This is a genomic window from Halanaerobium saccharolyticum subsp. saccharolyticum DSM 6643 (assembly GCF_000350165.1).
Lineage (GTDB): Bacteria > Bacillota > Halanaerobiia > Halanaerobiales > Halanaerobiaceae > Halanaerobium > Halanaerobium saccharolyticum.
This window is the reverse complement of record NZ_CAUI01000019.1, coordinates 115,343-173,013: the sequence shown is the minus strand read 5'-3', so window position 1 is coordinate 173,013 and position 57,671 is coordinate 115,343. Positions and strand designations below refer to the sequence as shown.

The 57,671-nt window shown below is 33.2% G+C and carries 50 protein-coding genes, 1 pseudogene and 2 riboswitches (2 of these 53 running past the window's edge); of the genes and pseudogenes, 5 read left to right on the top strand and 46 right to left on the bottom strand.

Annotated features, from left to right (window positions below; translation table 11 throughout):
* The 14 genes from HSACCH_RS13595 to HSACCH_RS08275 form a co-directional block, all read right to left on the bottom strand.
* Nucleotides 1–299 carry the 5' portion of a universal stress protein gene (locus HSACCH_RS13595; protein WP_005489151.1) on the bottom strand. 154 nt of this gene lie to the left of the window's left edge, so the window shows 299 of its 453 coding nt (coding positions 1–299); it begins with the start codon at nucleotides 297–299; the stop codon falls past the left edge of the window.
* 83 nt (nucleotides 300–382) lie between these two features.
* Nucleotides 383–1,351, bottom strand: coding sequence for an ATP-dependent 6-phosphofructokinase (locus HSACCH_RS08335; RefSeq protein WP_005489149.1), 969 nt, complete (start codon nucleotides 1,349–1,351; stop codon nucleotides 383–385).
* A gap of 7 nt (nucleotides 1,352–1,358) precedes the next feature.
* A complete protein-coding gene (locus tag HSACCH_RS08330) occupies nucleotides 1,359–2,492 on the bottom strand; it encodes a glycerate kinase family protein (protein ID WP_005489148.1) in 1,134 nt (377 codons plus the stop codon).
* An 18-nt stretch (nucleotides 2,493–2,510) separates the two neighbouring features.
* The gene (locus HSACCH_RS08325) at nucleotides 2,511–3,491 is read right to left on the bottom strand and encodes a 2-hydroxyacid dehydrogenase (protein ID WP_005489147.1); all 981 of its coding nucleotides are present in this window, start codon (nucleotides 3,489–3,491) and stop codon (nucleotides 2,511–2,513) included.
* Nucleotides 3,492–3,638: 147 nt separating this feature from the next.
* The gene (locus HSACCH_RS08320) at nucleotides 3,639–4,604 is read right to left on the bottom strand and encodes a sugar phosphate isomerase/epimerase family protein (protein WP_005489146.1); all 966 of its coding nucleotides are present in this window, start codon (nucleotides 4,602–4,604) and stop codon (nucleotides 3,639–3,641) included.
* Entirely contained in the window at nucleotides 4,597–6,117 is a 1,521-nt protein-coding gene (locus tag HSACCH_RS08315; RefSeq protein ID WP_005489145.1) for a tripartite tricarboxylate transporter permease, read from the bottom strand. The genes HSACCH_RS08320 and HSACCH_RS08315 overlap by 8 nt, the downstream gene beginning before the upstream one ends.
* A gap of 28 nt (nucleotides 6,118–6,145) precedes the next feature.
* Nucleotides 6,146–6,916 carry a hypothetical protein gene (locus HSACCH_RS08310; protein WP_005489144.1) on the bottom strand — a complete coding sequence of 257 codons (771 nt, stop codon included), beginning with the start codon at nucleotides 6,914–6,916 and terminating at the stop codon, nucleotides 6,146–6,148.
* A 95-nt stretch (nucleotides 6,917–7,011) separates the two neighbouring features.
* Nucleotides 7,012–8,025: a tripartite tricarboxylate transporter substrate binding protein gene (locus HSACCH_RS08305; protein ID WP_005489143.1), complete on the bottom strand. Its 1,014-nt coding sequence runs from the start codon at nucleotides 8,023–8,025 to the stop codon at nucleotides 7,012–7,014.
* 118 nt (nucleotides 8,026–8,143) lie between these two features.
* Entirely contained in the window at nucleotides 8,144–9,085 is a 942-nt protein-coding gene (locus tag HSACCH_RS08300) for a transketolase family protein (RefSeq protein ID WP_005489142.1), read from the bottom strand.
* Nucleotides 9,085–9,951: a transketolase gene (locus HSACCH_RS08295; RefSeq protein ID WP_005489141.1), complete on the bottom strand. Its 867-nt coding sequence runs from the start codon at nucleotides 9,949–9,951 to the stop codon at nucleotides 9,085–9,087. The genes HSACCH_RS08300 and HSACCH_RS08295 overlap by 1 nt, the downstream gene beginning before the upstream one ends.
* A 147-nt stretch (nucleotides 9,952–10,098) precedes the next feature.
* The gene (locus HSACCH_RS08290) at nucleotides 10,099–10,776 is read right to left on the bottom strand and encodes a GntR family transcriptional regulator (protein WP_005489140.1); all 678 of its coding nucleotides are present in this window, start codon (nucleotides 10,774–10,776) and stop codon (nucleotides 10,099–10,101) included.
* 334 nt (nucleotides 10,777–11,110) lie between these two features.
* Nucleotides 11,111–11,551, bottom strand: a complete 441-nt coding sequence (locus tag HSACCH_RS08285; protein WP_005489139.1) for an Hsp20/alpha crystallin family protein — start codon at nucleotides 11,549–11,551, stop codon at nucleotides 11,111–11,113.
* A 160-nt stretch (nucleotides 11,552–11,711) separates the two neighbouring features.
* Nucleotides 11,712–12,857 carry an N-acetylglucosamine-6-phosphate deacetylase gene (gene nagA / locus HSACCH_RS08280; protein WP_005489138.1) on the bottom strand — a complete coding sequence of 382 codons (1,146 nt, stop codon included), beginning with the start codon at nucleotides 12,855–12,857 and terminating at the stop codon, nucleotides 11,712–11,714.
* Between the two features lie 114 nt (nucleotides 12,858–12,971).
* Nucleotides 12,972–15,383, bottom strand: a complete 2,412-nt coding sequence (locus HSACCH_RS08275) for a Lon protease family protein (protein WP_005489137.1) — start codon at nucleotides 15,381–15,383, stop codon at nucleotides 12,972–12,974.
* Nucleotides 15,384–15,612: 229 nt separating this feature from the next.
* Between HSACCH_RS08275 and HSACCH_RS08270 the strand changes: the two genes are divergently transcribed.
* Entirely contained in the window at nucleotides 15,613–16,269 is a 657-nt protein-coding gene (locus HSACCH_RS08270) for a redox-sensing transcriptional repressor Rex (RefSeq protein ID WP_005489136.1), read from the top strand.
* Nucleotides 16,270–16,346: 77 nt separating this feature from the next.
* Here HSACCH_RS08270 and HSACCH_RS08265 read toward each other — a convergent pair whose 3' ends face one another.
* The 7 genes from HSACCH_RS08265 to HSACCH_RS08235 all read right to left on the bottom strand — a co-directional run bounded on the left by HSACCH_RS08265 (nucleotide 16,347) and on the right by HSACCH_RS08235 (nucleotide 24,381).
* The gene (locus HSACCH_RS08265) at nucleotides 16,347–17,075 is read right to left on the bottom strand and encodes an ATP-binding cassette domain-containing protein (protein ID WP_005489135.1); all 729 of its coding nucleotides are present in this window, start codon (nucleotides 17,073–17,075) and stop codon (nucleotides 16,347–16,349) included.
* Nucleotides 17,062–17,766 (bottom strand): ABC transporter permease, encoded by a 705-nt coding sequence (locus tag HSACCH_RS08260; protein ID WP_005489133.1) that lies wholly within the window; start codon nucleotides 17,764–17,766, stop codon nucleotides 17,062–17,064. The genes HSACCH_RS08265 and HSACCH_RS08260 overlap by 14 nt, the downstream gene beginning before the upstream one ends.
* Before the next feature lie 90 nt (nucleotides 17,767–17,856).
* A complete protein-coding gene (locus HSACCH_RS08255) occupies nucleotides 17,857–18,684 on the bottom strand; it encodes a substrate-binding domain-containing protein (RefSeq protein ID WP_005489132.1) in 828 nt (275 codons plus the stop codon).
* Nucleotides 18,685–18,815: 131 nt separating this feature from the next.
* Nucleotides 18,816–18,936, bottom strand: a riboswitch (molybdenum cofactor riboswitch).
* Nucleotides 18,937–19,009: 73 nt separating this feature from the next.
* A complete protein-coding gene (locus HSACCH_RS08250; RefSeq protein WP_005489131.1) occupies nucleotides 19,010–20,674 on the bottom strand; it encodes an alpha-glucosidase in 1,665 nt (554 codons plus the stop codon).
* 29 nt (nucleotides 20,675–20,703) lie between these two features.
* A complete protein-coding gene (locus HSACCH_RS08245; RefSeq protein WP_005489130.1) occupies nucleotides 20,704–21,903 on the bottom strand; it encodes an MFS transporter in 1,200 nt (399 codons plus the stop codon).
* Between the two features lie 55 nt (nucleotides 21,904–21,958).
* The gene (locus HSACCH_RS08240; RefSeq protein WP_005489129.1) at nucleotides 21,959–22,954 is read right to left on the bottom strand and encodes a LacI family DNA-binding transcriptional regulator; all 996 of its coding nucleotides are present in this window, start codon (nucleotides 22,952–22,954) and stop codon (nucleotides 21,959–21,961) included.
* 137 nt (nucleotides 22,955–23,091) lie between these two features.
* The gene (locus HSACCH_RS08235) at nucleotides 23,092–24,381 is read right to left on the bottom strand and encodes an ABC transporter substrate-binding protein (protein ID WP_005489128.1); all 1,290 of its coding nucleotides are present in this window, start codon (nucleotides 24,379–24,381) and stop codon (nucleotides 23,092–23,094) included.
* A 630-nt stretch (nucleotides 24,382–25,011) separates the two neighbouring features.
* Here HSACCH_RS08235 and HSACCH_RS08230 point away from each other — a divergent pair.
* Together HSACCH_RS08230 and HSACCH_RS08225 are read left to right on the top strand one after the other, a co-directional pair.
* Nucleotides 25,012–25,425, top strand: a complete 414-nt coding sequence (locus HSACCH_RS08230) for a hypothetical protein (RefSeq protein WP_005489127.1) — start codon at nucleotides 25,012–25,014, stop codon at nucleotides 25,423–25,425.
* A 20-nt stretch (nucleotides 25,426–25,445) separates the two neighbouring features.
* Nucleotides 25,446–26,204: a tryptophan-rich sensory protein gene (locus tag HSACCH_RS08225; RefSeq protein ID WP_005489126.1), complete on the top strand. Its 759-nt coding sequence runs from the start codon at nucleotides 25,446–25,448 to the stop codon at nucleotides 26,202–26,204.
* Nucleotides 26,205–26,269: 65 nt separating this feature from the next.
* On the opposite strand, the gene HSACCH_RS08220 is transcribed toward HSACCH_RS08225, so the two are convergent.
* The 11 genes from HSACCH_RS08220 to HSACCH_RS08170 all read right to left on the bottom strand — a co-directional run bounded on the left by HSACCH_RS08220 (nucleotide 26,270) and on the right by HSACCH_RS08170 (nucleotide 39,576).
* Complete coding sequence (locus HSACCH_RS08220; protein ID WP_005489125.1) at nucleotides 26,270–27,682, bottom strand: sigma 54-interacting transcriptional regulator; 1,413 nt, start codon at nucleotides 27,680–27,682, stop codon at nucleotides 26,270–26,272.
* A 33-nt stretch (nucleotides 27,683–27,715) separates the two neighbouring features.
* Nucleotides 27,716–28,480: an ABC transporter ATP-binding protein gene (locus HSACCH_RS08215; protein ID WP_005489124.1), complete on the bottom strand. Its 765-nt coding sequence runs from the start codon at nucleotides 28,478–28,480 to the stop codon at nucleotides 27,716–27,718.
* Complete coding sequence (locus HSACCH_RS08210; protein ID WP_005489123.1) at nucleotides 28,477–29,547, bottom strand: FecCD family ABC transporter permease; 1,071 nt, start codon at nucleotides 29,545–29,547, stop codon at nucleotides 28,477–28,479. Before HSACCH_RS08210 ends, HSACCH_RS08215 begins: the two co-directional genes overlap by 4 nt.
* 31 nt (nucleotides 29,548–29,578) lie before the next feature.
* Entirely contained in the window at nucleotides 29,579–30,631 is a 1,053-nt protein-coding gene (locus tag HSACCH_RS08205; RefSeq protein ID WP_005489122.1) for an ABC transporter substrate-binding protein, read from the bottom strand.
* Between the two features lie 5 nt (nucleotides 30,632–30,636).
* Entirely contained in the window at nucleotides 30,637–31,047 is a 411-nt protein-coding gene (gene nikR / locus HSACCH_RS08200) for a nickel-responsive transcriptional regulator NikR (RefSeq protein ID WP_005489121.1), read from the bottom strand.
* A 157-nt stretch (nucleotides 31,048–31,204) separates the two neighbouring features.
* Nucleotides 31,205–32,404 carry a nickel pincer cofactor biosynthesis protein LarC gene (gene larC, locus HSACCH_RS08195; protein WP_005489120.1) on the bottom strand — a complete coding sequence of 400 codons (1,200 nt, stop codon included), beginning with the start codon at nucleotides 32,402–32,404 and terminating at the stop codon, nucleotides 31,205–31,207.
* 1 nt (nucleotide 32,405) lies between these two features.
* Complete coding sequence (gene larB / locus HSACCH_RS08190; RefSeq protein WP_005489119.1) at nucleotides 32,406–33,176, bottom strand: nickel pincer cofactor biosynthesis protein LarB; 771 nt, start codon at nucleotides 33,174–33,176, stop codon at nucleotides 32,406–32,408.
* Nucleotides 33,169–33,987 carry an ATP-dependent sacrificial sulfur transferase LarE gene (gene larE, locus HSACCH_RS08185; RefSeq protein ID WP_005489118.1) on the bottom strand — a complete coding sequence of 273 codons (819 nt, stop codon included), beginning with the start codon at nucleotides 33,985–33,987 and terminating at the stop codon, nucleotides 33,169–33,171. Before larE ends, larB begins: the two co-directional genes overlap by 8 nt.
* Nucleotides 33,988–34,001: 14 nt before the next feature.
* Entirely contained in the window at nucleotides 34,002–35,858 is a 1,857-nt protein-coding gene (locus HSACCH_RS08180; protein ID WP_005489117.1) for a YgiQ family radical SAM protein, read from the bottom strand.
* Between the two features lie 291 nt (nucleotides 35,859–36,149).
* Nucleotides 36,150–37,802: a Na+/H+ antiporter NhaC family protein gene (locus tag HSACCH_RS08175; RefSeq protein WP_005489116.1), complete on the bottom strand. Its 1,653-nt coding sequence runs from the start codon at nucleotides 37,800–37,802 to the stop codon at nucleotides 36,150–36,152.
* A 259-nt stretch (nucleotides 37,803–38,061) separates the two neighbouring features.
* Nucleotides 38,062–39,576, bottom strand: a complete 1,515-nt coding sequence (locus HSACCH_RS08170) for a bifunctional metallophosphatase/5'-nucleotidase (protein ID WP_005489115.1) — start codon at nucleotides 39,574–39,576, stop codon at nucleotides 38,062–38,064.
* 283 nt (nucleotides 39,577–39,859) lie between these two features.
* Between HSACCH_RS08170 and HSACCH_RS08165 the strand changes: the two genes are divergently transcribed.
* Entirely contained in the window at nucleotides 39,860–40,768 is a 909-nt protein-coding gene (locus HSACCH_RS08165) for a P1 family peptidase (protein ID WP_005489114.1), read from the top strand.
* 160 nt (nucleotides 40,769–40,928) lie between these two features.
* A complete protein-coding gene (locus HSACCH_RS08160) occupies nucleotides 40,929–42,452 on the top strand; it encodes an AbgT family transporter (protein ID WP_005489113.1) in 1,524 nt (507 codons plus the stop codon).
* Between the two features lie 71 nt (nucleotides 42,453–42,523).
* On the opposite strand, the gene phoU is transcribed toward HSACCH_RS08160, so the two are convergent.
* From phoU to HSACCH_RS08085, 14 genes and pseudogenes are all read right to left on the bottom strand, one after another.
* Nucleotides 42,524–43,177 (bottom strand): phosphate signaling complex protein PhoU, encoded by a 654-nt coding sequence (phoU, locus tag HSACCH_RS08155; RefSeq protein ID WP_005489112.1) that lies wholly within the window; start codon nucleotides 43,175–43,177, stop codon nucleotides 42,524–42,526.
* Between the two features lie 118 nt (nucleotides 43,178–43,295).
* Nucleotides 43,296–44,333 (bottom strand): threonine aldolase family protein, encoded by a 1,038-nt coding sequence (locus tag HSACCH_RS08150; RefSeq protein WP_005489111.1) that lies wholly within the window; start codon nucleotides 44,331–44,333, stop codon nucleotides 43,296–43,298.
* A gap of 59 nt (nucleotides 44,334–44,392) precedes the next feature.
* Nucleotides 44,393–44,716: an AzlD domain-containing protein gene (locus tag HSACCH_RS08145; RefSeq protein WP_005489110.1), complete on the bottom strand. Its 324-nt coding sequence runs from the start codon at nucleotides 44,714–44,716 to the stop codon at nucleotides 44,393–44,395.
* Nucleotides 44,703–45,431, bottom strand: a complete 729-nt coding sequence (locus tag HSACCH_RS08140) for an AzlC family ABC transporter permease (RefSeq protein WP_005489109.1) — start codon at nucleotides 45,429–45,431, stop codon at nucleotides 44,703–44,705. Before HSACCH_RS08140 ends, HSACCH_RS08145 begins: the two co-directional genes overlap by 14 nt.
* A gap of 110 nt (nucleotides 45,432–45,541) precedes the next feature.
* A complete protein-coding gene (locus HSACCH_RS08135) occupies nucleotides 45,542–46,573 on the bottom strand; it encodes an ABC transporter permease (protein WP_005489108.1) in 1,032 nt (343 codons plus the stop codon).
* A gap of 22 nt (nucleotides 46,574–46,595) precedes the next feature.
* The gene (locus tag HSACCH_RS08130) at nucleotides 46,596–47,543 is read right to left on the bottom strand and encodes an ABC transporter permease (RefSeq protein ID WP_235044007.1); all 948 of its coding nucleotides are present in this window, start codon (nucleotides 47,541–47,543) and stop codon (nucleotides 46,596–46,598) included.
* 112 nt (nucleotides 47,544–47,655) lie between these two features.
* Nucleotides 47,656–49,203, bottom strand: a complete 1,548-nt coding sequence (locus tag HSACCH_RS08125) for an ABC transporter substrate-binding protein (RefSeq protein ID WP_005489105.1) — start codon at nucleotides 49,201–49,203, stop codon at nucleotides 47,656–47,658.
* Between the two features lie 35 nt (nucleotides 49,204–49,238).
* Nucleotides 49,239–50,003, bottom strand: a complete 765-nt coding sequence (locus HSACCH_RS08120) for a gamma-glutamyl-gamma-aminobutyrate hydrolase family protein (RefSeq protein WP_005489104.1) — start codon at nucleotides 50,001–50,003, stop codon at nucleotides 49,239–49,241.
* A gap of 237 nt (nucleotides 50,004–50,240) precedes the next feature.
* Nucleotides 50,241–51,668 (bottom strand): alpha-amylase, encoded by a 1,428-nt coding sequence (locus HSACCH_RS08115; protein ID WP_005489103.1) that lies wholly within the window; start codon nucleotides 51,666–51,668, stop codon nucleotides 50,241–50,243.
* Between the two features lie 210 nt (nucleotides 51,669–51,878).
* Nucleotides 51,879–52,079, bottom strand: a complete 201-nt coding sequence (locus tag HSACCH_RS08110) for a cold shock domain-containing protein (protein ID WP_202943531.1) — start codon at nucleotides 52,077–52,079, stop codon at nucleotides 51,879–51,881.
* Between the two features lie 173 nt (nucleotides 52,080–52,252).
* Nucleotides 52,253–52,414 (bottom strand): annotated as a pseudogene (gene nrdD, locus HSACCH_RS13875) (anaerobic ribonucleoside-triphosphate reductase); the annotation flags it as partial.
* A gap of 101 nt (nucleotides 52,415–52,515) precedes the next feature.
* The gene (locus tag HSACCH_RS08100) at nucleotides 52,516–53,214 is read right to left on the bottom strand and encodes an anaerobic ribonucleoside-triphosphate reductase activating protein (protein ID WP_005489099.1); all 699 of its coding nucleotides are present in this window, start codon (nucleotides 53,212–53,214) and stop codon (nucleotides 52,516–52,518) included.
* Entirely contained in the window at nucleotides 53,215–56,331 is a 3,117-nt protein-coding gene (locus HSACCH_RS14130) for a ribonucleoside triphosphate reductase (protein ID WP_005489097.1), read from the bottom strand.
* 244 nt (nucleotides 56,332–56,575) lie between these two features.
* Nucleotides 56,576–56,782, bottom strand: a riboswitch (cobalamin riboswitch).
* Between the two features lie 208 nt (nucleotides 56,783–56,990).
* Nucleotides 56,991–57,671, bottom strand: partial view of a metal ABC transporter permease gene (locus HSACCH_RS08085; RefSeq protein ID WP_005489096.1) — the 3' portion only. The gene runs 126 nt beyond the window's last position; the window shows 681 of its 807 coding nt (coding positions 127–807); its start codon lies beyond the right edge, outside the window — the gene reads right to left on this strand; it ends in the stop codon at nucleotides 56,991–56,993.

Below are 57,671 nucleotides of genomic sequence, written 5' to 3'. Positions count from 1 at the left end.
GGATAATTACCCTCTTTAACTACTCTTTTAGTCTCTAAACCCTTTTCTCCCAATTTGCGTTCACACTGACCATAGACCATACTACAGGTTTTTAAAGCTTTATTTTTTTCAGATTTTTTTATATTTAAATTTTCTTCAGTCGTTTCTAATTTTTCTTTGGAAGTAATTAAGCCCATTTCATTACTAACTATTGTTATAAAAGTTACTTCTCCTTTACAGAGCAGAGCTAGTTCTTGAGCTTTTTGAGCAACTTTCGAACAGCTGTCAGCACCTTTAATCGCAACTAAAATCTTTATCATTTACTTTTCACTCCTCAAAAAATATTTTGGAAATATAAATCAATTCTATTAAAATTTTTGGCCACATAAATATAAAGATTTTATCATTTAACTATTTTATCAGAAAATAATTCTAAATACTTATTATAATAAAATAAATCCTCTCTATTATCTAACTCTTTAACTTGAATTTTATCTGACTGAATAGTTATAAATTTACCACTATCACCTTCTAATATTTTATCTACAGCAGCATTCCCCATTCTTAAAGCTAAAATTCTATCACTCGTTGTTGGAGATCCTCCTCTTTGCTGAAATCCCAATAATGAATGTCTGATTCTATAACCTAATTCACTTTTTAATTTTTCAATAAAGTTATCAGATCTACTTATACCTTCTGCATATAAAATAACACAATCATTTTTTTTACTTAAAACATTTCTGATATTATTTGCTATACACTTAATTGATGGATTTTCTTCAGGAATGATTATCAAATCTGCTTCTGCTGCCATTCCAGCCATTACTGAAATCCAACCACTTCTTCTACCCATTGCTTCAACCGCAAAGATTCTGGGCTTATCTGTATGAAAAGAAACTGCTGTATCTTTAATATTATCAATACTTTTTGTAACTATATCACAGGCACTGCTAAAGCCAATACTTAAATCACATCCATTAATATCATTATCTATAGAACTGGGAACCCCTATGATTTTCATATCTGTTTTTTCAGCTAAGGCTTTTGCTCCCTGAAGTGAACCATTACCCCCGATAACCACTAATCCTTCAATACCTCGAGATTCTAAAATTTTAATGGCTAATTTTTGGCCTTCATTAGTTTTAAATCTTTTTGAGCGGGCAGATTTTAATATAGTGCCACCTCTTTTACAAATCCCTTCAACATCTGCTGCCTGCATCTCAAAAAATTCATCGTTAATCAGGCCTTTATAACCTTTTTTGATCCCTATTACACTTATTCCATTTGACTTTGCTCTATTGAATACAGCATAAATTGCAGCATTCATGCCAGGAGCATCGCCTCCACTTGTTAATATTCCAATTTTTTTCATTTTAATATCACATCCACATATTAGTTAAACGAATAATTTGCTCTGCAGAAAATTGAATCCATTTTTTAGAAGATTCCATTGCCTCTTCTAAAGAACATGCTTTCTGTATAATAGAAAAAACACAATCAATTTCTTCTTTCAGTACTTTTTCAACATCCACACCAATTTCTCCTACAATTGCTACAACAGGAATATTATATTTTTTTGCACATTTTGCAACACCAATTGGAGTTTTGCCTTGGAGCGTTTGTCCATCCAGCTTACCTTCACCAGTTATAACTAAATCAGCATTTGCTATTTTTGCTTCTACTTTATTTACTTCTAAAACAATTTCTATACCAGATTTTAATCTGGCATCTAAAAAAACTTTTAACCCAGCACCTAATCCACCAGCTGCTCCACTACCAGCAATTGACTGTAGATCAAGCTTAAATATTTCTTTAATCTTTTCATTAAAATATCTTAGTTTATTATCTAATAATTCAACCTCTTTTTTAGCTGCTCCTTTTTGAGGAGCATAAACATAAGCAGCTCCATTAGGGCCAAACAATGGATTATTAACATCACAGGCAACTTCAATTTCCAGATTATTCAATCTAGGATCAAGACCGCTCATATCAATATTTTCAATTTTATCCAGTTCTTTTCCACCATATCCTATTTCATTACCATTTTTATCTAAAAAGCTAACTCCTAAAGCCTGGGCCATACCAACTCCAGCATCATTTGTGGCACTACCTCCAATCCCAATAATTAACTTATTAATATCATAATCTAAAGCTTTAGAGATTAACTCACCTGTACCATATGTAGTTGTAATAGTTGGATCAAGCTTTTCCTTGGAAACTAGAGGTAAACCAGAAGCAGCAGCCATTTCAACTACTGCTATTTTTTCTTGTTCTATCAGACCAAAATGTGATTCTATTTTTTTACCCAGAGGACCAGTAACTAGAGACTTTATGATAATCCCATTTCTTGAATCAATTAAAGCCTGGATAGTACCTTCCCCACCATCAGCCATAGGTATTTTTTCTATTTTTGGATTAGCTAATATCTTTTTGATACCAATTTCTATATTTTCTGCTGCTTCCATAGCTGACATACTTCCTTTAAATGAATCAGGAGCTACAACTATATTCATATCTATTCCTCCTAAATCTTAGCTAACAGCCTCTTTATTTATTAAATTGGGCATTTCTTTTCCTTTTAAACCAGCAATTAAGTTTTCTGCTGCCATAGTTGCCATTTTAGTTCTTGTTTCAATACTGGCACTGGCTATATGCGGAGTTAGTACAGTATTATCTAATTTATCTAGATCAGAATATAAATTCGGTTCTTCTTCATAAACATCAAGTCCAGCCCCAGCAATTTCACCATTTTTCAAAGCCCAGACTAGAGCTTTTTCATCTATAATTGGACCTCTAGCTGTGTTTATTAAATAGGCAGTTTCTTTCATTAATTTTAGTTCTTCTTCTCCAATCAAATGTCTAGTTTGAGGAATAAGCGGAACATGAAGACTAATAAAATCTGATTCTTTTAATAAATCCTCAAAATTTTTATATTCTAAACCAAGTCTCTTTTCTTCTGCTTTTTCCAGTCTATTTACATCATAATAATAAAAATCCATATCAAAACCCTTTGCTCTACGGGCAAAAGCCCTGCCAATTCTACCTATCCCAATTATCCCCAGTTTTTTCCCATAAATATCTCCACCTAAAAACATCATTGGTCCCCAGCCCTTATATTTACCGGCTCTAGTAAATTTATCTGCCTCAATAATTCTTCGTGCTGCAGCCATTAGTAGTGTCCAGGCAAAATCAGCTGTAGTATCAGTTAAAACCCCAGGCGTATTAGAGACTTTAATTTCTTTTTTAGTACAAGCCTCTACATCAATATTATTATATCCTACAGCATAGTTTGCAATAACCTTTAAATCAGGATTTAGTTCTAGAAGCTCCGAGTCAATTGAATCAGTTAATAAACACAGCAAGCCATCAATATCTTTTACTGCTGTTTCTAACTCTTCTCTAGTCATTACTCTATCATGTGGATTAACTTCAACTTTAAACTCTCTTTCAAGCATTTCCAGTGCTTTTTTTGGTAATTTTCTTGTAACATATACTCTTTTATCTTTAGACAATCTTAAAACCCCCTTTACAATCTTAAAAACGTTTTATAAAAATTATAATAGACAGCAGCTGAAATATATAATTTCAGCTGCCGTGTTGTATTCTAATAATATTTGAAATATCTATTCAAATATAAATTTATGTTTTATTAAATTAACTTATATCTGAGAACGAACGTAATCTAAAATTTCAAATGGTTGATTCTCATTCATCATTTCAAAGATTTTATCATGGTCAATTCTAGCAGCTATTTCAAAGAAATAGTCCATCCATTCAAATGTTTTTTCCATAACTTTTACCTGATCATTTCTCTGTGGAAATACATCTGCTGTAATCCAACCCTTATAACCTACCTTCTCTAAGTAAAGCAGAACTTCAATGTAATCCCAGAAATTTACTGTACCCGGAACCATATCCCAGTCCCAGTTTCTATAATTATCATTTATATGAACATAAAACAATCTATCTGTAGCTCCTAAAAATCCAATTGAATCAGCAGGAACCTCTCCAGCAAGTAATGAATGTCCAATATCAACTGTTACTCCAACATTATCTTTATCAACTAGATTACAGAAATATGCAGTTTTACCAGCATCAGGTAAGATACAGTGCATTCTAGTTTCATTTAGTTTATACTCTAAACTAATTTTTACATCATCACGATATTCTGCTGCCTCACTTACACATTCAAGTGCATCATTGAAACCTCTTACATAATCAAATTCAAATGGATAATCAGAACCATCACCAAGTGGACAGACAGTTATCAAATTACTCCCAAGCTCAACTGAAGCATCCATTGCTGCTTTTAAATATTTAACTGATTCTTTTCTAACAGCAGGATCAGGATTAGTAATTGAACCGTACTTAAATTTCTCTTCTGATTTAAGATTTAAATTAACTGAAGAACATTCTAAACCCTGATTATCTAACATTTTTTTGAATTTAACTGCATCTGTAAAATTTTGAGGATAGATAACCTCTACTCCTGAACAGCCTTTTATATTAGCAGCTGTTTCTAAAATTGCCTCCATATCTTTATCTTTAGCGTATTTGATGAATCTATCCTGTAGACCACCTAAGAAACCTGTTATAACCGAGTATTTGTAATCACTTCTATTCATTATTCCCCACTCCTTTTATGATTGTTTTTATTTTACTAAATATAGGTGTTTGACTTAAAATCATGATCATTATTATTGAAAATAAAATTAAAGCTACTGGTCTTTGGAAAATTGTCATAAAACTACCTTTAGAAATCATTAAACCCCTTCTTAAGTTTTCATCTGCCATGGGCCCAAGTATAACTCCCATAACAAGTGGTGCAATTGGATATTTCATTTCAGTTAAGTAATAAGAAATAACACCTATTGGAATCATCAAATAAAGGTTAAAAACATTCATTCCTATCGCATAAGAACCAATTATACATAAAGCACCAATTATCGGCATAAATAAAGGTGATGGCACCCTCAGTATTTTTACAACCTGTTTTGCTAAAAGCATACCTATAATCCACATTGCTACTGATGCAAGCAGTAGAATTGCTGCAATTCTTAAGATAAATCCTGGATGGTCAAAATTAATTAATGGACCAGGATTTATACCATGTAAGAGTAAAGCTCCTAAGAGCATTGCTGCAGGTGGACTTCCAGGCACTCCTAAATTAAGCAGAGGAATCATGGCCCCTCCTATACAGGAATTATTTGCAGTTTCAGTAGACACTATCGCTTTATAAACTCCAGTCCCAAATTTCTCTGGGTTTTTAGAAGATTTTTTAGCTGCACCATAAGAAACCCAACCTGCAATATCTTCACCAACTCCAGGAATCGATCCTATTCCTACACCAATTAAGGAAGATCTAAGAATATCCGGAGTATGTTTAAATATTGTTTTAAACTCAGGTAATATTCTCTGAAGATCTTCGCATTTAGCAAGTTTGTTACCTTCTCTTAATACTTTAATGATTTGTGGAATTCCAAATGCTCCAATTAAAACTGGAACTACTTCGATACCACTATCAAGCTGTGAAATACCAAAAGTAAATCGAGGATAGAACTGCAAAACATCTCTACCGACAATTGCCATAAATAAACCAATTAAGCCCGCAATCCAACCTTTGAAAGCTAAGTCAGGAGTTGTTAGTGTTCCACTCATCATAATACCGAAAAACGCTAATAAGAAAAATTCCCATGAAGTAAATTCCATTGCAAAACTTGAAATTATTGGGGATATGCTTACTACAAATAACATTCCAATTGCAGTCCCAATTGCAGAAGCAGTTGTGGTAATTCCTATTGCTTTACCACCTTCACCACGTTTTGCTAATGGATAACCATCTACAGCAGTTGCAGCTGCTGCTGCTGTACCTGGAATATTTATCAAAATTGCAGAATATGAACCTCCATAAACACCACCAACATAAATTGCCATTAGAGCAATTAAAGCAGTATTAGTTTCCATTCCATATGTTAATGTTGTTAAAAGAGCTACCCCCAAAGTCGCTGTCAATCCGGGAGTACAACCAAAAATTATTCCCATAAAAACTGAGCCAAAAAGTATCATCACATTTAAAGGAGTAGATACCAGGTGTCCCATCATCATAAAAAATTCTGCCAATCTTTCTATTATGAACATTTATTTACCTCCTTTCTATTATGAGCTTTTACAATCCTAATATATCATATGCTATTAAGTTCATTACTTTGATTATTACACCTTCATAAGGTAGTATAACCAACAAGAAATATTTAAATAATGGTACTATGAACAAAGGCACTAAAAATGATAAAATTAAACTAACTCTAAATTTATGTTTTAAATCTGAACTCCTAATAACTGATTTTGTATAAAAATAATAGGCTGCAATAAATAACATAAATAGATAATCAGTAAAATTCGGAATTAACACAAAAAGATGATCAATATTTAAAATAAAATAAGCTAAAAATATAAGTGAACCCATAAGATAAAACTTATATAACTTTTTTAAGAGACTGTAATCATCAAAATAGAAAATAGACATAAATACTAAAAGAAAGTTAACTGTAGCAAGAAAATAATCTATTCGGGGTATAAATAAATATACATAAAAGACAAAGAAAGATAAAATAGCTATATAGCGAAGATTCCTTTCCTTAAGAATTGTCCCCATCAGACCATCATCACCAAAATGAACTACTCTTTTTTTAATGCTTTCCATTCCAACTTCTTTAACAGCAACAAATCCCAGTAGTATAGACAAGACTAACATTGAACCACCGATTATAAAAGGAAATAATGCTGGAGAAACATACCAAACATTTTTAACTCCCCCATAACTGCTGGATACCGGCATTTGAGATGCTCCAATTATTATAAATAATCCGAAGATAAATAATATAATACTTGTCACAAAATCCTGTATTCTTAATTCTTTGTTTTGATTATTCTCCATTAGAAACTGCCCCTTTCAAATAGAAAAAACATAATTAGTGCACAGTCTGAATAAATATCTTATTTTAAACAAACTGTGCACTTTCAATCAATTTATTACATTGCGCCAGGTTTTGGAATTCCAAGTTCAGCAGGATTAACTTCTGCTGTTCCAAGCTCCCATAATGTCCAACTAAAGTTAGATTCTAGTTTTGCAAATACTTCTTGAGCTTCTTCTCCTGTTTTACCGGAAAGAATATAATAGTTCTTTTCTGCCCAATCTTTTACTGTATCTGTTTCCAATGCTTTAGTAAATGCATCTGTAAGCTTAGCTTTTACATCATCTGGAACATCATTAGGTACAGCCATACCAATTGCCTGAGAAATAGGTAAGTAATCTGTTAATGAAGGTTCTATTTCTAAACCAGAAGGAATTGTTCCTACTCCTTCTAATTCCATAGAATCTTTAGTTAAAGTAGCTAATGGTCTTAACTTGCCACCGCGAATTAACTGCTGCTGTTCTGCAAGTGAAGTAATAACTACTGAAACTTCTCCAGTCATTGCTGCATTTTGAGCAGGAGATGAACCTGGATAAGGAATTAAGTTAAATTCGATTTCAGCACCATCTTCCAGAGCCAAAAAGTTTAAGTGGTGAATTGAACCAGCACCAGCTGCTGTAGCTCTAATTTCACCAGGATTTTCTTTGGCTGCTGCAATTAAATCTTCTAAAGTCTGATAAGGACTATCAGGTGTTACAGAAACAATATCAGGAGAACCACCAACAATAAATGGATACCAAACGTTAAATCTCTTATCAAAACCGCCCATTACAGCAGATGTAACATTAGATTCCGAAAGTCCTGTAATTGTATAACCATCATGCGGCTGATTATAACCATAGTTTAAACCAATTGATCCTGCTACTCCACCTGGTTTATTAGTTACATTAACATTAACACCAAGGATCTTACTCATCTCACCAGCTACAATACGATTACATGTGTCAGTTCCACCACCAGCTCCCCAAACAACAACATCTGTAATTGGTCTAGCTGGATATTCCCTTGCCGCCATTGCCAGACTACTCAGTGCTAATACTAAAACTAAAGTGATTAATAAGCTTTTTTTCATTTTTTACCCTCCTGTTTTTTGATTGAAAATTAAAGTTAATATTTCGAAGAATTATAAAGATGATAAGATTCTAAAAATTTAACTTATTTTTATCCCCTCCCTCAAAAAATTATTAAGCCTATTTTCTTTTCACAACTCTTTTGACTGCTTCAACTATATGTTCAGTATTCATACAATATTCAGTAAATAGTTCTTCAGGATCTCCTGATTCTCCAAAGCAATCCTGAACACCAATTATTTCAACTGGAACTGGCATCTTAGTTGACAGAACTTCTGATACTGCTCCACCAAGTCCACCAATGATATTATGGTCTTCAGCTGTTACTACTGCACCAGTTTCTTCTGCAGCCTTAACCAAAAGCTCTTCATCAATTGGTTTAATTGTATGAATATCAATCACCCTTAAATTTAAACCTTCTTTATTAAGTGTTTCTGCTGCTGCTAAAGCTTTATGGACCATTAGGCCTGTTGCAACAATTGTACAATCAGCATTATCATCGCTTTTTAAAACATTTCCTTTTCCAATTTCAAAGTCCATTTCTTCCTCATAAACTGCAGGAACTGGATTTCTCATTAATCTAATATACATCGGTCCATCAAATTCTGCTGCTGCAAAAACAGCCTTTTTGGTTGATGCTGCATCAGCTGGTTGAACAATTGTCATATTTGCAACTGCTCTCATAATTGCAATATCTTCTAATCCCTGATGAGAAGCACCATCTGACGAAACCTGTAGTCCACCATGGCTTGCCACAATTTTTACATTTAATTCTGGATAACAGATAAATGTTCTTACCTGCTCCAAAGCCCGCATACTGGCAAATACTGCATAGGTTGTAGCAAAAACAGGCAAACCTGTTGAGGCCATCCCAGCTGCCACTCCAACCATATTTTGCTCTGCAATTCCCATATTATAAGCTCTTTCAGGAAACTTATTATGGAAATGAACAGAATTAGTGGACTTAGAAATATCTGCATCTAAGACTACTATATCTTCATTCACTTTTCCCAGCTCAATTAGAGCCTCACCAAAAGCTTTTCTGGTTGCCATATCTGTCATTATTTACTCACCTCTGCTTCTAATTCCTTCATTGCTTGCTCAAACTCTTCTTCATTTGGAACCTTTCCATGCCACTCAACTACACTTTCCATAAAAGAAACCCCTTTACCTTTTTGAGTATGAGCGATTAAAACTGAAGGTCCACATAATTTTTGAGCCCATTCAAAGCCATTTAAAATATCATTAATATCATGACCATCTATCTCTTTTACATTCCAGCCAAAGGCTTCCCATTTATCTGTAATTGGCTCAATACTCATAATATCTTTAGATTTACCATCATTTTGAAGTCCATTATAATCTACAACTGCAGTTAAATTATTAGGGCGATAATGTCCTGCTGCCATAGCGGCCTCCCAGATCATACCTTCCTGGATTTCACCATCTCCTAATACAACATAAACATCATAATTATTGCCATTATTTTTTGTAGCTAAAGCCATTCCCAGACCTAAAGAAAGTCCGTTACCTAAAGAACCTGTATTAATATCTACCCCTGGAGTTTTTGTCATTACAGGGTGCCCCTGCAAAATTGAATGCATTTTTCTTAATGTGCCAAGATGGCTGACATCAAAATAGCCTCTTCTAGCTAAATTTGCATACCAGACAGGACAGGCATGACCTTTAGATAAAATAAACCTATCTCTACCTTCCCAATCAGGATTTTCTGGATCAATATTTAAAACCGAAAAATAAAGTGTTGTTACTATTTCAGTTGCTGAAAAAGAACCTCCAGGATGGCCTTTGCCAGCTTTATAAATCATATCTAAAATATCAGTTCTAATCTGATTTGATTTCTTCTCTAATTCTTTAACTAATTCATTTCTTGAATATATTTGATTACTATTACCTACAGTATGAAACAAACTAACCCCTCCTTTAATATAATATTGTGAATTTTAATGCTATTTTTTGAAAACTATATTATTATTTCTACAATTGATTAGTAATCCCCTCCTTTTTAAATTAAATATTGAATATTGAATTCAAAATTAAATAAAAAACAAAAATAATCAATTTAAAGAATTATTTTTGCTGTTTTCATATACTACACAAATATTTTCTCTACTTTTTTCTAAATGATCCATCATTAACATCTGGGCCTCTCTGATATTTCTTTTTTTCATTTCGTTTACTATGTTTTTATGTTCTGAAATAGTTTCTTTTGGTTCTCTCATTAAACCTTTTTGATAACTAAAACGATAAATATTAAACATCTCATTTATTTCTTTTATTAGATTATTATTTGTCTGTTCAATAATACTTTTATGGAATTCCTGATCACAGACTCTGTATTTCTCTATTTTCTCTTTATCCCAATTATCATTGTCAAAACAACTGAAACATTTACTTAAATCTTCAATTTCTTCATCAGTTGCCTGAAGAATAAATTTTTTAATTGCAACTACTTCTAAGATTATTCTCACATCAAAAATTTCTAACATTTCTTCGAAATCTACATCTTTGACATAATAACCTCTACGTGGTATATATTCTACCATCTTTTCAGTAGTTAATCTTTCTAAAACTTTTATTAGTGGAGTTCTGCTTACTCCTAGTTCATTTGCAACATGCTCCTGCTTTATTTTATCTCCTGGTTCCAGTTCTTTATTCCAGATCATTTCTTTTATTGTTCGATATAAATAACTATTTAAATTTTCATAATCACTTTTATTTGTTGAAATACTCATAAGATCATTATCCCCACTTTTAAGATTTTATTTATCTTAACAAATTAACTTTTAATATATTATAGCATATTTAATATTGAATTCAAAATTTTATATTAAATTTTTTTACCTAATATAAATTTAAATGATTAAATTTTTAGAAAATCTAGATTATAAATATTCCGACTTTCTTATTAACTTTAAGTATATTATAACACATTTAATTTTGAATTCAATATTAAATTTAAAATATTTTTATTTTTTTTAAAATATTAAGATAATAATTAAATAATTGAAGTATGGATTTGATATTGAAAAACCGGCCAAAAGGCCGGTATATAGACTTTAACAAAACTTATTCTATTTCGATAGTACGCTTTTTAACTGGAGTTTTTTCTTCTTTTGGTAGATGAACTTTTAATATTCCATCATCATATTCTGCATTAATATCATCTTGATCTACATTTTCAAGGTAAAAACGACGGGTATATCTACCTTGTCTTCTCTCTCTACGAATATAATTATCATTTTTTTCTTCTTTTTCTTCTTTGTGTTCAGCAGAAATTGTTAGATAATCATCATCAATTTCAAGCTGAATATCTTCCTTTTTCATACCTGGCATTTCAGCTTCAATGGTATATTCCTCATCACTTTCTTTAATATCAGCTCTAAAACTGCGTCCTGCATAATCCATTACATCACCAAAGAAATCGGAAACCAGACTGTTGAAAGGATCTTCGTCTCTCTCAGCTACATCTCTCCGATTGCGGTTTCTAAATGGTACTAAATCAAACATAAAACCACCTCCGAATTTGATTAATATTATTTTTTGACTTTTATTTTCTACTAATATTATAAGACTAAAGTCAGAGAAGGTCAAAAAACTAAAATGGTTGATTTAGGTTAATTTTTTTATTATTCTAGATTAAATCATTGATTCTAGCTTATTCTCAATTTTACTGTATAAATCTCTTCCCTTTGATAAATGTTTTTTGAACTTTAAAATCCTGATCAAAGAGCACTAAATCTGCCTGATAACCAGGCTTGATTCTACCTAATTTATGATCTAAATTTAATTTTCGAGCTGGGTTTAAGCTTACCATCTTAAATATATCTGCCAAAGATAGATCAGTGACTTCCATCAAATTTCGTACAGCTTGGTCTAAAGTTAAGACACTTCCTGCAAGAACTCCAGACTCTAATCTGGCAGCACCATCTTTAACTATTACTTTTTGACCACCAAGCTCATATTCTCCAGCCTCAAGGCCAGTTGCTTCCATACCATCAGACACTAGAATTACTTTATCTACACCCTTAGCTTGAATTGTAAAACGGTCTACTGCCTGATGATGATGAATTAAATCAACAATTAATTCAACTGTGGAATCAGAATCTAAAGCTGCACCTACCAGTCCGGGCTTTCGATGATGCAACCCGGTCATTGCATTATATAAATGGGTAAAATGGTTCATACCCGCTTTATATGCCTGCTGAAATTCTTCATAAGTAGCTGCAGAGTGCCCGGCTGAAGCAGTAATATTATTTTCTTTGAGTTCTTTTATCAATTCTAAAGAACCACTAATTTCAGGGGCCATGGTAACAATCTCAACAACATCGTAATAATCTCGAAGCAATTCTAGATCGGGCTTAATTAAATTATCACTATTTTGAGCCCCAATATAGTCTGGACTAATAAAAGGTCCTTCTACATGGGTTCCTAAAACCTGGGCTCCAGCTAGTCCATTTTTTTTAGCCTGGCGAATATTTTTTAAAGCAGTATGAATTTCATTTTTGGCCATCGTCATCGTTGTTGGCAGAAAAGAAGTTATGCCATGTGAAGCCAAGACCTCACTAATTTTAGCAAGAGCTTCGGGAGAAGCATCCATAGTATCATATCCACCACCACCATGGATATGAGTATCAATCATTCCTGGCGCCAAATAACCTCCTTGAGCATCAATAACTTCCGTCTCATTATCCACTTCCAAATTATAAGAAGCGACTTTTTCTATTTCAGCATCCGCTTCAGAAAAAAGCACAGACCCACTATTAATTATTTTATCTTCTAAAATTATATTTGCATTTATAATTAGTTTTTCCATTGATTTTCACCTCTAACTATAATTTATCGGATTCAGGCTTAAATTAAAAGAAAATATGCAACATTTTTAGATAAATTATAGCTTCATTTATTTATTATTTTTATTAGTTTCTTTTTAATTATCTTCATTCTCAGAGTTATCAGAGTTCGTTTTATTTTCTTCATCATAGTCTTCGGTATCAAATTCTGCATACTCTGCCAATTTTTCTTTAACTGCAGTGTGTATTTTTTCAGCTTCTGTGTCGAGCATAATTTCTAAAGCCTGATCAATTTTTTCAATACTATAGAGATTAAATTTACCCTGATCTACTGCTTCAATAACTTCTTGATCTAACATTAAATTATCAAGGTTTCTTTTAGGAATAATTACTCCCTGTTCACCTGTAAGTCCTTTTGACTTACAGACCTTAAAAAATCCTTCTATTTTTTCATTGACCCCACCAATAGGTTGGACAACCCCTTTCTGATTCATAGAACCAGTTATTGCTATATCCTGTCTGATAGGGGTGGCTGAAAGTGACGACAAAAGAGCCACTACTTCAGCACAGGTTGCACTATCACCATCAACTCCACCATAACTTTGCTCAAAGGCGATCGAAGCTGTCAAACTTAAAGGTGCATCCTGAGCATATTTACCACCTAAATAACCGGTAAGTATCATTACACCTTTACTGTGAATCCGACCACTCATCTTAGCTTCGCGCTCAATATTTATTACACCTTCTTTGCCCAGATAACTACGAGCAGTAATTCTAGCAGGGCGACCAAAACTGTAATTGCCTGCTTGATAAACAGAAAGCCCATTAATTTGTCCGACTTCTTGTCCACTAACATCCAGCAGTAAATGATCTCTATCTATCTGTTCCTGTATTTTTTCTTCCAGCAGATTAGACCGCATTTCTTTTTCATCAATTGCTTTTTTAACAGAACTGGCACTAACTACTTCTTCGTCATAACTATCTGCCCATACATCTGACTCAAATAAAATTTCTATAATTTCATTAAATTTTGTTGACAATTTTTCGCGATCTCCAGTTAAACGAGAACTAAAATTAATCATTTCTGCTACTGCTTCGGCACTAAATTCTTTAAGTTCCGCTCTATTAATTACAGAAGATATAAAATCAGCAAATTTAGAAATGTTTTCTTTATTTCTTTTCATCTCTGTATCGAAATCAGCTTTAATTTTAAAGAGCTCAGAAAATTCTTCATCATAGTTATAAAGCAGATAATAAATATAAGGAGAGCCAATCATAATAATCTTTAAATCCAGTTCTACAGCTTCTGGTTTTAAAGTAATAATTGGGACACTTCGATACTGCTCACCTATATTTTCTACGGTTATTTCTTGATTTATTAAAGCTCTTTTCAGAGTATCCCAGCAAAAGGGGCTTGTCAATAGATCTTTCGCATGAACAACTAAAAAACCTCCATTTGCTTGATGCAGTGATCCACTTTTAATCATTGTAAAATTAGTAGTAATCGTTCCAAATTGGCTCTTACCTTCTATTTTTCCAAACAAATTGTAGTATGTTGGGTTTTTTTCATAAATGACTGGAGCTCCCTCAGTCTTATTGTTATTAACAAATATATTAATTTGATAGCGGACAAAGAAACTGCCGTCATCATCCTGCTGCATTGCCATAAATGGATTTTGCTGTTTTTTATCATTTTCATTGCGAAAGCGATCAATATTATCTACAATATCTTCCTGTACTTCTTCTAAATAATCTACTATTTCTTCACAGTCTTCATATTGATTTTTCAAGTGACAAATTATCGGCTGTACAATAGAAATGCCAATCTTTTTTTCTAAAGCTGAAAGCTCATCTTGTGCCTTTTCTTTAATTGAGCGAATTTCCCGCATAACCTGCGAAATTTCATTTTGTATTTTTTGGCTTTCATTACGGATTTCTTCTTTTTTATCTTCATCCATTTCTTGAAAATCTTCTCTAGAAATCGGTTCTCCATCTTCATCAATCGGAACTGGAACTAAACCTTGAGATGTGTTTTGAAGCAAAAAACCTCTCTCTTTAGCTGAAGATTCAAATTCCTGCATCAGTTTATTCGATTTGGGCTGATATTCATTCAATATTTCTTTTCTTTCTTTTTCGTATTCTTCGCCTTCGAAAGCACGTGGAATTTCTTCCTGTAATTCTTCAACAATTTTATCCATATCATTTTTTAACTCATTACCCATCCCAGCTGGCACCCGCATAACTCTTGGTATTTCTGGCTCTGAAAAGTTGAATACATATAAGATATCTTTAGGCTGATCCATTTCTGCAGCCTTTTCTTCTGCCATATTCTCAGCATAAGTTGATTTCCCAGTTCCAGATTCACCAGCCATAAAAATATTATATCCTTTTTTATTAACCCTCATTCCAAAGTCCAAAGAAGATGCTGCTCTATTTTGACCAATTATCTCTTCATCGATTGCAGAAAGTTCCTTAGTAGTTTCAAAATCTAATTCGTCTGAATTAAAATTATAATCTAAATTTGAAATTTTAATTTTATATTTATCCATTTTATGCACTCCTTACATTTAATTATTATTTCCAAAAAATAATTATGAAAATTCTGACTAAAGCTCTTATTTAATAAATTCGGCAAAAACAAACTATATCCTGCTTAAAAAAGCTACTACTTTTAATTTAGCTAAATTATGCCATAAAAGTTGAAAAAAAATTTCAGCTAAGATAAAATGAACATAAGATATGTTATATTTTTAACAATATTTTAAAGGAGAGATAAATATGGGAAAAGATTCATACAATATTCCAGACATAATCATTGGTAGACTGCCGGTTTATTACAAATATTTAAAGAATTTGCAAAAATCAAATAAAAAATATGTTTCATCTGAGGAACTCGCTCAACTAACAGGATTTAGCAGTTCTTTAATTCGTAAAGATTTAAGTTATTTTGGCACTTTCGGTAAAAAAAGTTATGGTTATGATATCTTTTGCCTTTTTCAACAGATCAATATTATTATGGGATTTAACTATCAGAAAAAAATTATTTTAATTGGGGCTGGACATTTAGGTCAGGCTCTAGCTTATAATAAAGGCTATTTTGAACGCGGATATGAACTTACTGCAATATTTGATAAAAACCCTAACTTAATCGGACTTGTAATCAATGATATTGAAATAAAAAACATTAATTTTTTAGAAGAGTTTATTAAAAACAATGAGGTTGATGTGGCAGCTCTTACAGTTCCCGGTGCAGCTGCTCAAAAAATAACTGACCGCCTGGTAACTGCTGGCATTAAAGCAATCTGGGACTTTACTGAAGTTCCTTTAAAAGTACCAGATGATATTCTATTAGAAGAACAATTAATTAATGAAGGCCTTTGTAAATTATCAGTAAAAATGAATCAAATTAGAATTAATGACTCAGAAATTGAATAACATCTCAGTTTTAAGCAAAATAAATTTTTAGATCTTTACTTAGTTCTTAAATTTATATCAAAAATTATAACTCAAATCTATACTAATTCAGCAATAGGGGTTTCAATCCCTTCGCCAAAAAGCTGAAATTTGAACTCATTAATTTCTCTGCTAATTTTTACTTTTCCTTTATGAAGTAAAGTTATATAGTCAGCTAGAAGTTTAATCTGTCTTCTATCATGGCTGACCATCACAACTGTCATTTCATCTGTTACTAGATCAGCAAAATGAGAATTAAAAAATTGGATACTTTCTTCATCCAAATTTGTTGTAGCTTCATCTACAAATAAAATTTCAGGTTCAGTAATTAAAGCTCTCGCAATAGAGACTTTCTGCTTTTCCCCACCTGAAAGAGTAAATGCTGATTGATTTAACAGTTTTTTGATTTCAATTTTTTCAGATATTTCTTTCACTTTGTTTTCTATTATCTTCGACTTATAATTACGCAGCTTTAATGGCAGAGCAATATTATAAAAAACATCACCCCGATACAAGTATGGATCTTGCCAAATAACGGAAAACTTCCTTCTTAACTCTAAATTTTCAGCAGTTTTATCAATTTTTTTACCTTTATAATATAGTTGACCCTTATAATCCTGATCAACTAAACTTAAAATATTTAATAGACTTGTTTTCCCGCTGCCATTACCCCCTACAATAAAATTAAATTTATTTTTTAAAACTACAAAATTATCAATATCCAGGATTTTCTTTTCTCTGCAGATTTTCTTAATATTTTTAACCTCAATAATTTTATCTTCTTGCATAATCTTTTCCCTCCTGCAGAAAATATGTTAGAAAATTTATTAAAAAAGATAATGTTAAAAGTATTATTCCTAATGCCAAGGCAAAAGCAAAACGACCTTTATTTGTCTCCAACGACATGGCAGTAGTTATTGTTCTGGTTACTCCCTTAATATTTCCCCCGAGCATCATAGAGACTCCAATTTCGCCCAATACTCTACCAAAACCAGCAATTATGGCTCCTATGATTCCATATCGAGCTTCTAAAATCAAAAGTTTAAATTTTTGACTGCGGCTTGCTCCCATTGATAATGCTGTTTTATATAATTTTTCATCTAGAGAAAAAATAACATTCCTAATTAAAGCAGTTATAAGGGGGGTAATTAAAATTACCTGTCCTACGATTATACCAATCGGAGTAAATAAAAGTTCTAATTCTCCCAGAACACCACGACGAGAAATTAAAGAATAAACAAAAATACCAACTACAACTGTAGGTAAACTTAAGAGAGTGTTCAAAATAATATTTACAAATTTTTTGCTTTTGAATTTCTTTCTAGCAATTAAGATGGCCAGTGGAACAGAAATAATTGAAGCAATTAAGGTTGAAGAAATAGAAATTTTAAGAGAAGTTGTTACTACATTGAGTACTTCAGAATCTATAGTTATAATTAGTTTTAAAGCTCTATATATTGCATCAGCATAATAGCCCACTTTTTGCCTCCTGTCAAACAAATTTTAAAGAGCCAGCTGTAGAGACTAATTAATCCTACAGCCAGCCATTCTTATCTATTAAATATAAGCTTAATCTACCAGATTATCTTCTTCAATTGCAGACGGATAAAATAGTTGTTTTCCGTATCTCATATAATTATTTATTAAATTTTGACCCTGTTGAGAAGTTACATAGCCTGTAAAAGCCATTGCCATCTGATAATTAACATGAGTATGATAGGCTGGATTAATTGGAATAATCCCATAAGGGTTAAATAAAGCAGGATCTCCACTATTTAATATCTCCAATTCTATATCACCACTATAAGCTAAGAAAGTTCCTCGATCAGCTAAAATGTATGCCTGGCGCTCATCTGCCATATTTATACTTGGCCCCATACCCTGACCACTTTCTAAATACCAGCTGCCATCGGGCTTAATTCCAGCACTATCCCAAAGAGATAATTCTTTCTTATGGGTACCAGAATTATCACCACGCGATACAAATTCTGTTTTCGATGCAGCTATTTTTTCTAGTGCCTCTGCAGCATTTTCAGTATCCCTAAGCCCGGCTGGATCAGAAGTTGGTCCTAAAATAACAAAGTCATTATACATTACATCTCTTCTATTTACCCCATAGCTATTTGCCACAAATTCATCTTCAGCTTCCCGGGCATGAACAAAAATTATATCAGCATCACCATTCCGTCCCAGTTCAATTGCAGCTCCAGTTCCTACGGCTACAACATCTACCCGCACATTAAACTTTTCTTCAAAAGGTGGAATCAATTCAGCTAAAAGCCCAGAATTCTCAGTACTGGTTGTAGTTGCCATTGTTAATATCTCTTGAGCAGCCGCAGCTGAACTAAAGATCAACATAAAAATAAGTAATGAAAAAATAATCTTCTTTATTGACATAATAATCCCCCTTGTTTTAATGTATTGACTTTTGATTTAATTTTAGAAAAATCAAACCCTATATTTTTAAAACACAAAAAAATAAACTCCCGGTATAATTACCGGAAGTTTAAGGCGGATTAAACATAATGCAATCCATATCGATCACTCCTTTCCATCCGGGAGGCTCAAAAGTTTCCTTTTAAACCCTATCGGCGCAGTAAGCTTAACATGCAAGTCTTAGCTTAAAAGCGCTCGGAGTTGTGCGACTATTCTTACATTAATAATATCCATATTAATTAGTTTTGTCAAGCAGTTAAAAATTTTGTTTTTAATCAATTTTAGTTTAGTAAATATAAACTCTAGCCTCATAAGGTCTCAGAGATCCTTGAAGTTCAGATTTAATGCCTTCCTGGTAGTTATTTAATATTAATTTAGCCTGCTCAAATTTTATTTCAGAATCTAATTTATAGTTAACTTTTTCTTTAGAAAAATTTAATAATACCAGCAAATTATTTTCTTCTCCCAAACGCTGGTAAGCATATATATTTTTATCTTCTTCCATTAGAATATTATATTTACCATAAGCAAATACTGGATATTTTTTGCGCAAAGAAATCAGCTTTTGATAATATTTGAAAACTGAATCATTTGCAGTTAGATCTTTTTCAACATTGATTTCTGGATAATTATTATTCATTCTTAACCAGGGCTCAACCTCAGAAAATCCAGCATATTTACTTTCATTCCAGTGCATAGGTGTGCGAGCATTATCCCGAGTTCTATAATTTGCAATCTCTAAGATCTCTTCTTCACTCATTTCTCCTTTTTCCTGAACTGCTTTAATATAACCTCTAGTTTCAATATCATCAAAAGCAGTCAAAGAATCAAAACTAATATTGGTCATTCCAATTTCCTCACCCTGATAAATAAAGGGAGTACCTCTTAAAGTATGGAGCATTGTTCCCAGCATTTTTGCTGATTCTTTACGATACTTGCCATCATCTCCATAGCGAGAGACAATTCTTGGTTGATCATGGTTACAAAAATAGAGACTGGTCCAGCCATTATTCTGCTGTAATTTATACTGCCACTGGCTCATTAAATCTTTAAGTTCTTTTAGCTCCCAATTTGTAATCTTACTCCATCCTTCTTTACGATCAAATTCAAGATGCTCAAAAGGAATAACCATTGAAAATTCTCTTCTATCCTCTTTCACAAATTTCAAAGCCTCATCTTTATCAACAAAAGGAGTTTCTCCAACAGTCATAGAATCATAATTATTATAAGTATTTTCAGCCATTTCCTGAATAAATTCATGAACCCGAGGACCATTAGCAAAATATTCATGTCCTGCTAGCCCATCTTCAGAGCCATCCGGAAAATCCTGATCTTTTGAAATTAAATTGATTACATCCAATCTAAAGCCATCTATACCCTTTTTTAACCACCAATTGATAATATCATAAATTTCCTGGCGCAGCTCAGGATTTTCCCAGTTTAAGTCCGGCTGTTTTGGTGAAAATAAGTGAAGATAGTATTGTTCCGTCTGCTCATCATACTTCCAGGCAGAGCCACCGAAAAATGACTTCCAATTATTTGGTGGGCCACCATTTTTACCATCTTTCCAGATATAATAATCGCGGTAAGGATTATCTTTGCTTTTTTTAGACTCTTTAAACCATTGATGCTCATCTGAACTATGATTCAAAACCAAATCCATAATCAATTTCATGTCTTTTTGGTGCAGAAGCTCCATTAGCTCTTCTAAATCTTCCATTGTTCCAAATTCATCCATAATATCTCTGTAATCACTAATATCATAACCATTATCATCATTTGGTGACTTATAAACAGGATTTAACCAGACTGCATCAACACCTAGTTTATCAAGATAGTCAATTTTTTCAATAACTCCTCTTAAATCACCAATTCCATCATTATTACTGTCTTTAAAACTGCGGGGATAAATCTGATAAACCACAGCTTCTTTCCACCATTTTTTATTCATATTAAAGCCTCCAGTATAATTAATTAGATTTAAGCTGCTTTTTCTGCAGCCTGGTCTGTTACTTTTTTAATCAAATTATTAATAGTCAAAAATAAAATAAATAAAATCGCTATAAAAATTGGTATTATTTCTAGAGAAATATTTTTTGCCAAAATCCCTGCCAAACCAGGTATTAAAGCCCCACCCAGACCCGCAGCAGAAATCTGCATTCCAATAGTGTTTGTTGTATGTTTTTCCCCGACTCGATAGGAAGTACTTGAAATTAAGGCCGGAAAAATTGGTGCAATTGCAAGCCCTGTTATTGCAATCCCCAACAGTGATAAGGGCTGGGATAAGTTGACTGTAATTAAAACGCTTCCAAAAAGTCCTAAAGCTGCTGCATATTTAGCAATTTTTCGGCTCAAAAATTTGTAAGCTAAAAAACCAGCCAAAATTCTACCAACTGTAAATGAGCCCCAGTAAGCACTGACCCAAAAACCGGCCAGAGCTGTGCTAACACCTCTAGATTCTGTCAATAACGTGTAAGTCCAGTGTCCAATTGACATCTCTATTCCTGTATAGATAAAAAATAATAAAATACTCAATAATGCTGGTAAATACTTTATTGTCTGAAATAATTTAATATCTTTTTGTTGCTTTTTATTTTCAACAGTAGTTTTTTTATCTTTAGGATCCTGCCAAAGAAAAAGAGTCATTGCAAAAATTGACGCTAAAATAATTTGGGCTATTCCAACAATTATATAACCCATTCTCCAGCTATCAGAATACTTAATTGCATTTGCCATAATAATTGGCCCAATCGTAATCCCTACCCCAAAACTGGCATGTAACCACTGCATTAAACCTTCGTTAAAGTTCTTTTCTACATATGTATTTAAAGCTGCATCAATTGCTCCTGCTCCTAAACCAGCAAACACAGCCAAAATGGGTAAAAGCCACCAGAAAGGAGTCAATGTATAACCGATTAAAGCCAATCCAGTTGCTAAACAGCTAAGAGACAACAATACTGCAACTCCAACTTTTTTCATAAAAAAACCATTCAAAAAACTGGAAATTAAATAACCTGTAGTTGAGCCAATCAAAATAATCCCAAGTGCATCAAGTGGCAGTTTAAAACTACTTCTCATTTCTGGCCAGGCAACTCCCAATAAACCATCAGGCAGCCCCAAAGAAATAAAAGCTATATAGATTAAGATAATTAATAAGTATTTTTTATTTCCTTTATTCATAATAACACCTTTTTCTCAGCCGAATATTTTGTAAATCTATATAAAAAAACTAAAACTAGGCTGTTTCTCTTTTTACCAGTTTTAACTCTAGTTCTTTATGATAAATATCTTTTAACTCACCATTAATAGCTTTTAATAAAACTTCAATTGTTAAATAACCAAGCTGATACATTGGCTGCCAGATGGTAGTTAATTTTAGATATTTAGCAAGTTCAATATTATCATAACCAATTACTGCTATATCAGCCGGTACTTTCAATCCTTTTTCTTCCACCGCCTGCAGAACTCCTATTGCCTGATTATCGGAGGCAGCAAAGACTGCTGTAGGCCATTTTGCTTGCGGCAGTTCAAAAATTTCCTGCATTGATTGGTAGCCATCTTCAACATAAAAATCCCCATCTTTAATTAATTTTTGATCAATTATAATATTATTTTTCTTAAAAGATTTCTTTACACCTTCTAAACGCTTTTGCCCATGTAAACTATTAATATCTCCGTTAACAAATGCAATCCGACTGTGATCTAATGCAGCTAAATAGTCAACTGCCATCTCTGCACCTTTTAAGTCATCAAAATATATTGAATGAAAATCAGCAGAAAATTCATCAGCAAGCACTACCGGTATTCCAGAGTCTTTTAATTCTTGATCTTCTGTATCTGAAATATCCATTGTTAAAGCAGCAATCCCATCAACCTTTCTGCTGTGTACTATATCCATAATTTTTTTCATTCTATTTTCATTTAAATCAATTTTATGCAAAATTAAATCAATATTTTCCTCTTCTAAAGCGTCCTGTATGCCTTTTAAAACTTCAACAAAAAAATGATCAATAAAACTCGGAACTATAACAGCAACTGCATTTGCTTTCTGTCGAGCCAAATTTTGCGCAAGTTTATTAGGCCGGTAATTAAGCTCCTTCATTACTTCCAAAACTTTTTTTCTAGTATCATCTTTTACCTTATCGCTATTATTTAAAACTCTTGATACAGTTCCGATTCCAACCCCAGCTTTTTCTGCAACATCATAAATATTAACTTTGTTTTTAGACATTTAGATCTACTGTCCTTTCATTATTTTAACATTTATCCATATTATATCGTGTATAATTAAAAAATACAAAGACAGTTTAATAGAATAGGACAGGATGTTGTACTACATCCTGTCTACTAATAGCTTATATTCAAAACTTATTTTTCCAAAATATCTTCAATTTCTAATTCTAAATATGCTATCGCGTCTTCGGCCCTCGATTCTCCAGTTAAAACAGAATGAACTGCCTGGAAAAACCTTTCTGAGACTGCACTATATTCTTTTCCAGCTGCTGCTGATGGTCTGGGAACTGTGTTGATAAAAACTTGATAAAGATCCCCAAAAAATGGATTGGCTTCTAAAACGTCTTGATCTTCATATAAATCAGCAATAGTTGGGTTAAATGATCCTTCTACTGCTCTCATTTTTTGGACTTTTTCACTTGTCATAAATATTGCTAATTTTGCTGCCAATTCAGGATGCTCACTATACTTATTAACTGCTAAATTCCAGCCACCTAGCACTGCAGAACTACTTCCATTTTCGCCAGCGGGTAAAGGAGCAACATCAAATTTACCTGCTGTTGCTTTATCTTCTTCAGATGCCAGAGCATAAACATAGGGCCAATTCCTCATAAAAGCTGCATTACCAGCTTCAAACATTTTTCTAGAACTTTCTTCAACTAGGCCTGTAACTCCTGGAGGAGAAATTTCATTTACCCAATCACCTGCCATTTCAATCATCTCAAGAGCATTATCATTATTAATAGTTACTTCTCTCTCCTTATTAATAATACTTCCACCACCATTTGAGTGAATCCACTCTAAAGCATTACAGGTTAAACCTTCATATGCATTACCCTGCCAGACATAACCCCAAAAGTCAGGATTTTCTTCTCGTTCACCTGCTTGAATAGTTTTAGCCATTTCTTCTAGTTCTGTCCAGGTAGCTGGCGGCTCAGAATATCCATATTTATCTAATAAATCAGTTCTATAATATAATAATCCTGCATCAGTAAACCAGGGCATTGCTACTAGCCTACCATTAACAGTATTATTTTTCACTATAGAATCAAAATGCTTGTCTACTACTTCCTGAGCACCATAGTCATTTAAATCTAAAAAATGTTCTCCTAATTCACCAGGCCAAATTACATCAACCTGAAAAACATCAATGGAAGGGTCTTTAGTTTCTAAGTATTGAAGATATAAACCTTTTCTGTCATCGGATAAATCTGGTGTTGTGTAAACATCAACTTTCACATTAGGATTTTCTTCTTCAAACATTCTCGCTGCTTTTTTTGTAAGTTCAAGTTCAATTCCCACACTTCCTCCTGCAATTGTTATTTCTGTTTTTTCGCTATCTGCTTGAGCAAAAACAGATCCACTAAACCCAACAAGCAATAAAAAGACTAACAAAATAGATAAACTCAACCGTAAACTCTTCATAAAAATAATCCCCCTCTAATTTTTTTTGGAATCGCTTCCATAGAATATAAAAATAAAATGGAATCGCTTCCATAATAATTATAGCAATCATTTTTTTAATTGTCAAACAATTATCTCAATTATCCATATTTTATAAAACAAAAACCCGAAGCATGAAGCTTCGGGGTCTTAATTCTTTCTCTTTGATTTAATAGCCACCCATCATGTAATAATCCATCAAGGCGCTATCTTTCAATTTTACATGTCCTTCGACATCAGATTTAGAATTATACTTAATCTGATCCTCATGGTCCTTGTGAGCGCGCTTGTGCTTAAAAATGTTCTTCATTAGTAATGCCCCCTTTTAATAATTTTGGGGAACATACTCGCTGCACATCTACTTTGTTCCAAAATAAGTCCACCGACCTAATAGTAAACTCCGCTACTCACTTTCTGTCGGCTCAATTAAATTATACTACTTATAGAGTGCTTTGACAAGGGAAATTTTGAATATTTTAAATATTATTTCTTTTGCTCTTTAACACAATAATGTGCTAACATAGCAAGTTCTTTGCAGGATTTATAAAATTTAAAAAGAATTATAAAACTATTAACTATAATTTTTAAATCTTATAAAAGTGAGGTTTCAAGATGAAAAAAATATTAACACATTTACTTTTGTTTAGCTTTTTATTTATAGTTTTTTCTACAAGTGTTTTTGCTCAAACAGAAGATATAAATTTTGAAGAGAGAACTTCAAAAGCAAAAATATTGAAAGAAAACACTGAAAAATTTGAGGAAAGAAGAATTAAATACAGACAACAGTTAACAGTTGAAATCATTTCTGATCAACATTTTGGAGAAATAATGGAAATAGAAAACAATATCATGCGCAACAGTATTTATGGAGAACATCTACTAGATGTAGGAGATAGAATTATTCTAAATGTTGCAATGTTTAACACATTAATTCTAGCCTATGCAGGTACTATTGGTTTGATAATTACTATTCCATTAACAGCTTTTTCTGCTGCTGTTTTGTATAATAAATTTGATTCTAAGTAAAAATTTTAAGGGGTGAAATAATGCAAAGGAATAAATTTGATTTTAAAATTTTTAATCTAATATTACTAATCCTTACGATTTTTGTTAACTTTTTAGCGAATTATCTTCCTATCAATGGTCTTTCAAGTGGTGAAGTATCTGCTCTTTACAATAACCCATTTACACCAGCTGGCTTTACATTTTCAATCTGGGGAGTAATCTACCTTTTGCTAATTATTTTTATTATTTATCGCTTTTTTGGCAGCGGAAAAATAAATAAGCATTTTAGTACTGGCCCTTATTTTATCATTGCTTCAATTGCAAATATGTCCTGGTTATTTCTCTGGCATAATCAGCTGATTCCTTTATCAATGCTTGTTATTCTAATTTTACCACTTTCATTATTTCAAATATTTAAAAGACTACAGCAATATAAAAATTATTCTATAAGTGAATATTTAGCACTAAAACTTCCATTTAGCATTTATACTGCCTGGGTTACAGTAGCTTCTATTGCTAATTTTATGGCACTATTAGTCTACTTCAACCAAAATTGGCCGGCTAATTTTCTTAATATAGCAGCAATTATAGGTGTTTTGTTAGCTTTAACAATCACAGTCAAAATCTTAGATAACTATCTCAGTGTTTCCTTTGCTCTAGTAGTAATCTGGGCCTATATTGGAATAATTGGAGCCCAGCTAAGTTATCAAAGTCCAGTTATGGCTATTATAATTACTGCTGGAATTTCAATTTTAATTATTGTTTTAAAAATAATCAAAGCTTTAACCGTTATATTTTAAATTTATCTTACCCACTGATTTAAAGAGCTAATTTAAAAAAACATAATATATCAAAAACAACGGTATTATAAATCCATTTTTTGCAGCCTATATGTCACTTGATAATATTTCAGATCAATACCTTTTTCCTGAAGCCGATTTGCTATTCTTCTAGCTCCAAAACCTTTTTTTCTAAAAAATCTTATTAATTCTTCAACATTTTCCGAATTAGAAATATCACCTTTAATTTCTTCCTGAAAACCATTTTTTTGATCATCATCAAGTATTTTATCAGGAATATGCTCATTTTTAACTACAATCATTAATTTTTTATTATTAAGACTATTAATTAAAGGTGTAGCACTATCAATAGAGTAATTAATAACGCTTTTAAAATGTCTAACATTCCTTTTATAAGATGCATTGAGCAGCCTTTCTCTTGCCTCTGGCTCAAACATAATTTCTAAATCAAAATCATATTTCTCAAGTGCAGATCTTTTGTATTCTTCTTTAAAATGCAGGAACATCTTTTCTTTTTCACTATATGAACGCTGATCAAAAGGCGGTAGAACAAGCTCATATTGAGCTAATCGCTGATAAAGTTCTGGTAAAAGATTTTTTTCTAGATTTTTTGTAGAAGCAGCTATGATTATAACATCAACTGGTATTTCTTTGACTCCACCAATCCTACGAACAGTTTGTTCTTCAATAACTTTTAAAAGTAAATTCTGATAGCTTTTTAAAGCATGAGCTTCATCAAGAAACAATATACCTTTATTGGCCTGTTCTATTAACCCATTTTTATTAGATGCTCCAGTAAAACTACCTTTTTTTGAACCAAATATTTCAGATGCTGCAATATCGGGGTTAGTAAACTGGGCACAGTTGATATGAATAAAAGGAGCATCCTCTTTTAAAACTCCAATATTTTTAGCGAAGCGATACATTAACTTAGCCAATAAAGTTTTACCAGTACCTGTTTCACCAGAAATAATAGAATGTCTTGGCCCTCCGGGTGAACCCATTGCCTTACAGGCTTTATTTACAATTTCTTTTAAACTACCCTGGCTGCCTATAAAATCATTGAATATATTGGAAGAAGATGTATTAATTAATTTTTCCTGCAGATTTGAAATTTTACTATTCATCATCTTTAGTTCTGTGATATCTCTAAATATTGACAAACCTCCCTTAACTTGGCCATCAATCATTAAAGGATAGGCACTAACTATAAAATGTCTTCCATCCGGATTTTGCACGTGAATATTAGTATATTCTTTTTTAGAGTTCAAAACTTTTAGTACAGCTGCGTTTGGATAAAATTCTGCAATATGTTCTCCCAACATATTTTCTATTGTCTCTTCTGCATAATCTGCAGAATTTTTATTAACATAAATTATATTTCCGTCCTTATCAACTACATTTACACCTTCATTTATTTTTTGAATTATTTGGTCTAAGATTAAGCTTGTTGGATTATTTAAATCAAGCCACTTCATTTATTTATTCCTCCTGTATGAAATAAATTAAATTTATACACAAATTTTTTCTGGAATTATGATTTTCTTTCCTTTATGATCCTTTAAGCTGACCTCGACTCCATAAACCGAATTAATTTTAGCAGCTGATAAAGAAGCTGCGCTGCCATCAGAAAAAATATAACCTTCTTTAAGCATAATAATTCGATCACTGAAACGACTGGCCAATGAAAGATCATGCATCGTAACTATTGCAGTTTTACCATTTGCAACTTCTTTTTTAATTAAATTAAAAATTTCTAATTGATGTCTCAAATCTAGATTGTTTGTTGGCTCATCTAAAAGTAGAAGTTCTGCTGCTTGAGCAGCCGCTCTTGCAATAAAAATTTTCTGCCTCTGTCCTCCACTTAAATTATTTATTTGTTTAAATGCAATTTTTTCTAGTCCCATCTTAGAAATCACTTTGGCTGCTATTTCTTTATCTTGATGATTTGCCTTCCAACTGCTGTGGGCTTTTCTGCCCATAAGCACTGTTTCAAAAACATTACAATTAAAAATATTTTCTGCAGCTTGTGGAACATAAGCTATTATTTTAGCTAATTCTTTCATACTAAAAGCTTCTAGATCTTTTCCAATCAGCTCTATACTCCCCTGATCAGCCTTTAAATAATTATTAATACATTTTAAAAGTGTACTTTTACCAGAACCATTAGGACCAATCAGAGTAATTAATTCCCCTCTTTGAGCCTCTAAACTAATATTTTTTAACACTTTTTCCTTTTTATAAGCAAAATTTAGAGAATTTATTTTTAAAATCACCAGATCTGCCTCCCTTTAACAATCAAATAAATAAATAATGGTGCTCCAATAAAAGCCGTTAAAACACCAACTGGTAAAACTACTGGTCTAAAGGCTGTCCGAGCTAAATTATCAGCAATGATTAAAATTAAGCCTCCTGCTAAAGCGGAATTAAGAAAAAGATAACGCTGGTTACCAGCTGCAATTTTCTTAATAATATGTGGAGTAACCAAGCCAATGAAACCAATCACCCCAACAAAAGAAATAATAACTGATGTTAAAATAGAAGCAGCTGTCATCGCAAATAATCTTAATTTTTTAGAATCAACTCCCAAACTTGCTGCCAGCTCATCACCTGTATTCAAAATGCCATAGCTCCATCCATGATATATAAAATAAATTAAAGTTATTAAAAGTGTAAATAAAATTATAAGAAATTGATTCCAATTTGTTCGACCCGGATCACCGAAAGTCCAATAAATCACTGAAGCCAATTCTAAATCATCAGCAAAAAATTCTAAAGCAGTTGTTCCAGCTGTAAACAAAGAAGAAAGAGCAATACCCGCTAAGACAATGCTTTCTCTACTTGCCTTTTTTTTAACACTGATCATTAAAACAGTAAAAACTGCCAGCTGCGAAAAAATAAAGGCTGAAATTGCTGGCAAATATAATCCATCTAAAAATGATAGTACTGGTATCCTACTGATATCAAAAATTACAATGGCAAAGGCGGCTCCAAAAGCTGCAGCATGAGAAATACCAAGGGTGAAAGGAGAGGCGAGTGGATTTTTTAAAATACTCTGCATAACAGCACCTGCTAGAGCCAATCCCATTCCCGATATCAGTGCAGTTAAAATAGCAGGCAGCCGAATATTCCAGATAATATTATAAACCATACCTCTTTCAGACTGGAAAATAACTTTAATTAAATCATTAATATCTAACTCAGCTGCACCTACAAATAAAGAATATACTGCCGCCAGAATAATTAATGATAACAATCCTAAACTGAGAAATATTATTCTGCTGGATTTCTTTTTTTCTTCTGTTAATATTTCTTTTTCTGTACTTAAATTATTAGTATTCATAAACTTACCTCTATTATCTCATTATTTAAAATCACTTTAAATTCATCTTTTTAAAACCACCAAAGATTTCTGCCATTTCAGTATAAACAGCTTCACCAACAAATTTTTTATAAATTTGATCAGCTTTCTCTTCTACCTTTAAATTCATAAATTCATCTGGATACATTATTTTTGCAATATAATAAGCATCCGCTAACATGGTAGCAAAATTAGTTGTGTAATGGTTGTATGGTAAAAGTTGATAAATATTATTATTTTGATATGATTTAAGATATTTAAATTCTTCTCTTTTTAAATCATTTTTTACCAGTTCAATTCCACCTTGATCAATAAAAATAAGATCTGGGTTTTCTAAAAGAAATTGCTCTTTACTAATAGTAAAATTACTTTTATTTTCTTCCTCAATTATATTTTTTAAATCTAGATATGTAAATGGTGGATAATTAGATTCAGTTGAAGTAATTCCCTGGGCTCCTTTGTTACCTATACCTCCTATATAAACAGTCATTGAAACTTCTGCAGCTGCAGTTCTAGATTTTAATTCTAATTTATTCTGATTAAAAAAATTTATTAATTCTTCTGCTCGCTCTTCTTTCTTCAATATTTCTGCTATACAAGTCAGAGCTTTTTTAAATTCTTTTTCAGTCATTGAACCCGGAGAACCATTATTTATTGAAACTACAGGAGTAGCAGTTTTTTTCTGTAGTGTATTCATTTGAGCTTTGCTTAAATAAGAAGCAATTATTAAATCAGGAGCTTGGGCAGCTATTAATTCAGCATCCCCACCAAATTGAGGTCCGATGACCGGCAGTTTCAAGAGTTCTTTTTGGGCTAAAATATATGGCCTTTTCTGATTTCTTTTTTCAAATTCCTCAATTCCAACCACTTTTTCTTCTGCTTCCAAATATACTATCAATCTCAAAGCTCCTGGACCGACTGCAGCAATTTTATCTATTTTTTCTGGAATTTCTATTTTCCTACCGGCTAAATCATTGATTTCTACTGCATTTATGGTACTGGAAAAAAATAAAATCATCAACAATAATATTACAATTTTAAAGTAATTTTGTCTTGAGTTTTTCATTGAATTTATAGGCCTCCTATTTTAGTAACCGTTAATTTACCATGTTTAACCCCTTTTAAAGCAATTAACTTAGAACTCACTTTTTTTAATTTACTCTGCAGACCTTCGACTACTATAACTTCTAAACAAAAATCTCTATTTAAATGAAGATGCAGATTGCTTTTGAATAAACAGTGATAATCATGCTGGATTTGATTCATTTTGTCACTTAAACCAAGTTTATGATGATCATAAATCAAGGTGATTGTACCTACAACATTTTCTTTTTCCTTTAGTTTTTCTTCCTCAATTATCTTATTTCTAATCAAATCTCTGATTGCTTCTGAACGATTATCATAAATATTTTCATTTGACTTATCAAACTTTTTTAATAAATTTTCTTCTATAGATACTCCAAAACGCTTTAACTCTGCCATTATAATCCCCTCTCGTAACATTTATAAAAAAATCGTGTTACTATTTAATTTCAAGATTATATAGTTAACTCCTGCCTTAAATAATAAAAAAATGCCAGCACTGAACTTAATCCAGATAGCTGACACTTTAAGTGAACCGTTCCACTCCAATAAAATATTAAAATATTTTTTCTGCAGCCTCTTTTTTTAAGAGATCAAAAACATATTTCAAGCTAAGTCCTTCTTTTTCTGCAATCACTCTGCATTCCTCATATTCTGGAGAATATTTAATTAGTTCCCCTTCATAATAAGCAGCTTTAATTGTTACTTTCCCAAATTTTGAATCCAGATCTATGTGCTTTCGCTGCAGACAACTTCTCTCAACTTCTCGACGTCGAATGCCCAAAGTTGTAGTTTCCCTATAAATAATTTCCTCGAGCTCTTTTCTCTTCTTCTCAGCTGTCAGTACACTTAGTTTTTGCCCAGGTCTATTTTTTTTCATCATAATATTAGTTAAATAAACATCTTTTGCACCTGATTTCAGCAATTTTGGAAAAAGATAAGAATAAATTTCTCCACTCATATCATCAATATTTGTTTCTAAAATTACCAAACTTTTTTTATTTTTTTTTTTAGCCTGATAAACTCTCAGCAGGTTTGTAATCTCAAAATCTTTTTTACCAGCGCCATAAGCAATCTTTTCTATTTCAAGCTCAGGCAGCTCAATAAATTTTTCTGCCAAAGTTGTAATTATTGCTGCTCCAGTTGGAGTAACTAATTCTCCTCTGACTCCAGTTGAATACACTGGTATATTTTTTAAAATTTCAATTGTTGCTGGAGCTGGAACTGGAATTCTGCCATGAGCAGCTTCTACAAAACCTGTTCCTAAAGATACTGCTGAGGCATAAATATGATCAGGACTTAGCATCTCAATTAAGATAGCAGCTCCCACAATATCAATTATAGAATCAACTGCCCCCACCTCATGAAAATGGACTTGATTAATATCTTTATTGTGGACCTTAGCCTCAGCCTCAGCCACTTTCTCAAAAATTTTAATGCTCAAATCTTTTACTTTTTGACCCAGACCACTTTGATTAATTAAATCTTTAATATCATTAAAATTACGGTGAAGATGGTCACTGCTGTGGCTGTGTTTATAGTCCGGGTGACTGTCATCTTCCAAAATAACTTTAAAATCTGTCGCTGTTATTCCATTTTTCTTTACTTTTGAAATTTCAAGTTGGTAACCGTTAAGCTTTAACTTTTTTAATTCTTCTAAAAATTTGTCCTGGTCTACTCCGAGATCAAGTAAAGACGCAATTGTCATATCGCCACTAATCCCAGAATTTATATCAAAATATAATATATTTTCCATTTTAGCCTTCCTCTCTTGCCTTTTCTATCTGTAAGTTAATTGTGCTGGCTAAATATGCCGCTCCAAAACCGTTATCAATGTTGACTACACCAATTCCACTGGCACAACTATTGAGCATTGTCAACAAAGCTGACAAACCACCAAAATTAGCTCCATAACCAACACTGGTAGGGACTGCAATTACAGGCTTATCTACCAACCCACCAATTACACTAGCCAGAGCACCCTCCATCCCTGCTACTGTAATAATAACTTCAGCATCATCTAATTTGTCTAAATTCCCCAGCAGACGATGAATACCAGCTACACCAACATCATAAAGCCGCTCAACTGAATTACCTAAAGCTTCAGCAGTAATAACAGCCTCTTCAGCTACCGGCATATCAGAGGTGCCACCACTGACAACTAAAATTTTACTCTTAGTCTTTTTGAGCTTCCTTTTTTCTATAAAAATCATTTTAGGCCGCTCATAATAAACCGCCTCTGGAGCAATTTTTTTAATCTGCTGATAAACTTCCTTTTCAGCCCTACTTGCTAAAATATTATTTTCATGCTTTAACATTTCTTTAACTATAGCTTCAATTTCAGCCAAAGATTTCCCTTCACAGTAAATAACCTCTGGAAAACCATTACGTAAACTGCGGTGATTATCTACCTTTGCAAAACCAAGATCTTTAAAAGGAAGATCTTTTAAAGAAGATGCAGCAGCATCTACTTCAAGTTCGCCATTTTTGACTTTTTCTAAAATTGCTGTAATATCTTCTTTATTCATCTTTCCCCTCCAAAATTTCTTTATTCATACTTCCACTTTCATAAGCTGACAAATCTAAAGTAACATATTGAAAACCTAATTTCTGTAATTTGTCAGACAATTTATCCATTAAATTTAAATCTAAAATCTTATCTCGATCAGCTTCTGATAATTCTATCCGGGCAAGATTATTATGATCTCTAACCCTAAACTGGTGGAAACCATTGCGGCGCAGAAGTTCTTCAGCAATCTCAATTTTCTCCAATCGATCTGCTGTTATTTTATTGCCATAAGAAACTCTGGTAGCCAGGCAGGAAAGACTTGGCTTATTCCAGGTTATTAATCCTAAATCTTTAGAAAGCATTCTAATTTCTTTTTTTGTTAATTGAGCTGTAAGCAGAGGGCTTTTAATTCCCAATTCTTTTAAAGCCCTGCGTCCTGGCCTATAGTCTCCAGTATCATCAAGGTTGGACCCTTCGACCACTTTTTTACCAGCAGCATAATCCATAATCTGGTTAAAAATAACTTTTTTACAGTGGTAACAGCGTTCAGCATCGTTTTCTAAAGCTTTTTCCAGCTGATTAAGCTCAATTTCAAGCTGTTGATGCTCAATTTCTAATTCCTGCACAAGTTTTTTTACTTCTCTTATTTCTCTTTCTGGTACAAAAGGAGTATTAACTGTAACAGCTTCAAATTCTACTCCTGCTTCTTTAGCTGCTGCTGTTAAAAATGTGCTGTCAACCCCTCCTGAAAAAGCAATAACAAAAGGTTCAAGTTCTTTTAAATTATCTAATAATAATTTATACTTATCTTTTGTTGTACTAATTGACATTAACAACCCTCCTATTAATGAGTAGGCTGTACAAGTGATTTTTTATCATAACCGATCAAATCTTTACGACCAGCCATTTTTAGAGCTTTACGAACTAATTGATGATTTTCTTTTTTATGATACTGCAGCAGTGCTCGCTGCATTTTCTTAGCTTCTGCAGATTTTGCTACATAAACTTCTTCCATTGTTCTCGGATCAAAACCACTATAATACATTGCTGTAGCCATTGTTCCCGGGGTTGGATAAAAATCCTGCACCTGATCAGGATGATGATTAATATCTCTTAAATATTCTGCAAGCTCAACAGCATCTTCCAAGCGACTACCTGGATGACTAGAAATAAAATAAGGAATTAAATACTGCTCTAATCCAATCTCTTCATTAACTTGATAAAAAGCTTTTCTGAATTTATCAAAAACTTCTATCCCTGGTTTACCCATATAGCTTAGGACATTGTCTGAAACATGTTCTGGGGCCACTTTAAGCTGGCCACTAACATGATGAGCTGCTAGTTCTTTTAAATATTTGCGGCTTGCTTTATCTTCTAAAAGGTAATCAAAACGAATGCCAGAACGAATAAATACTTTTTTGACTCCTGGCAGTTTTCTCAGAGCTCTTAAAATATCAAAATATTCTTCGTGATTTACTTCTAATTTACTACAGGGAGAAGGAAACATACATTCTTTGCCCTTACACATCCCACGTGAAAGCTGATCTGAGCAAGAAGCTTGGCGAAAATTGGCAGTTGGGCCACCTACATCGTGGATATATCCTTTAAAATCATCCATTTCAATTATTTTTTTTGCTTCCTCAATTAAAGATTCTTTACTTCGGGCCGTCATCATTTTTCCCTGATGAAAAGAAATAGCACAAAATGAACAGGCACCAAAACAGCCTCTATTGCTTACCAGACTAAATTTAACCTCTTTAATTGCTGGCACTCCACCATCTCTTTCATACATTGGATGATAATCTCTTTGATATGGTAAAGAATAGATATGATCCAATTCCTCCTGACTTAAAGGTTCTACTGGTGGGTTCTGAACTAAATAGCGATTTCCATGCTGCTGTACCAGCTGTTGACCTCTAATTGGATCCTGTTCTAGATACTCTATTTTATAAGCATAGGCATACTGTTTCTTATTACTTTTTACTTCCTGGTAAGAAGGTAAAAGCTGATAATCATATAAAGATTCCAATTCTTCTGCAATAAAGGCTGTTCCTGGTAAATAATTAATATATTTAATATCCAGTCCAGCTTCTAAATTTTCAGCAATCTTTAAAATTTGTTTTTCTCCCATACCATAAACCAAAAGATCTGCTCTGCTGTCAAAAAGTATAGATCTTCTTACACTATCATCCCAATAATCATAATAAGCAAAACGGCGCAGACTGGCCTCAATTCCTCCAATAATAATTGGAATATCAGCATATGCCTCTCGAAGACGATTGCTGTAAACTATAGTGGCTCGATCTGGTCGGTGTCCACTTTCTCCGCCTGGAGAATAGTTATCATAGCTGCGTCTATTTTTAGAAACAGAAAAATGATTAACCATGGAATCCATATTGCCTGCTGTAACTAAAAATCCATATCTGGGTTCTCCTAATTTTTTGAAGTCAGCTGTAGATTTCCAGTCCGGCTGAGCAATAATTCCAACTTTAAAACCAGCATCTTCTAATACACGGGCAATAATAGCAGTGCCAAATGAAGGATGATCCAGATAAGCATCACCACTGATAATAATGAAATCTAGCTTTTCCCAGCCCCTTTTTCTCATGTCATCTTTTGAAATAACCATAAACTGATCTCTCGGGTTTTCTAGTTTTTCACTGTCTTTTTTATTCTTTAAATCTTGCTTTTGCTTTACCATTTAATTTATCAATAACTCCTTTATTATTCCTAGTTATTTAAAATATTTTAAATAACTTTTATTATTATTTATTTAAAATTATTTTTCAAAAAAATTTAATATGAGCAATCTAATCATTATTATAGCAGAAAACAGACGCTAAATCGAATTTAGAAAGGAATAAGTATTCTTTATTTTCATTTATCAATAAACAAAATCCCCTATAACTTCAGTTAATAATAAAATCTCTGAAGCTTCTAGGGGATTCTCTAGCTACTAAAAATATTCACTTAGTTTTTAAATACTTTTAACCTAAGATGCCAAATTGGCAAAAAGGAAAATACTAATCATATAAATCAGATAAAAGGCTGCAGCTGCAGTAGCAATTTTATTGAATACTTTAATTTTACTGGAAGTAATACCTGCTTTAATTTCTTCTGCAGTCGGCATTATCTCAGGCAGTCCCTTTCTTTTAGCATCATATTTATTTAAAGCAACTATTAAAATTATCATTAAAACGAAAGCTGTAGTTAATAGAATTAATACAGAATCAATTCCTAAAGCATAGAGAACTAAGGTGAAAATTGTAACTCCTGCCGCTGTTAAGGCATAAGGAATCTGAGAACTAACATGATCAATGTGATCTGAACCAGCAAATATTGACGACATTACTGTGGTATCAGAAATTGGCGATACGTGATCTCCAAAAATAGCTCCACCAAATAAAATCCCCATCAAGACTGGTACAATACTAAAACCTACTAATTCATAACCTGTTGACACAGCAATAGGTGTTAAAATTGCCATTGTACCCCAGGAAGTTCCTGTGGTAAATGAAATAAACATTGCTGCTAAAAAGATAATGATTGGTAGTGCTCGACCGGGTAAACCAATATTCATTAAAATATTTACTACATATTCTGCTGTACCTACCTGATCAGTTGCGTGCCCAATTGTCCAGGCTAAAATAATTATAGCAGCAGCAATGACCATTGTCTTAAAACCATCAATTATTGCATCACTGGCCTCACTTAAAGACATTGTTTGATAAGCTAAAGCACCAATTAACGCAAAAAAGACAAAGGCAAAGGATCCATAAAGTAAGGCTAAAGCAATATCAGTCTCCTGAAAAGCCTGGGCAATACTTACTCCTGCCTGGTAACCATCACCAAGCCACCACATTGAAAACACACTGACAACTAATAAAGAAATTATAGGTAAAAAGAAATTAAGTAATTTCGGATTTTTACTACTCTGCTCACCTACATCAGTACTAATATCTGATAAAGCTTCTGCTCCATCTTTCATCAATTTTCCTTCTTTACGAGATCGCCATTCTGCATCGAGCATCGGGCCATAATATCTTTGAGTAATAGCAACAAATCCAACTGTAAAAAAAGCTAAAAGACAATAAAAATTCCAGGGAATTGAACGCAAAAATACTGCATATGGAGTTACCCCAATCTGTTCAGCAGTAATCCCAGCGGCTGCAAAGCCTGCTGCAATCATAGAAACCTGATAACCAATCCAGTTTGAAACAGGTCCAAAAGTAGTTACAGGCGCTGTTGTAGAGTCTAAAATATAAGAATGGGCCTCTCTGGATGTTTTATTTTTCATACTCACATCACGAGTTGCATTACCAGTTACAATTGTACTGGTATAAGAATCAATGAAAATGAACATCCCTATCATCCAGGTCAAAATTTGAGAATCTCTTGAAGTTCGAACTGCATTACCCATCCAATTTTCCAGGGCTAAAACACTACCCGATTTATAAATCAAAGCTGCTCCTGCACCCATTAACATAATAAGAATTAAAAATTTAGCATTCCAAGGATTATTTACTGTATTTACAATCCAGCGTAAAGATAATGAAGTTGCAGAAATCGGATTCCAACTGCTGATAATTAAAGCCGCAGACCAAACACCAGCAAATAAAGAAATAAGTACCTCCCTCGTATACATAGCTAAAATAATAGCTAAGATAGGCGGGATAATTGATAAAAAACCAATTGTTTCTCCACTAATAATAATAACCTCCTCTTTTTATTCAATTTATTTCTTTAAACTATTAAATTATAGCTTAATTTTATCGAAGATAATTACTATTGTAAAGTACAATTTTTTCTTAATAGCTATTAAGAAACCCTCTACTTAAAAGCAGAGGGCTTCTTTTAGTTTATATATATTTGTTAAGAGCTAAGATAAACTATTATGCTAATTTTTACTCGGCTGTTATTCTTCCTTCAACTTCTGGAGCTACCGGAGCATTAGCTTCGATATATTCCATTAATACTTCTTCCAGACCTCCAGCTTCACTAACTATTGGAGCATCTGCAAACATTGAGTATCCGTCTCCACCAGCCTTCATGAAATCATTTGTAGCAACAGTATACATTTTGTTTGGATCTAACATTTCACCATTAACCCAAACTTTCTGAACTCTATTACCAGGTTCAGCATCACCATCAAAGGTAAATTTAATTCCTGAAACCTGTGGGAATAAACCTTCAGTAGCTGGATATTCCGAAACACCGTGTTCTAAAGCAGCTTTAATATCAGCACCACTAAGCTCCATCAAAATTGTTGTATTGCCAAATGGAAGTACTGTAATAACTTCACCCTGAGTAATTTCACCTTGATCTATTGAAGCTCTAATTCCACCACCATTAGTAATAGCAGCATCTGCATTAAATTTTGCTCTCATAGCATCTGCAATTAAATTACCAAGATTAGTTTCTCCAGTACGAATATTTCCTCTTTCACCGTTTAATTCAACCGCTGTTCTTCCAACTACCTGAGATGTAATTACTTCATTAGCTCTATTTATTCTTTCCACAACTAATGAAATTATATAATCTTCTTTAACATCAGCAGTTTCTTCTCTAGGAATTAAGTTAGCTTTAATATTAGAAACATTACCATTTTCTACTGTTAAATCAACATAACCAAGATATTTAGAATATTCACCTGCCATAACAATCATTGTATCATTAACCATCATACCTTCTTCGATAACATTATGACTATGTCCATCAATTATCAAGTCAATACCTGGCACTTCTTCTGCTATCATTGTACTTGTATATTTGCTGCCTTCACTAATTCCGAGATGAGTTAAGGCAACAACTACATCTACTTTGCTTTCTAATTCATTTACAACAGAATTCGCTGTGGTAACAGGGTTTTCAAATACCAATCCCTCAACATTTTTAGGATGTGTTTTATAAGTAGTTTCAGGAGTAGCTAAACCAAATACACCTACTTTAACGCCATCATATTCTTTAATTAAATAATCTTCAGTATACGGAATTTCTTCTCCATCTTCTCTGCTTAAGTTAGCAGCTAGAAAAGGGAAATTACTCATTTCAGCTAATTCTCCTAATCTTTCTTGACCAAAGTTAAAATCATGATTTCCTAAAGTTAGAGCATCTAAATCCATAAGGTCTAAAATATGGCTGATAGATTCTCCTTCATTTATATTAGCAATAGTCTGACCATGGAAAGTATCTCCAGCATCCAAGAACATTACATTTTCTCTTTCTCTTCTAGCTTCCTTGATCAGCGTTGCCATTTTAGCATAACCCATGCTGCCAGCATAATCATCTTCTTCGACTCTGGAATGAACATCATTTACATGATAAATCCTTAAATCAACCTCTTCTGCCAGAATAGTAAAAGATAGAGTCATCACTAAAATTAAAGTTAGTAAAGTAATAGATAATTTTTTGAATTTCACAAATTCCACCTCCGAATTTTTTTGAAAATTGTTTCTAATCTTATATTATATAATTTGAGATAAACTAACAGTTTCCTGCTTAACAAAAGAAATATTTTCTAATTTGATAAATAGTAGCCTTTATTAAATATCTTAATTAATTAAAGCTGTTAATCAATTTGACAGTTAAGATTCTGACTCAAATTCTATCTAAGCTAAAATTTTTAGCCGAAAGATGTTATACTTTTATTAGTAAAAGATTAATTTATATTTAACAATACGAGAAAAAAGGAGAGGAAAATAAATGAATAATGATATAACTGCTGTAACCGGAATTACAGTAGGACATGCTGATGATGAAAAATTAGGTACCGGCTGTACAGTAATCTTTAGTAAAGGTGACTTTACAATTGGGGCAGAAATTCGAGGTGGCGCTCCCGGGACCAGAGAAATAGCTCTGACAGACAGCAGAGCGGCAGTCAATACCCCAAATGCAATTTTCCTTAGTGGTGGCAGTGCTTATGGTCTAGATGCAGCCGGTGGGGTGATGAAATACTTACGAGAAAAAAATATTGGTTTTCAAACTGGTGGTGGAGTTGTTCCTATTGTCCCAGCTGCTGTTATTTATGACTTAGAATATAAAAGCAATAAATATCCTGATCAAGAAATGGCCTATCAGGCCTGTCTTAATGCTGATAGTAATGCCCAGCCAAATAAAAGTATTGGTGCAGCAGCTGGTGCCAGCTGTGGAAAAATAATGGGCATGGAAAATGCCAGTAAGACAAGGCTGGGCCATGCAGCTTGTAAAAGTGGAGATTTAATAGTTGCTGCGCTGGCAGTTGTTAATGCCTTTGGTGATCTTAAAAATCCTGAAACAGGAGAAATCATTGCAGGGGCCAGGGATCAATCCGGAAGCTTTATTAATACAGAAAAAACTATAATTAATCAGCCAGAAATTAATCTTGGTTTTTTGAGAGAAAACACAACTTTAATTGTGGTAGCAACTAATGCCAGTTTAGATAAAGCCGAAGCCAACCGGGTTTCGATGATGGCTCACAGCGGTTTAAGCCGCACAATTTATCCAGTACACACTCTTTTAGATGGTGACAGTATTTTTTGTTTAGCTTCAAATCAAATTAAAGCTGATATTAACCAAATTGGAATCACCGCGGCTGAAGTAGTAAAAGAAGCAATTTTAAATTCAGCTCCTTAAAATATTTGTCTCTTAGCCTAATTAAACTCCCTCTAAATAGTTTTTGATAAAATTTGAAAAAGCTTAATAAATTTAATATACTATAAAATACGGCTTAAAAATCTGTGCACTTTATTTGCTTAAAGTATTAAATTTTATCAAAATTTTAAGGGAGGAAAATATGCTAAGTAATAAAAAAGATTTAAGTTTAATAGATCGATTTTTAAATCGAATAGAAAGAACAGGAAATAAACTTCCGCATCCAGTTATTTTATTTTTTATCTTATCATTTGCCGTATTAGTTTTATCCTGGGTTGTTAGTTTATTCGAAGTTGCAGTAACACATCCAGGTACCGGCGAAACTATCAGGGCAGTTAATTTATTATCTAAATCAGGTATTCGCAGAATATTTACTGAAGCAGTAGGGAACTTTACTGGTTTTGCACCGCTGGGAGTAGTCCTTGTAGCTATGTTAGGTGTTGGAATTGCAGAAAAATCAGGTTTGATTTCAGCAGCACTGAAAAAAACAGTTTTAAGTGCTCCGGATAAATATATTACAGCAGTTGTAATTTTTGCAGGTATTATGTCTAATATTGCTTCAGATGCGGGTTATGTGGTCTTAGTACCTTTAGGAGCTGTTATTTTCGCCGCCAAAGGAAGACATCCAATTGTTGGTCTGGCTGCTGCTTTTGCTGGTGTCTCTGGAGGATTTAGTGCTAATTTACTAATTTCTACCTTGGATCCATTACTTGCCGGACTTTCGCAGGAAGCAGCTCAATTAATTGATCCTACTTATACTATTCCTCCAACAGTCAATTATTACTTTATGGTTGCTTCAACTTTTATAGTTACTACTATAGGTACCTGGGTCACTGAAAATATTGTTGCTCCTCGGTTTGGAGAATATACTGGTGATCATGAAGAAGAATTGGAAAAGATTACTGCAGAAGAAAATGCTGGTTTAAAGTCTGCATTAATCTGGCTGGGAGTAACTTTAGCAATCATCTTATTAATGACTGTTCCAGAAAACGGAATTTTAAGAAGTGATGCAGGAAATTTAATCATGGGATCGACTCCATTTGTGGGCGGTATGGTTCCATTAATCGCAATTTTCTTTTTTGTTCCCGGTCTGGCATATGGTAGAAAAACTGGTTCAATTGCAAATAGTGATGATATAGCTCGATATTTGGATGAAACTATGTCTGGTATGGGAGGCTATATTACTCTTGCTTTTGCAGCTGGCCAATTTGTTGCTTATTTTAATTGGTCAAAATTGGGAACTATCTTGGCAATTGGTGGAGCAGATTTTCTGCAGTCTATTAATTTCACCGGTCTGCCTTTAATAATTTTATTTATTTTAGTAGCTGGTTTAATTAATCTATTTATTGGTAGTGCATCTGCTAAGTGGGCGATTATGGCGCCTGTATTTGTACCAATGTTAATGCAGCTTGGTTATTCTCCAGAATTTGCCCAGATGGCTTATAGAATTGGTGATTCAACAACAAATATAATCACACCATTAATGCCATATTTTGCAATTATTATAGCTTTTGCTAAAAAATATGATGAAGATGTTGGAATTGGTACTCTGATCTCAACTATGGTCCCTTATTCAATAGCTTTTATGATTGGTTGGACTATTTTACTGGTTATTTGGTTTATCTTTAATTTACCAATTGGCCCAGGAGGAGTATTGTTCTATTAAAATAATAAAGAACACATAAAAAAAGGCCTTTTAAAAGGCCTTTTTTTACATATTTATTTTTGCTAATATTTTTAATACTTAACTCTTTTACCGGTAACAAAAAAGATAGTTTCTTCACCAATATTAGTAGCATGATCTCCAACGCGCTCTAAAGACTTAGCTAAATTAATGTGCTGTACTATATGTTTAATCTCTTCTCTATCCTCTTTTTTGCTTATCATTTTAATAGCTTTATGATAAATGTCTTCATAAAGGTTATCTGCCTTTTCATCCATTCGGCAGGCTGCTTCTGCCAGATCAGCATTTCTGGTAGAAAACGCTTCTAAAACTACATCTAACATATCACTTACGATATCAGCAAGCTCTGGAATCATAACTAAAGGTTTTAAAATCCCATCGTGCTTTAATTCTAATAAAATTTCTGCTATATTTGTTGCTTGGTCTCCAATTCTTTCTAAGTCATTGGCAATTTTGATCATTGCAATACTAAACCAGGTATCAGATGCCAGTGGTTGATCCAGGGTTAACAAGCGTGAAACCTCTTCCTCAATAGTAATTAAATAATTATCTACAACATCATCTCTACTGATAACTTCATGAGCTGCATCAACATCTACATTTTCGAGCGCCTTCATTACATTTTGCAGCATTTCTTCTGCAACTTCACTCATATCACTGAGATCACTTAGAAGCTGTTCACGCTTTTTTTCATACACCTGTTCCATCGGACTCACTCTCCTCTTTTAAATTTAATAAAGTTAAGTTTATCTATTACTTATTTTTTAGGTCATATTAAAATATTCTTGACAGAAGACTAAAATCCTGCCTTTTTTTAAATTAAATTTATACAAAAATATCCTTAGCTGTTTTTTCAATATGCTTAACTGCATAACGTATATCTTCTAAACTCAAATCTAAATGGGTAACGGCTCTTAATTTACCTTCCATTCTACTAACTCTAATTCCCTTCTCTAAAAGCTCATCAGCAAATAAATCTGCTTTACCATCAGCTACGGAAAAAAGAACAATATTGGTTTCTACAGTATCAGGATCAATTTCTAAACCCTTCTGGTCAGCAATTGTTTCTGCAAGCATTTTTGCATGTTTATGATCTTCTTTTAAACGAGCAACATTATGTTCTAAAGCAAAAATGCCTCCAGCTGCTATAATTCCAGCCTGTCTCATAGCTCCTCCCAATCTCTGCTTCCAAAATCTAGCCTGCTCAATAAACTCGGCTGACCCCGCTAGCACAGAACCTACTGGTGCACCTAAACCTTTACTTAAATCAAGCCAGATTGAATCAAAATACTGGCCATATTCTGCTGGATTAACATCTGCGGCCACTGCAGCATTTAACATTCTTGCTCCATCCATGTGCATCTTTAAATTATTATCAACTGCTAACTCTGCTATTTCTTTAATCCTCTCTAAAGGCCAGATTCTTCCCCCACCTAAATTAGTAGTCTGCTCGATAGAAATAACCTTAGTTTGTGGACTATGATAATCATCATCTCGAATTGCTTCTTTGGCCTGTTCAACAGTAAAGATTCCACCTTCACCTTTTAAAGGCCTAATTGAAGCTCCAGAAATAACAGCAAGTGCAGCACTTTCATAATGAATAGGATGTGCTGTCTGATCCATTATTATTTCATCACCCTGTTTTGTATGTACAGCAAAAGAAATTTGATTTGCCATTAAACCAGAAGGTAAATAAATTGCTTCATCTTTACCAAGCATTTCAGCCGCCATTCTACAAAGACGATTAACACTTGGATCTTCTCCTAACTGTTCATCTCCAACCTCAGCCTCAGCCATAAATCTTCTCATATCTTGAGAAGGTCTAGTTCCTGTGTCACTAATTAAATCAACTTTAATTTCCATTTTAAAACCCCCATTTTATTTTTTGAATTAAAAGTAAATTATTAAAAGTATAGATATCTTTAAAATAATACAGAAGTTAATAAATAAAAAACTAATCCACCACTTACTGTATAAAAAATATTTTTTGTTTTATAGGCAACTAATAATGTTGGAAAAAAAGCAACTAAAGAAGTGTTTTCCAAACTTAAATATAAACTGCCATTTTGAAGCAGTATTGCAGGTGCTAATAATGCTGAAAGTACAGCTGCAGGAATAAAACTTAACCAGAGAACCACTTTTTCAGGAAGTTCTTTATTCCCAAGTAAAGCTAATGGTAGAACCCTCGGAATAAATGTAACTAAAAACATACCTGCAACCATTAATATAAAACTAATTATCCCCACTGATATACACCCCTAAAAATGCTGCCATTACTGTTGCTAAAATTATATTCCAACTACCATTAATAGTTAAAGCAAATAAAATTGAAAGTAAAGCAGAAAAAACTGCTACCATTATTTCGCTTTTTGAGCTGATCTGCATTACCAGTAAAACTATAAACATTGCAGGCAAAACAAAATCTAAAGCTCCTCCACTACCAAAATTAATAAATTCAGTTAAAAAAGCCCCAATAGCAGAACTAGATACCCAGCCGAAATAGGCTGTTAGCCCCAGACCGAAAAAATATCTATGTTTTTTCTCCTGGTCATTTATTTTACTCATTCCAACTGCAAAAGATTCATCAGTTACTAAAAAACCTAAAAAAGGATAATAATAAAATGGTAAACCTCTTAAATGAAGGCTAAGCGATGCCGACAAAAGAAGATGTCGCAAATTAACCAAAAATGTCATTGCTACTATAGCTGCTACTGCAGCACCAGCAGATATCATCTCAATTGAAACTAACTGAGCTGAACCAGCAAAAACAAAAATAGACATAGCCGTGGTCTGCAGCGGACTTAAACCTTTATTAACAGCAAGCATCCCGTAAGCCATCCCTATCGGTAAATATCCTACAACTATGGGTACTGCATCTTTTATTCCCTTTTTAAAATTTGAATCATTAATTTTTTTAATGATATTTTTTTTATTTACCAGCTGCTCTTTACTCAGTGACATAAATTAAATCTACTCCTTTAAATAAATCATCTTAACTAGAATAACTGAATTGCTTTTCTAATTCTCTATTACTTATTTTCAGATATAATTTCAATTTCCTCAACTTTTGTTTAATCTAACTGTCTTGGGTCTAATGCATCTCTCAAGGCATCTCCCAATAGATTAAAACTTAAAACTGTAATTATAATCGCCAACCCTGGGAAAATAGACATCCAGGGTGCCTGAATTAAATATTCCTGACCTCTATTTAACATTGTTCCCCAGGCAGCAGTTGGTGGCTGAATACCAAGACCTAAAAAACTTAAGCCAGCTACAACAAGAATCGAAATACCAATTCTCAAAGTCGAAAGTACTATTAAAGAAGAAATAGAATTTGGTAAAACATGATTATATAAAATCCTTAAATCACTTGCTCCTAAAGCCTTAGCAGCTGCAACATATTCTTTTTCTTTAATTTGAAAAACTATTGAGCGGGTCAGTCGGGAAAAATTAATTAAACCTGTCACCCCAACAGCAATAATAATATTAAAAATCCCTGTTCCCAGAGCAGAGATTATAGCCAGAGCCAGGAGAATAAAAGGAATAGAGTTCCAGATTTCTACCAGACGCATTATTATCATATCAGCTTTGCCGCCATAATACCCGGCTATTAAACCAAGAGTGACTCCCAGACTGGCATTAACTAAAACAGCAGCAAAACCTACTCCCAGAGCAATTCTGGCTCCATAAAGAACTCTTGAAAACATATCTCTACCAAAATCATCAGTCCCAAACCAGTGCTCTAAAGAAGGTGCTGAATAGGTCATATTACTGTAATCAATTTCAGTCGGCGAATAGGGAGCAATAAAGGGTGCCATAAAAGCTACATAAAATATCAAAGCGAGAATTAAAACTGCTATTTTACCACCATAACCCTTATTAAATTCTTTAAACATTTTAGCATAAAGAGCATTTTCTTTAAATTTAAGGAAAATACTATTTTTAAACAATAGTAATAAAAGTAAAAAAATTATAATCATAGAAAAAACTGTAGCAAATTTATACTCTAAACTGCTCCAAATTTTACCTTCTACAATCCAGTTTTTATAATTTATATTTAGCTGAATTAATAATAGTATAAATAAAATAATTTTCTTTTTCAAATTTCAACACCTCATTCCACCTCTATTTATAGCTAATCCGAGGATTAATAAAAACATAAATAATATCTACCATCAGATTAACCAGTACAAAGAGGATCGATAAAATTAAAATCGAACCAAAAACTAATGGTTGATCTCTAGCCTCAACAGCATTAACTGCCAACCTTCCTACTCCAGGCCAGGCAAAAACTGATTCAATTAAAATTGCTCCTCCAAACATCATAGCCAACTGATTACCAATATTAGTTATTATAGGAATCAAAGCATTGCGAAAAGCATGTTTTAAAATAATAACCTTTTCAGCAACCCCCTTTGAACGAGCAGTCACCAGATAATCTTCTTTCATAATATCGAGCATTGAAGACCTAGTTATTCGGCTGGTAGAAGCTATCATGACTGTACTTAAAGCAAAAGCTGGTAAAATTAAATGCCTCAAACCACTTAAAGTCCAAATCCTGCCTCCATAACCTGAAGAAGGCAAAAAAGGAAAATAAACAGAAAATATATAAATGAAAATAATACCTGTAAAAAATGCCGGGACAGAAATACCAATAGTTGCAATAAACATACTCAAAAGATCAAACAAAGAATTTTTTTTAACTGCAGCTATTACCCCGGTTGGAATAGCAATTAGAACGGCTATTATTAGTGAAAGTACTCCCAATTCAATTGTAGCTATCAAGCGACGCCCAATAATATTTATTACTTGATCTCCATAATAAATAGAATCAAGTTCTCCTGTTAAGAAATTTTTGAGCATTAAAAAATATCTGACATGAAAAGGCTCATTAAAACCAAATTTTTCATTTAAGGCTTCTATCGCCTCTGGAGTTGCATTAGTCCCGAGCATAATAGCTGCTGGATTACCTGGTACTAACTGCATAATTCCGAATAAAATTAAAGAAACACCAATCACAACCGGTATTAACCAGAGTAGTCTTTTAACTATATAAGCAAACAAATTGTTCACCTCTTTCTAAAAAGACTATGCAGATAGTGTCACTATCTGCATAGTAATTTAAGATAATTTATCTTTAATATATCTGGTAAAATTACTTTTTAATTTAAAATTAATTCTACAGCTATTCTTTATAAACATTTGCTGTTGGAGTAACTAACGGAATTAAAAGTGAATTACCAGGTTCAAGCTCTTTGACATTATCCTGCATTACATAAATCTGAGTTGAGTGTGCAAGCGGATGAAAAACAAGATCTTCAATTAAAACTTTTCTTAAAACCTTATTATAAAGTTCTTCTCTTTCCGCCTGATCAGAAATTGCTCTAGCTTCTTCTAACCACTGATCTACCTCTTCATCCGAATAAAAGGCTCTGTTTAAAGCTCCACCTTCATCAGGAGATTTAAAGAATCTATATAACCAGTAATCAGGATCAGGATCTGAAACAAATCTTAAAAAGAACATACCAATTTCTCCTCGACCCAGCATATCCCACATTGTTCCAAATTCCATCGCTTTAACTTCAGCCTTGAGTCCTGACTGATTTAAAGCAGTTACCATTGCCTCGGCTGTTTTAACCTGATTTGGACGGCTATTAGACACATAAACCTCGGCTACATAATCTTCTGCAATTACTCCATCTTCCTTTAATTCTTCAAATTTCTGAGCTGCTGCCTCTGGATCAAATCCAACAGCATTTTCTTTTAAGAATTCTCTATCTTCCGGCCAGAGAGTAGGTGGTAACATTGAATATGCTCTTTCACCTAAGATACCAAAAATCTGAGGTATAATTTGGTCAAAAGGCACTGCCTGTAATACAGCTTCTCTAAATTTACGCTCCTGAGTTGGCTCCATTTCAAAATTGAAACCTAAGAAATTAATACCAGCACCTGCAGCTGATTTAACCTGATAATCGGGATTATCAGTAAACGAATCCAGCTGTCCTACATCAAGATTTACACCAAAGTCAATTCCGCCACTGCGAAGTTCCATAGCTTGAGTCGCGGATTCCGGAATAGATCTAATAACTAACTCTTTAATATTAGGAACCTTATTCCAGTGGTCTTCAAATGCAGATAAAACTATCTGATTACCAGCATCCCATTCTTCCATTTTAAATGGACCTGCACCGATAGGGTTTCTCCCAAGTTCTTCATCTCCAACTTCTTCAGCATATTCTTTTGGAAGTATACCAAAAGTCATAGCTAAAATAAATGGAGAATAGGGTTCACTTAAAGTGAATTTAATTCTGTAATCATCAATAACTTCAATACTCTCTACAGATTCAATTTTCGCTCTGAGACCTGAACCATAATCAGGGTTTAAAATACGCTGGTAGGTATATTCTACATCTTCAGCAGTTAATTCCTGGCCATTGTGAAATAATACCCCTTCTCTTAATTCAAAAGTATATTCTAAACCATCTTCTGAGATTGTCCAGTCTTTAGCAATACCTGGAACAATCTTATTAGCCTCACCATATTCTACTAGGCCATCAAAAATCAAAGAAGCAACTCTTTCATTAACAGAAATTGTAGTCTCACCTGGATCTAGGTTACTTACCTCATCTTCTATTCCCATTACAAATCTTTCTGTTTCCTGTGCCTGAACAGCAGCAAAAGTCGATACCATAAATAATAAAATTAATACAAAGACTAAAAACTTATTTTTCATTATACTTCCTCCTTATATGCTCTTTTGATATTAAATCACTTTCTAACCTGATCAACAAAATCAACAAAATCTTTAAATAACTTTAACTGAATTGGATCTTTAGCAGCCATCATTTCTGGATGCCACTGCACACCTAATAAATAGGGGTAATTAAGATCTTCAACACCTTCTACAAAACCATCTGGTGCTACTGCCGAAACTGTTAAGCCTTCACCAACCTTATCTACCGCCTGATGGTGATAAGAATTAACAGCTACCTCATCCCCCTCAAAAATTTTAGCCAGACGGGTATTTTCTTTGATCTCCAGTTGATGAGTCCTATAATATTTAGGTACCATCAGAGCCATATGTGGTATTTTACTGTCAGTATTATTACCACAAACATCTACTTTTAAAGACCCACCATAATTAATATTTATCAGCTGAAAACCACGGCAGATTCCTAAAATTGGTTTATTCATTTCCATTGCAATTTGTAAGATTTTTAATTCCCAACGATCTCGTTCTGGTGAAATATTACCCAGATATTTTTGGGGATAAGAGTCATATAATGCCGGATCAATATCACTTCCCCCTGGTATAACTAAACCATCAACCTCATCAAGAAATTCTCTAATATACTGCTCATCTTCACGTCTTGATTCAATATAGGGCATTATTAGCGGGATAGCACCAGCCAGACTCAAAGCTTCAGAATAATCTTGGGTAACTAGAGAAAATTCTACTCCTTCTAAACTATACTGCTCTCCCATTTTTTCTGTTGGTACTTTAAAAGATGTAATCAAAATTTTAGGGTACATACTCTTCCTCCATCCAAAACCTCTTAAAATAGGAATTTGCTTATTTTTTTAGTAGATATTTTAAAAAATTATATCAATCTTTAGTGTTGCTGTCAACATTGTCTACTTTATCACATTAGAGCGTTAAGTTAGATACTCTCACTAAATATCAATTTAACCCTCTCTTTATTATATTTTCTTCATTAGTCACTATTTTTCCTGCATTAATAATAAAAATCTCTTATAAGTTATCAATTCCTATTCAACAGGGACCCAAACTGAATAACCTTCTTCAGCATTTCCTTTTACTTTGAAAACTCCATTTGCTTCAGAATCTGTCTCTATTTTTTCATCTATATTACCTGTATAATCATAATATAAAGTATCTGCCCTACCTGAATTAACGGTCTTTTCTATTATTTCTCCATTTTCATGTTGAGTAATCATCATAACTAAACCACTACCAGGATGCTCTTTATCACCTGTACGAATATAGGAATAAGTGTTTTCATCATTTTGATCACTCTCATATGCTTCACCATAAGCAAATTTTTTGCGCGCTGCAATTAAATTATCAATTCTTTCTTTTAAACCATGACTGTGATAATCTTTCCAAAAAACTGCAGGAACTCCATCTCTACGCATTAAAATATAGCAATAAGCCTGCATTTTACGATACACTATAGCCTCTGTTCCATATTCATTTGTACCATCCCGCTCAGTATCATGATTTTCTACAAAAGTAATTGCTCGGCTTTTAAAATCTGCTTGATTTACCAGACCTTTTTCACCAAGCCAACGCATATCAAGATTCCCCTGCATCATTTTTACAAAATTTTCTCTTAAGGGAAAATCAAAAACATGTAATTTATCTTGGCCAACCGTATTCAAATAATCTGCCAGAGTATCTGCATTATTAACCCAGGCTTCACCAATAAAAAACAGATCTTTTTCAGTACTATTATTAACTTCTTCAATAAAATCATGGACCATTTGATTATCTACATGTTTACTGGCGTCAAAACGAAAGCCATCAAAATCAATCTCATTAATTATCCATTTACCCCAATTAATAACATCTTCTTTAATTTCCTGATTTTCGTAATCTATATCTGCTCCCATCAGATAATCATCTTCGTAAGAATCATCCCATTCCTTACATTTGAAAAGAAATTCTCCTGCTCGTTGGCTTCTTTCATCCCAATCAACACCATCAAAAACTGTCCAATCAAGTTTCAAATCACTATATTTACCAGCTCGGCCCTCAAAATTAAAGACTGTCCAGACCTCTGCTTTTTCTTCATCTTTAAGTTTAACTTCTTCTTTTTCATCTGCTCCTAATCTGTGATTCAAAACAGCATCATAAAGAAGTTTTAAATCATTTTTATGTAATTTTTTTACTGCCTGTTCCAGCTGTTTTTTTGTTCCATATTTAGTCCTTTTTGTTCCTTTTTGCTTAAATTCACCCAGATCCCAGAGATCATAAGTCCCATAACCTACATCGTCTCTGCCGCCTGCTCCTTTATTAGCCGGTGGTAACCAGAGAAAATCAAAGCCAGCTTCCGAAATTTCTGAGGCTTGATCAGCCAGCAGTTTCCAAAGATTACCTTCTTCTGGATATTCCTCTTTATATTCTCCAGTATTCATTTCCCAATAAAAAGTCTGTAAAATAACAGGATTTTCCACTATAATTCCTCCTAATATTTTAAATTTTATTTTAACAACTTTAAATTTAAATAATTTTAAAATTGATATTATTAAGACTAAATTTCTTATCTTGTTAATTATTTTATCATAAATTATAGTTTTTAACATTAAATTCAGTTCAAAATATGAAAAAACCCCGCCCAGAACCCTGGACGGGGTAAGTTGTCTCAGTTTATACAGTTTTAAACTCTATAACTTAACAACGTTTTCAGCTTGTGGACCGCGGTCGCCTTCAACGATTTCGAATTCTACTTCTTGTTCGTCTTCAAGTGTCTTAAAACCTTCGTCCTCAATAGCTGAGAAGTGTACAAATACATCGTCGCCATCTTCTCTTTCAATAAAACCATAACCTTTTTTCGCGTCAAACCATTTTACTTTACCTGTGTAAATCATATTAATTCATTCCCCCTAGGAATAATTCTATATTTGGGGTTCGTTCAGTTAAAACTTCACCCATCGATGATAATTATAGCACATGGAAAAAATCATTTCAAGGGTATATTTTCAGTGTTTTTTCCTAAATGTCATTTTTAAAAAATATATAATAAATCTTATTTTAAATATTATTTCTGATCTAATGGAATAGACTCACTTATTCCAAGATAAAGATATTTATTATTTTTTTCAAAAGTTTTTCGATCTTTAAATTCTTCCTTTTTTCCTTTATTCCATTCGGAAACAGGAGATAGATAGCCGACAACTCGAGAATAAATTTCACATTTTTGCTTTCTAGCCATTTTTAATCCCTCCATTTTTTACTTTATTTTGTTATACAATTTTCTAAACTGAAGCTAAATTAAATCTAATATCAGCAACCACGATAAAATCAGTCTCTAATTTCAACATTTTCAAGATATTTTTCTGCAGTTATTTTGAATTCCTCTAATTCTGATGGTGCAAATGATCGCTGTTTTCTTAAGTCAGGATCAAGGGTATTAATTGGCCTAAAATTCTGGATGAAAAATTTATCTGCTCCTTCAATTTGTTGAGCAATTTTTTCTATTTCTGCTTTATCATGTAAACCAGGGACTACAGTAGTCCTAAGTTCATAGTCTAAATCAGAATCTATTATTAGTGCAGCTGATTTTTTGATTTTTGAAATCAAATCATTTGGGGCAAGCTTCCCGTAATTAGCCCAGCTAAATTTTATGTCAACTGCAAGGTAATCAATCAAATCAGCTTCAATTAACTCTTTTAATTTTTTTGGGTTTGCAGCATTAGAATCAAGTTTAAGCAGCAGCTCGTAATCATTTTTTATTTTTAACATAAATTCTTTCAAATCTGGCTGCAGCAGCGGTTCTCCTCCTGTAATTGTAACTCCATCTAATAGATTTTTTCTTGTTTTTAAAAAATCAAAAAAATATTTTTCCGGCATTGATTCTTTTCCAGGAGGCAGCTTAAGCGGAATCAATTGACTATTGTGACAGTAAGGACAATAAAAATTACAGCCCTGAGTAAAAACAACAGCAGAAATTTGATCAGGGAAATCAATAACTGAAGTTTTTTGCAATCCAGCCAGCTTCATTTAATTCTCCCCACTTTCTGCAGCTGCCTCTTCTGCTTCCTCTTCTGCTTCACATTTAGGACAGTATTTATGTTCTCCTGGTAGATAACCGTGAACAGGACAGATACTAAAAGATGGAGTTAAAGTGTAATAAGGAAGCTTAAAGTTTTCTGCTATTCTTTTAACCAGTTTTTTTGTAGCTGTAATAGAATCTATTTTTTCTCCCAGGAAGCCATGAAAAACCGTACCCCCTGTATACATTGACTGAAGGTTATCCTGCAGTTCTAAAGCAGTAAATATATCATTAGTAAAATCTACCGGCAGCTGAGTTGAATTTGTATAATAGGGATCTGCATTTTCTGCCAGCACCCTCCCTTGATTAGCTGCAGTTATTTGATTACCAAATTTCTCTCTATCCAGGCGGGCAAAACGATAAGCGGTTCCTTCGGCTGGTGTTGCTTCCAAATTATAAAGATTATCTGTTTCTTCCTGGTACTGCTGCAGCCGATTCCTCATTTTTTCCATTACTTCTTCAGAAAACCGCTTTCCAGCTGGAGTTGAAATATCTTTGCCCATAAAATTAAGCAGTGCCTCATTCATTCCATTTAAGCCAATTGTATTAAAATGATTTTTCCAATACAGGTCAAAACGTTTTTTAATATCGCGCAAATAAAATTTTGCATAGGGATATAAGCCTTGATCAGTTAGATTTTCTAGAACCTTCCTCTTTATCTCTAAGCTTTCTTTTGCCTGATCCATTAGATAATAGACCCTCTTCATAAATTCTTCTTTAGTCTCAGCCTGATAGCCGATACGGGGCATATTTAAAGTTACCACACCGATGCTTCCTGTTAGAGGATTAGCACCAAATAAGCCTCCGCCTCGTTTGCGAAGTTCTTTGTTATCCAGCCTCAATCTGCAGCACATACTCCTTGCATCTTCAGGGTCCATATCCGAATTGATAAAATTAGAAAAATATGGTATCCCGAATTTAGCTGTCATCTCCCAAACAGGATCCAATTTTTCATTTTCCCACTCAAAGTCCTCAGTTATATTGTAAGTTGGAATTGGAAAAGAAAACATTCTTCCCTTGGCATCACCTTCCATCATCAGCTCAGCAAAGGCTCGATTGAGCATATCCATCTCCTGCTGAAATTCACCATAACACTTTTCCTGATGCCGGCCGCCAATTATAACTGCCTGATCTTTTAAATAATTGGGCACCTCAAGATCCATAGTAATATTTGTAAAAGGACTCTGAAATCCAACCCTTGTCGGCACATTCATATTAAATAAAAATTCCTGCATTGCCTGTTTAACTTCCTCATAATTAAGGTCATCATAGGCTATAAATGGTGCCAGATAGGTATCAAAGTTAGAAAAAGCCTGGGCCCCCGCACAATTCCCTCCCCAAACACTTTTTCCATTTCTGCGAACTAACAGGGTTTGATTGGGGACTTCTACACAATAAACTTTACCTGAATATTCAATTTCATTAATATTTTTAGAAGCTATTTTATGCATTTTGGTTGCGATTCGGGAGATAACATACCATTGAAATTCACCCTTGGTTTTTATATAGATATTTGCACAATAACCTAACTTTGTTATGATTTCTTGAACATCATCAGCCAGCTTTTTGCTCTTTGTATAATATTCATAATTACCATTTCCAATATACCCATCACCCTTCATCATCCAATTAAATAGAATCTCTAGTTGACTCTTATCCAGGGCTTTAATTTTTTCGGGAATATATTTATCACCTGCATGTCCAAATTTCTTTAAGTAGTTATAAAGCTGTTTACTGTTAATTCTATAATTCAGTTTATCCGGGCCATTAACCCTTCTAGATCTGCTGATATGATATTCAAAAGGTAATTCTGCTAATACCTTTTTTAGCTCAGTTACGTTATGATTCTCATTCTGCGTAATGGTTATTATATATTCACTGTAATTACTTCGATTCTCCATCTTTCTTTTTCTTTCATAAGCTGATCCTTCTGCAATCCAGAAGCCAAAAAAAGCAAGCCAGGTACTCATCTTAATTTTGGGAACTTCCAACATCTTTTCCACATAATTATCTCCATAAAATTGATAAACTTCTGTTTTTAATGGTGGCAGAATAAAGTATTCCTTGTTTTCTGCTTCCCAATTTCCCTGTTTAGGAATAAAATTATTATTGGAGTTAAAATTTTTAGCTAAAACGAATTTTTTATAATAATTATCTTCCATATGAGGAGCATACTGTTCAACCAATAATTTATGATCTGGAGTAACCATCATATCTAAACTGCGCTGACTAAAATGAATCATTTTCCCATCATAATCTTTTGCAATATGACGAAGTGGTTTTTGATACTCAATTTTATCAGTTTCAGGATTTATAGTACAAACTTTATCTTTTTCATTCAAATCATAAAAATATTTCCAGCCTTTTTCTGTTAAAACTTCAGTGTCTGCAGAATAACATTCACCTTGTAATGTATACATAAAATTTACAATTTGTCCAAGAGCCGTCTTTAAATGCTTTGGTGGTGCGCTCTCAATTTTTGTGGGAACTCCTCTAAAACCAGTCCGCAAAAGTTCCTCTAAATCCCAGCCACAGCAGTAAACACTCAAATTACCAAGATCATGGATATGTAAATCTCCACTGCTGTGCAGCGCTGCAGTCTCTTTGGGATATATCTCCTGCAGCCAGTACTGACCTGTTATCTCAGAGGCAATATAATTATTAAGGCCCTGGAGCGAATAACTCATATTAGAATTTTCATTTACCTTCCAGTCACTGCGGTCTAAATAATCATCCATAATGTTAACTGCATCTGCAAATAGTTTTTTGCTGTCCCTGAGCTTGCTGTGCTGCTCCCGATAAAGAATATAGGCCTTTGCGATTTCGGCATAACCCTTTTCGATCAAAACTTTTTCCACTAGATCCTGGATCTGTTCTACCTCTACTGCACCACCATTTTTGAAAAATATCTTTAAATAAGATAATACCTCAGCTGTTATCTCGGCAGCAATTTGAGGATCAGCCTGATCAACAGCTGCAGCTGCTTTTGCTACAGCATTTTCAATCTTTCCCGATTTGAATTCTACTTTTTTTCCATCACGTTTTTTTATATAATCTAAATTCATAATTCCTCCTTTTCGAACTTATGTTCGCCTTGCACTTAGTTATTTCTCTGCTTATTTGAATTATCCTGCTTATTTCTGACTTTATTTTCAAAACCTATGTAAACTAAAAAATCCCCTCCGCACAGGTTCTGCACGAAAGGGATAATAATATAAGTTAGCTGCAAAAATTTATTTGAAATTAGATAATTTCTCCTAAATCTAAATAAACTTCTGCTCTAACACCCCCTCATGACCCGTGAGTTTATGGTGTTTATAAATAAAGGCAGGTCTTCCGGCTCGGTTCAATTAAAAAACAGCCTTCCCAGTTTCCCAGTGGCAATTTTGATTACTCTTTAAACCTTACGGCGGCGGGACCGCAGAGGTTTTTCACCTCTTTCCCGTTTTAATCCAACCAATCATTTTCGCTATTAACGCCAAAATAATGACTGAAACCCTTATTTAAACTATTAAATTTTTAATTAACTATTTTTATCTTAATACATCTGTCAGTAAATAACAAATATTTCATTTTTAATCTCTAGACTAATTTAAAGCTGAGCCTTAATTACAGACGATTTTTCTTTAAAATACTCACTTTTTGTTTTTTAAGTTTTTTTCAAATTTTAAATTAACAAAGAATATTTTTTCTAGATTATTTTAATCCAGAATATAATCTTAATCTACTTATTTGGGCCCTTAACTACTACCGAACCAAAATAAAATAGAGCAGCAGTAATAATGATCACTGCCCCTGATGGCAGATCATAATAATAAGAAAAAGTTAAACCGCTAAAAGAAAATATTAGACCAAAAATAATAGCCAGTCCCATAATTTTCTTCAAGTTATCAGTATATAATCTTGCTGCTGCTGGTGGTGCTGTTAAAAGAGCAATAACAAGAACTATACCAACAACCCTAATTAAAATAACTATTGCCAGTGCTATCATGATGAAAAGAAAATTTTCTAATAAAGTTGATTTAATTCCAAGCACTCGCAAAAATTCTTCATCAAATAAATACGCCTTCCAATAATTAAAAAGACTGATGATCGCCAGCGAGATAAAGATAGTTAATGCTCCCATCAGCCAGACATCCATTCTGCGAACTGTTAAAATATCACCGAATAAATAAGAAGAAATGTCAGGGGGGTAACCGGGTGTAAAACCAATAAATAAGACTCCAAGCGCCATCCCTAAAGACCAGAACATTCCAACTAAAGTATCTGAGCCGGTTCCAATTTTACGCCGAATAGAAGTAATTGCTAAAGCTGCAGTAACTGCAAATCCAAGTGCTCCATAAATCGGTTCAATATTCAAAAGATAGCCGAGTCCAATTCCGCCAAATGAGGTATGGGCAATACC

Excerpts from the sequence above, each read along its gene's own strand:
- HSACCH_RS08335 (WP_005489149.1), bottom strand. The coding sequence starts at position 1,351 with ATGAAAAAAATTGGAATATTAACAAGTGGAGGCGATGCTCCTGGCATG.
- HSACCH_RS08330 (WP_005489148.1), bottom strand. The coding sequence starts at position 2,492 with ATGAATATAGTTGTAGCTCCTGATTCATTTAAAGGAAGTATGTCAGCT.
- HSACCH_RS08320 (WP_005489146.1), bottom strand. The coding sequence starts at position 4,604 with ATGAATAGAAGTGATTACAAATACTCGGTTATAACAGGTTTCTTAGGT.
- HSACCH_RS08315 (WP_005489145.1), bottom strand. The coding sequence starts at position 6,117 with ATGTTCATAATAGAAAGATTGGCAGAATTTTTTATGATGATGGGACAC.
- HSACCH_RS08310 (WP_005489144.1), bottom strand. The coding sequence starts at position 6,916 with ATGGAGAATAATCAAAACAAAGAATTAAGAATACAGGATTTTGTGACA.
- HSACCH_RS08305 (WP_005489143.1), bottom strand. The coding sequence starts at position 8,025 with ATGAAAAAAAGCTTATTAATCACTTTAGTTTTAGTATTAGCACTGAGT.
- HSACCH_RS08300 (WP_005489142.1), bottom strand. The coding sequence starts at position 9,085 with ATGACAGATATGGCAACCAGAAAAGCTTTTGGTGAGGCTCTAATTGAG.
- HSACCH_RS08290 (WP_005489140.1), bottom strand. The coding sequence starts at position 10,776 with ATGAGTATTTCAACAAATAAAAGTGATTATGAAAATTTAAATAGTTAT.
- HSACCH_RS08285 (WP_005489139.1), bottom strand. The coding sequence starts at position 11,551 with ATGTTTGATTTAGTACCATTTAGAAACCGCAATCGGAGAGATGTAGCT.
- nagA (WP_005489138.1), bottom strand. The coding sequence starts at position 12,857 with ATGGAAAAACTAATTATAAATGCAAATATAATTTTAGAAGATAAAATA.
- HSACCH_RS08275 (WP_005489137.1), bottom strand. The coding sequence starts at position 15,383 with ATGGATAAATATAAAATTAAAATTTCAAATTTAGATTATAATTTTAAT.
- HSACCH_RS08270 (WP_005489136.1), top strand. The coding sequence starts at position 15,613 with ATGGGAAAAGATTCATACAATATTCCAGACATAATCATTGGTAGACTG.
- HSACCH_RS08265 (WP_005489135.1), bottom strand. The coding sequence starts at position 17,075 with ATGCAAGAAGATAAAATTATTGAGGTTAAAAATATTAAGAAAATCTGC.
- HSACCH_RS08255 (WP_005489132.1), bottom strand. The coding sequence starts at position 18,684 with ATGTCAATAAAGAAGATTATTTTTTCATTACTTATTTTTATGTTGATC.
- HSACCH_RS08250 (WP_005489131.1), bottom strand. The coding sequence starts at position 20,674 with ATGAATAAAAAATGGTGGAAAGAAGCTGTGGTTTATCAGATTTATCCC.
- HSACCH_RS08245 (WP_005489130.1), bottom strand. The coding sequence starts at position 21,903 with ATGAATAAAGGAAATAAAAAATACTTATTAATTATCTTAATCTATATA.
- HSACCH_RS08240 (WP_005489129.1), bottom strand. The coding sequence starts at position 22,954 with ATGTCTAAAAACAAAGTTAATATTTATGATGTTGCAGAAAAAGCTGGG.
- HSACCH_RS08235 (WP_005489128.1), bottom strand. The coding sequence starts at position 24,381 with ATGAAGAGTTTACGGTTGAGTTTATCTATTTTGTTAGTCTTTTTATTG.
- HSACCH_RS08230 (WP_005489127.1), top strand. The coding sequence starts at position 25,012 with ATGAAAAAAATATTAACACATTTACTTTTGTTTAGCTTTTTATTTATA.
- HSACCH_RS08225 (WP_005489126.1), top strand. The coding sequence starts at position 25,446 with ATGCAAAGGAATAAATTTGATTTTAAAATTTTTAATCTAATATTACTA.
- HSACCH_RS08220 (WP_005489125.1), bottom strand. The coding sequence starts at position 27,682 with ATGAAGTGGCTTGATTTAAATAATCCAACAAGCTTAATCTTAGACCAA.
- HSACCH_RS08210 (WP_005489123.1), bottom strand. The coding sequence starts at position 29,547 with ATGAATACTAATAATTTAAGTACAGAAAAAGAAATATTAACAGAAGAA.
- HSACCH_RS08205 (WP_005489122.1), bottom strand. The coding sequence starts at position 30,631 with ATGAAAAACTCAAGACAAAATTACTTTAAAATTGTAATATTATTGTTG.
- nikR (WP_005489121.1), bottom strand. The coding sequence starts at position 31,047 with ATGGCAGAGTTAAAGCGTTTTGGAGTATCTATAGAAGAAAATTTATTA.
- larC (WP_005489120.1), bottom strand. The coding sequence starts at position 32,404 with ATGGAAAATATATTATATTTTGATATAAATTCTGGGATTAGTGGCGAT.
- larB (WP_005489119.1), bottom strand. The coding sequence starts at position 33,176 with ATGAATAAAGAAGATATTACAGCAATTTTAGAAAAAGTCAAAAATGGC.
- larE (WP_005489118.1), bottom strand. The coding sequence starts at position 33,987 with ATGTCAATTAGTACAACAAAAGATAAGTATAAATTATTATTAGATAAT.
- HSACCH_RS08180 (WP_005489117.1), bottom strand. The coding sequence starts at position 35,858 with ATGGTAAAGCAAAAGCAAGATTTAAAGAATAAAAAAGACAGTGAAAAA.
- HSACCH_RS08175 (WP_005489116.1), bottom strand. The coding sequence starts at position 37,802 with ATGTATACGAGGGAGGTACTTATTTCTTTATTTGCTGGTGTTTGGTCT.
- HSACCH_RS08165 (WP_005489114.1), top strand. The coding sequence starts at position 39,860 with ATGAATAATGATATAACTGCTGTAACCGGAATTACAGTAGGACATGCT.
- HSACCH_RS08160 (WP_005489113.1), top strand. The coding sequence starts at position 40,929 with ATGCTAAGTAATAAAAAAGATTTAAGTTTAATAGATCGATTTTTAAAT.
- phoU (WP_005489112.1), bottom strand. The coding sequence starts at position 43,177 with ATGGAACAGGTGTATGAAAAAAAGCGTGAACAGCTTCTAAGTGATCTC.
- HSACCH_RS08150 (WP_005489111.1), bottom strand. The coding sequence starts at position 44,333 with ATGGAAATTAAAGTTGATTTAATTAGTGACACAGGAACTAGACCTTCT.
- HSACCH_RS08140 (WP_005489109.1), bottom strand. The coding sequence starts at position 45,431 with ATGTCACTGAGTAAAGAGCAGCTGGTAAATAAAAAAAATATCATTAAA.
- HSACCH_RS08125 (WP_005489105.1), bottom strand. The coding sequence starts at position 49,203 with ATGAAAAATAAGTTTTTAGTCTTTGTATTAATTTTATTATTTATGGTA.
- HSACCH_RS08120 (WP_005489104.1), bottom strand. The coding sequence starts at position 50,003 with ATGTACCCTAAAATTTTGATTACATCTTTTAAAGTACCAACAGAAAAA.
- HSACCH_RS08100 (WP_005489099.1), bottom strand. The coding sequence starts at position 53,214 with ATGAAGCTGGCTGGATTGCAAAAAACTTCAGTTATTGATTTCCCTGAT.
- HSACCH_RS14130 (WP_005489097.1), bottom strand. The coding sequence starts at position 56,331 with ATGAATTTAGATTATATAAAAAAACGTGATGGAAAAAAAGTAGAATTC.